At 63.4% G+C, this 57,671-nt stretch carries 41 protein-coding genes (1 of these 41 cut by a window edge); 22 read left to right on the top strand and 19 right to left on the bottom strand.

All coding sequences use genetic code 11. The features are described from left to right. Nucleotides 1-45: 45 nt before the first annotated feature. The 4 genes from BW995_RS09035 to ptsP (BW995_RS09020) all read right to left on the bottom strand — a co-directional run bounded on the left by BW995_RS09035 (nucleotide 46) and on the right by ptsP (BW995_RS09020) (nucleotide 7,019). On the bottom strand, nucleotides 46-1,071 hold the full coding sequence (locus tag BW995_RS09035) for a glycosyltransferase family 9 protein (RefSeq protein WP_076399870.1): 1,026 nt from the start codon (nucleotides 1,069-1,071) through the stop codon (nucleotides 46-48). A gap of 585 nt (nucleotides 1,072-1,656) precedes the next feature. Beyond that, complete coding sequence (locus tag BW995_RS09030; RefSeq protein WP_076399869.1) at nucleotides 1,657-3,411, bottom strand: fructose-specific PTS transporter subunit EIIC; 1,755 nt, start codon at nucleotides 3,409-3,411, stop codon at nucleotides 1,657-1,659. 99 nt (nucleotides 3,412-3,510) lie between these two features. Then, nucleotides 3,511-4,509 (bottom strand): 1-phosphofructokinase family hexose kinase, encoded by a 999-nt coding sequence (locus BW995_RS09025; RefSeq protein WP_076399868.1) that lies wholly within the window; start codon nucleotides 4,507-4,509, stop codon nucleotides 3,511-3,513. Continuing rightward, complete coding sequence (gene ptsP, locus BW995_RS09020; RefSeq protein ID WP_076399867.1) at nucleotides 4,506-7,019, bottom strand: phosphoenolpyruvate--protein phosphotransferase; 2,514 nt, start codon at nucleotides 7,017-7,019, stop codon at nucleotides 4,506-4,508. The genes BW995_RS09025 and ptsP (BW995_RS09020) overlap by 4 nt, the downstream gene beginning before the upstream one ends. Before the next feature lie 444 nt (nucleotides 7,020-7,463). Between ptsP (BW995_RS09020) and BW995_RS09015 the strand changes: the two genes are divergently transcribed. Beyond that, a complete protein-coding gene (locus tag BW995_RS09015) occupies nucleotides 7,464-8,444 on the top strand; it encodes a LacI family DNA-binding transcriptional regulator (RefSeq protein ID WP_076400417.1) in 981 nt (326 codons plus the stop codon). Nucleotides 8,445-8,510: 66 nt separating this feature from the next. On the opposite strand, the gene BW995_RS09010 is transcribed toward BW995_RS09015, so the two are convergent. Beyond that, a complete protein-coding gene (locus BW995_RS09010; protein WP_322099116.1) occupies nucleotides 8,511-10,400 on the bottom strand; it encodes a potassium transporter Kup in 1,890 nt (629 codons plus the stop codon). Between the two features lie 554 nt (nucleotides 10,401-10,954). On the opposite strand from BW995_RS09010, the gene BW995_RS09005 reads away from it, so the two are divergent. Together BW995_RS09005 and BW995_RS09000 are read left to right on the top strand one after the other, a co-directional pair. Continuing rightward, the gene (locus BW995_RS09005) at nucleotides 10,955-12,244 is read left to right on the top strand and encodes a dicarboxylate/amino acid:cation symporter (RefSeq protein ID WP_076399866.1); all 1,290 of its coding nucleotides are present in this window, start codon (nucleotides 10,955-10,957) and stop codon (nucleotides 12,242-12,244) included. Nucleotides 12,245-12,447: 203 nt separating this feature from the next. Next, complete coding sequence (locus BW995_RS09000; RefSeq protein ID WP_076399865.1) at nucleotides 12,448-13,485, top strand: methyl-accepting chemotaxis protein; 1,038 nt, start codon at nucleotides 12,448-12,450, stop codon at nucleotides 13,483-13,485. Here the strand turns inward: BW995_RS09000 and BW995_RS08995 are convergent. The 5 genes from BW995_RS08995 to BW995_RS08975 all read right to left on the bottom strand — a co-directional run bounded on the left by BW995_RS08995 (nucleotide 13,473) and on the right by BW995_RS08975 (nucleotide 18,380). Then, a complete protein-coding gene (locus BW995_RS08995) occupies nucleotides 13,473-14,288 on the bottom strand; it encodes a YdcF family protein (protein ID WP_076399864.1) in 816 nt (271 codons plus the stop codon). The genes BW995_RS09000 and BW995_RS08995 overlap by 13 nt on opposite strands. Nucleotides 14,289-14,330: 42 nt before the next feature. After that, on the bottom strand, nucleotides 14,331-15,272 hold the full coding sequence (locus tag BW995_RS08990) for a bestrophin family protein (protein WP_076399863.1): 942 nt from the start codon (nucleotides 15,270-15,272) through the stop codon (nucleotides 14,331-14,333). 26 nt (nucleotides 15,273-15,298) lie between these two features. After that, nucleotides 15,299-16,036 (bottom strand): hypothetical protein, encoded by a 738-nt coding sequence (locus BW995_RS08985; RefSeq protein ID WP_139332840.1) that lies wholly within the window; start codon nucleotides 16,034-16,036, stop codon nucleotides 15,299-15,301. A 241-nt stretch (nucleotides 16,037-16,277) separates the two neighbouring features. Further along, nucleotides 16,278-17,489 carry an argininosuccinate synthase gene (locus BW995_RS08980; protein WP_076399861.1) on the bottom strand — a complete coding sequence of 404 codons (1,212 nt, stop codon included), beginning with the start codon at nucleotides 17,487-17,489 and terminating at the stop codon, nucleotides 16,278-16,280. A 129-nt stretch (nucleotides 17,490-17,618) separates the two neighbouring features. After that, a complete protein-coding gene (locus tag BW995_RS08975) occupies nucleotides 17,619-18,380 on the bottom strand; it encodes a proteasome-type protease (RefSeq protein ID WP_076399860.1) in 762 nt (253 codons plus the stop codon). A gap of 475 nt (nucleotides 18,381-18,855) precedes the next feature. Here BW995_RS08975 and BW995_RS08970 point away from each other — a divergent pair, with 475 nt between their 5' ends. Then, nucleotides 18,856-19,614 carry a hypothetical protein gene (locus BW995_RS08970; protein ID WP_084194703.1) on the top strand — a complete coding sequence of 253 codons (759 nt, stop codon included), beginning with the start codon at nucleotides 18,856-18,858 and terminating at the stop codon, nucleotides 19,612-19,614. A 42-nt stretch (nucleotides 19,615-19,656) separates the two neighbouring features. After that, nucleotides 19,657-19,974, top strand: a complete 318-nt coding sequence (locus tag BW995_RS08965; protein WP_076399859.1) for an antibiotic biosynthesis monooxygenase family protein — start codon at nucleotides 19,657-19,659, stop codon at nucleotides 19,972-19,974. A gap of 24 nt (nucleotides 19,975-19,998) precedes the next feature. Here BW995_RS08965 and BW995_RS08960 read toward each other — a convergent pair whose 3' ends face one another. The 3 genes from BW995_RS08960 to ubiG form a co-directional block, all read right to left on the bottom strand. Beyond that, entirely contained in the window at nucleotides 19,999-21,153 is a 1,155-nt protein-coding gene (locus BW995_RS08960) for a DUF4236 domain-containing protein (protein WP_281251130.1), read from the bottom strand. A gap of 29 nt (nucleotides 21,154-21,182) precedes the next feature. Next, entirely contained in the window at nucleotides 21,183-21,425 is a 243-nt protein-coding gene (locus BW995_RS08955) for a hypothetical protein (RefSeq protein WP_139332839.1), read from the bottom strand. A 202-nt stretch (nucleotides 21,426-21,627) separates the two neighbouring features. Then, nucleotides 21,628-22,371: a bifunctional 2-polyprenyl-6-hydroxyphenol methylase/3-demethylubiquinol 3-O-methyltransferase UbiG gene (ubiG, locus tag BW995_RS08950; RefSeq protein ID WP_076399856.1), complete on the bottom strand. Its 744-nt coding sequence runs from the start codon at nucleotides 22,369-22,371 to the stop codon at nucleotides 21,628-21,630. Nucleotides 22,372-22,557: 186 nt separating this feature from the next. Between ubiG and BW995_RS08945 the strand changes: the two genes are divergently transcribed. From BW995_RS08945 to BW995_RS08930, 4 genes are all read left to right on the top strand, one after another. Further along, nucleotides 22,558-23,778, top strand: coding sequence for an aspartate kinase (locus BW995_RS08945; protein WP_076399855.1), 1,221 nt, complete (start codon nucleotides 22,558-22,560; stop codon nucleotides 23,776-23,778). A gap of 596 nt (nucleotides 23,779-24,374) precedes the next feature. After that, nucleotides 24,375-25,406: an NAD(P)H-dependent flavin oxidoreductase gene (locus tag BW995_RS08940; protein WP_076399854.1), complete on the top strand. Its 1,032-nt coding sequence runs from the start codon at nucleotides 24,375-24,377 to the stop codon at nucleotides 25,404-25,406. A gap of 249 nt (nucleotides 25,407-25,655) precedes the next feature. Continuing rightward, on the top strand, nucleotides 25,656-27,923 hold the full coding sequence (gene ptsP, locus BW995_RS08935) for a phosphoenolpyruvate--protein phosphotransferase (RefSeq protein WP_076400414.1): 2,268 nt from the start codon (nucleotides 25,656-25,658) through the stop codon (nucleotides 27,921-27,923). 263 nt (nucleotides 27,924-28,186) lie between these two features. Then, a complete protein-coding gene (locus BW995_RS08930; RefSeq protein WP_076399853.1) occupies nucleotides 28,187-29,422 on the top strand; it encodes a cation:proton antiporter in 1,236 nt (411 codons plus the stop codon). 87 nt (nucleotides 29,423-29,509) lie between these two features. On the opposite strand, the gene BW995_RS08925 is transcribed toward BW995_RS08930, so the two are convergent. Beyond that, on the bottom strand, nucleotides 29,510-31,471 hold the full coding sequence (locus tag BW995_RS08925) for a cache domain-containing protein (RefSeq protein ID WP_076399852.1): 1,962 nt from the start codon (nucleotides 31,469-31,471) through the stop codon (nucleotides 29,510-29,512). Nucleotides 31,472-31,870: 399 nt separating this feature from the next. Here BW995_RS08925 and BW995_RS08920 point away from each other — a divergent pair, with 399 nt between their 5' ends. The 7 genes from BW995_RS08920 to nadC all read left to right on the top strand — a co-directional run bounded on the left by BW995_RS08920 (nucleotide 31,871) and on the right by nadC (nucleotide 43,459). Continuing rightward, a complete protein-coding gene (locus tag BW995_RS08920; protein WP_076399851.1) occupies nucleotides 31,871-32,758 on the top strand; it encodes a glycine--tRNA ligase subunit alpha in 888 nt (295 codons plus the stop codon). Between the two features lie 4 nt (nucleotides 32,759-32,762). After that, nucleotides 32,763-34,832, top strand: coding sequence for a glycine--tRNA ligase subunit beta (glyS, locus tag BW995_RS08915; protein WP_076399850.1), 2,070 nt, complete (start codon nucleotides 32,763-32,765; stop codon nucleotides 34,830-34,832). A 181-nt stretch (nucleotides 34,833-35,013) separates the two neighbouring features. Then, a complete protein-coding gene (ppdK, locus tag BW995_RS08910) occupies nucleotides 35,014-37,692 on the top strand; it encodes a pyruvate, phosphate dikinase (protein WP_076399849.1) in 2,679 nt (892 codons plus the stop codon). 492 nt (nucleotides 37,693-38,184) lie between these two features. After that, entirely contained in the window at nucleotides 38,185-39,102 is a 918-nt protein-coding gene (gene meaB, locus BW995_RS08905; protein ID WP_076399848.1) for a methylmalonyl Co-A mutase-associated GTPase MeaB, read from the top strand. A gap of 786 nt (nucleotides 39,103-39,888) precedes the next feature. Beyond that, complete coding sequence (gene nadA / locus BW995_RS08900) at nucleotides 39,889-40,917, top strand: quinolinate synthase NadA (RefSeq protein WP_076399847.1); 1,029 nt, start codon at nucleotides 39,889-39,891, stop codon at nucleotides 40,915-40,917. Continuing rightward, nucleotides 40,917-42,611, top strand: a complete 1,695-nt coding sequence (locus BW995_RS08895) for an L-aspartate oxidase (RefSeq protein ID WP_076399846.1) — start codon at nucleotides 40,917-40,919, stop codon at nucleotides 42,609-42,611. The genes nadA and BW995_RS08895 overlap by 1 nt, the downstream gene beginning before the upstream one ends. Next, nucleotides 42,608-43,459 (top strand): carboxylating nicotinate-nucleotide diphosphorylase, encoded by an 852-nt coding sequence (gene nadC / locus BW995_RS08890; protein WP_076399845.1) that lies wholly within the window; start codon nucleotides 42,608-42,610, stop codon nucleotides 43,457-43,459. Before BW995_RS08895 ends, nadC begins: the two co-directional genes overlap by 4 nt. Before the next feature lie 52 nt (nucleotides 43,460-43,511). Here nadC and BW995_RS08885 read toward each other — a convergent pair whose 3' ends face one another. Continuing rightward, nucleotides 43,512-44,504: a hypothetical protein gene (locus tag BW995_RS08885; RefSeq protein ID WP_076399844.1), complete on the bottom strand. Its 993-nt coding sequence runs from the start codon at nucleotides 44,502-44,504 to the stop codon at nucleotides 43,512-43,514. Between the two features lie 309 nt (nucleotides 44,505-44,813). Between BW995_RS08885 and BW995_RS08880 the strand changes: the two genes are divergently transcribed. From BW995_RS08880 to cydC, 6 genes are all read left to right on the top strand, one after another. After that, a complete protein-coding gene (locus BW995_RS08880) occupies nucleotides 44,814-45,320 on the top strand; it encodes an RrF2 family transcriptional regulator (protein ID WP_076399843.1) in 507 nt (168 codons plus the stop codon). A 68-nt stretch (nucleotides 45,321-45,388) separates the two neighbouring features. Further along, nucleotides 45,389-47,041, top strand: a complete 1,653-nt coding sequence (locus tag BW995_RS08875) for a cytochrome ubiquinol oxidase subunit I (RefSeq protein ID WP_456152096.1) — start codon at nucleotides 45,389-45,391, stop codon at nucleotides 47,039-47,041. A 10-nt stretch (nucleotides 47,042-47,051) separates the two neighbouring features. After that, nucleotides 47,052-48,203: a cytochrome d ubiquinol oxidase subunit II gene (gene cydB / locus BW995_RS08870; protein WP_084194702.1), complete on the top strand. Its 1,152-nt coding sequence runs from the start codon at nucleotides 47,052-47,054 to the stop codon at nucleotides 48,201-48,203. A gap of 32 nt (nucleotides 48,204-48,235) precedes the next feature. Next, a complete protein-coding gene (gene cydX, locus BW995_RS08865; RefSeq protein WP_076399841.1) occupies nucleotides 48,236-48,358 on the top strand; it encodes a cytochrome bd-I oxidase subunit CydX in 123 nt (40 codons plus the stop codon). Further along, a complete protein-coding gene (gene cydD, locus BW995_RS08860; protein WP_076399840.1) occupies nucleotides 48,355-50,127 on the top strand; it encodes a thiol reductant ABC exporter subunit CydD in 1,773 nt (590 codons plus the stop codon). The genes cydX and cydD overlap by 4 nt, the downstream gene beginning before the upstream one ends. Then, nucleotides 50,124-51,851 carry a thiol reductant ABC exporter subunit CydC gene (cydC, locus tag BW995_RS08855; RefSeq protein ID WP_076399839.1) on the top strand — a complete coding sequence of 576 codons (1,728 nt, stop codon included), beginning with the start codon at nucleotides 50,124-50,126 and terminating at the stop codon, nucleotides 51,849-51,851. Before cydD ends, cydC begins: the two co-directional genes overlap by 4 nt. 9 nt (nucleotides 51,852-51,860) lie before the next feature. On the opposite strand, the gene BW995_RS08850 is transcribed toward cydC, so the two are convergent. The 4 genes in view from BW995_RS08850 to kdpB are tightly spaced (at most 21 nt apart) and all read right to left on the bottom strand, a layout consistent with a single transcriptional unit that may run on beyond the window. Beyond that, nucleotides 51,861-52,550 (bottom strand): response regulator, encoded by a 690-nt coding sequence (locus tag BW995_RS08850; protein ID WP_076399838.1) that lies wholly within the window; start codon nucleotides 52,548-52,550, stop codon nucleotides 51,861-51,863. After that, nucleotides 52,547-55,231, bottom strand: a complete 2,685-nt coding sequence (locus tag BW995_RS08845; RefSeq protein ID WP_076399837.1) for a sensor histidine kinase — start codon at nucleotides 55,229-55,231, stop codon at nucleotides 52,547-52,549. The genes BW995_RS08850 and BW995_RS08845 overlap by 4 nt, the downstream gene beginning before the upstream one ends. Nucleotides 55,232-55,252: 21 nt before the next feature. Then, nucleotides 55,253-55,828 carry a potassium-transporting ATPase subunit KdpC gene (gene kdpC, locus BW995_RS08840; protein ID WP_076400412.1) on the bottom strand — a complete coding sequence of 192 codons (576 nt, stop codon included), beginning with the start codon at nucleotides 55,826-55,828 and terminating at the stop codon, nucleotides 55,253-55,255. Nucleotides 55,829-55,842: 14 nt separating this feature from the next. Further along, a protein-coding gene (gene kdpB / locus BW995_RS08835) for a potassium-transporting ATPase subunit KdpB (RefSeq protein WP_076399836.1) crosses the window boundary here: on the bottom strand, nucleotides 55,843-57,671 show its 3' portion. Its footprint extends 256 nt past the window's final position; 1,829 of the gene's 2,085 nt are visible here — the last part of the coding sequence; the start codon falls outside the window, past its right edge; its stop codon occupies nucleotides 55,843-55,845.

The raw sequence follows: 57,671 nt of genomic DNA, 5'->3' as shown, positions 1-57,671 counted from the left end.
AAACACGGGAAGAGCCAAAGGAAAATTCATCAGAAATATCAATGCCTATTGCGCTGCGAGCTGTCGCGGCAGAGGAATCACTCTGGTCACGGACTGGACAACATCCTCAACACTCAGGGCAGCCAGACAGACCGCATCGTGCAGACAGGGAGACAGCGCCTGTCCGACACGGCCACACGGCTGGCACTCCAGCCCCCGCCGCAGCACTTCCCCCGGCACATCGCGCCAGGGCGGATCCCATGCCGCTGGCGTCGGCCCAGCCACCGCCACCCACGGCACGCCCTGTGCCGCGGCCAGTTGCAGCGGGCCGGAATGGCAGCCGACAAAACCGTGTGCCCCGGCCAGCAGGGCGGTCAGGTCAACCAGATCATAGTCGCCCTCATCGACCAGTCGCCACGGAAAGCCGTAAAGCGCGGTCAATCGCCCGGCCAGATCGTGAAAGGACAGCTCTCCCCACCGCTGCAACAACGACCCCGCCCCGCTGTGGATCACGCCATAGCTGTCAGCGCTGGCACCATCGTAACCGTCCTCTTGCCAGTCTCCGGCATCGTCACCGGCTTCCAGCGCAAACAGGTCAACCGCAAAGGGGTCCAGCGACTGCCGCAACGGTGCCACCCGCTGCAACGGCATGGTCGGCCATTCCAGCAACAGCCGGGCAAAATCACACAGCACATCAGGGACCGGACGATCCTCCTGATAGGGCAGGACAACATGCAGGTCGCGCTGCTCTGCCGCTGTGCCACAGGCAAACCCGACCACTTTCGGGCTGACCCGACGCGCCAGCGCCGACACGGCACGGCCCTGACAGGGTGCAACCAGGGCCACATCCACCGGACCAATCTGCTTGACCAGCGCAGGCACCCGCAAGGCCCGCCCCAAACCGCCCAGCGCCTCGGGGGTGATGGCGACCGGCCGGACACCGGGAATACTGGTGGCGATGAAGCCAGCCAGACGGGGGGCGCACAAAACGGTGATGACCGGATCATCCAGCCCGTCCGTCAGCGCCTCCAGCGTTGGCAGGATTGCCACCGCTTCCCCCAATCCCCCCGTACAGCAGACCAGAACGCGCATGCACTCAAACTCCGTTTAGGGGCGAATGGCCCGAACTGTGTCCTTAGACCAGCGTGCGTTAAACCTGACGCAGGCACGCTGATCTAACCTTTTGTTCTGTCGCATTGTTGTTGCGAAAACCGGTTCCCACTTTTCGCACAATGCTGGTTTTTTCATGCCGCATTGTTGTTGCGAAAACCGGTTCCCACTTTTCACACAATGCTCCAAGACCCGCAGGCCACCACCCCGTCATTCCGGGACTTATATTGTGCCGGGTACGACCGCTGTCACTATCGTTCCTGACGGAAAAGTGAACAAGGGTTTCCAATCCCCTTTTTCCGGTCGTCATAAGACAGCAATCCTGCACCGACAAAAATCGGGAAATCGCCTGAAAAAAGTGCGCTTTCGCCCTTGACCTTTTTGGCGGCAATCCTAAATACTCTCGTATAGCAGTTGGGTATTCCCCTCCCCCTCCCTGACGCTATCGAGAAGTCCCTATCTCCTCTTCTCTCCTCCGGGCTACCCCTTGGCCCACACAAAAAAACGGCGAGCAGTCCCCCCCTGCTCGCCGTTATTCTTTTGTGCTCCTTGCAGATCAGCCAGAGGTCACACCGGCTTTTTCAGCACCCGCAACAGCACCGCCGAGACAATCGTCCCGACCACCAGCGCCGCCACATAGCCACCCAGATGGGTCACCGCATTGGGGATCGGCAGCACAAACACCCCACCATGCGGCACGCGCTGTTCCGAACCGACCGACATCACGATCGCCCCGGTCACCGCCGCCCCGACCATCAGCGACGGGATCACCCGCAGCGGATCACGGGCGGCAAAGGGGATGGCGCCTTCGGTGATAAAGGCCAGCCCCAGCACGGCGGCGGCCTTGCCTGCTTCGCGTTCATCGGTGGTAAAGCGGTCCGGGAACAGGCGGCAGGCCAGCGCCAGAGCCAGCGGCGGCACCATCCCGGCCGCCATCGCCGCCGCCATCGGCCCATAGACTTCGCTGGAAATCAGCGCGGTTGAAAAGGCATAGGCTGCCTTGTTGACCGGCCCGCCCATGTCAAAGGCCATCATGGCGCCGATGATCAGCCCCAGCACAATCGCGCTGCTGGCCTGCATCGACTTCAGCCAGGCAGTCAGGGCAGCCAGGATTTCCGCCACCGGACCACCGACGACGTAGATCATCAGCAAACCAGTGATCAGCGTCCCCAGCACCGGCAGGATCAGCACCGGCTTCAGGCCTTCCAGATTGCGGTGCAGACGGATGCTGCGGTTCATCCACGCAACACTGTAGCCCGCAATGAACCCGGCCACGATCCCGCCGAGGAACCCGGCCCCCAGCGTGCTGGCCATCACCCCGCCGATCATGCCCGGCGCAATGCCCGGCCGGTCGGCAATCGAAAAGGCGATATAGCCCGCCAACGCCGGAACCATCAGGGTAAAGGCCCCCTTGGCACCAATCTGGAACAGCGCATGGGCCAGGGTTCCGGCATGGGCATCGTCATAGGCATAGATCCCGCCCAGCGCAAAGGCCACCGCAATCAGCAACCCGCCCGCCACCACGAACGGCAGCATGAACGACACCCCGGTCATCAGGTGGCGATAAGGGCCACTCATCTGCCCCCGGCGCTCGGCCTTCAGGTGGGCGACCTGCTCGCTCAGGGTTTCAGTACTGTCTGATCCGGCCTGATCCGCTCCGTACACCGTCGCTTCGGCCAGCGCCTGGGTGATAAAGGCCGCACCGCCGCCGATCGCCGCCTTGGTTCCGCTTTGATACAGGCGCTTGCCGACAAAGCGGCTCAGTTCGACCTGCGTGTCGGCGGCAATGATCACCAGATCGGCGGCCTTGATCTCGTCTGCGGTCAGGGTATCGCGCGCGCCAACCGATCCTTGCGTTTCGATACGCACCGCATGGCCCAGCGCCATCCCTCCCTGCTGCACGGCCTCGGCGGCCATGAAGGTGTGGGCGATGCCGGTCGGACACGAGGTAATTCCGACAATCCGCAGCGGCCCGGACGCCGGGACGGGGGTGGGGGTGGGGGTGGGGGTGGGGGTGGCAGCAGCAGACAATCCCCGCCGCAAGACGGCATGCGGATCGTTCAGCACCTCTTCCAGCGACACCACCGACCGCCGCAACGAACCAAAGCGGCTGTCTTCATGATCGCCTTCGCCAATCAGCAGGACAGCTTCGGCGCTATCAAGCTCCGAGGCTGCCAGCGGAGACTGAACCTGCCCGCCAAGACGGATTTCGATGTCCAGGCGGTGCTTGTCCCGCTGGGCTGCCTTGCGCAGAGCCTCGGCAGCCAGCACGGCCAGCGTAGAAAAATTACCCCCGGCAATGACCGCTAACAGATGGGCCATCATGTCCTCCTGTGGTATCTGCCGTTTACCCTGTCATCTGGCGGGCGCTGTCGGCAGAATTGTTTTTTCTCGTATGATGAATGCGGCATCCGCAGCCCGTCAGGCACAGACCTCGATCGCTACCGTCGCCGCCAGTGCCTCGATGGTGGCGCGCGGCGGCAGGTTGGGCCCCAGCCGCTCCAGCTTGCCGACTGCAAAGGCGGTCGACAGGCGGGCAATCCGTTCCAGCCCCGGGAGTGTTTCCGGGTTGGCGTCTTCCCACAGGGCCGCCGTCAATCCGGCAACCATCGCATCGCCAGCCCCCACCGTGCTGAGCGGCCGCACCACCGGCAGAGCCGCCCGGATCGCCAGCGAGGACGAGACATAGACAGCCCCCTCTGCCCCCAACGATACCACAACCAGCGCAATCCCGCGCCGGTTCAGCCGCCGGGCGGCAGTCAGGATGGCCTCCAGCGTGTCGAGAGGCGTGGCCGCCCACTGTTCCAGCTCGGCCCGGTTGGGCTTGATGCACAGCGGCAAGGTCCGTTCGGGCGCGGCCAGCGCCGCACTCAACGGGACGCCGCTGGTATCGAGAATCAGCCGCCCGCCAAACCGGCGGATTTCGGCCCCCACCGAGGCATAAACCGCCGGGTCCATCCCCTGCGGCACGCTGCCAGCAGCCACCACCAGCGGTGCACTGTCGGCCGGATAGTCCTGCAACAGCCCGATGACGGTTTCCCGCACCTGCTCGCGCACCGCCCCCAGCACCGTCTCGCCCAGCACCAGACCGGGCAGATTGATATCGGTGGTGTCGGCGTTGCTCTGGTCGGCGATCTTGATGTTGACGCGGGTTTCCCCGTCCACCCGAACGCAGTGGTCCGCAATCCCCTTGTCGGCAAACAGCGCCTCGAAGGGCTGGGCATTGGCCCGCCCCAGAATGCCGGTCGCCGCAACCGGAACGCCCCAGTCGGCCAGACAGCTTGCCACATTGATCCCCTTGCCACCGGCATTGGTATGCACGGCACTGGCCCGGTGAACGGTCCCCGGCTGGAGACGATCAAGGGTGATCGTCTGGTCCAGAGCCGGGTTGAAGGTCAGCGTCAGAACGGTTGACATCATGCCACCCCTTCCAGGGTCCGCACCGCATCGGCGGTTTCGCAGGCCAGCGCCTGCGCCGCCACCTGCTGCGCCTGCGCCAGACTGACGGTGCGCAACCGCGCCTTGACCGCCGGAATGTCGCGCGGGGTCATCGACAGTTCATCGACCCCCAGCCCCAGCAGCACCGTCGCCCCGAACGGATCACCGGCAATGCCGCCACACACCCCGACCCAGCGACCCTGGGCCTTGGCACCGTCAACGGTGGCGCGGATCAACCGCAGAACCGCCGGGTGCAGGCTGTCGGCTTCGGCAGCCAGATCGGGATGCTGCCGGTCAATCGCCAGCGTGTACTGGGTCAGGTCATTGGTGCCGATCGAGAAAAAGTCCACATGGCGGGCCAGCACATCGGCCATCATCGCCGCCGCCGGAACCTCGACCATGATGCCAACCGGCACCACCGGAGCCTGAAGCTCTTGCCGGATCTGTTCGCAGGTTTCGCGCAGGGTCAGGATTTCCGACACGCTGGTGATCATCGGGAACATGATCGACAGCGCCGCGCCATCGCGGGCGGCGCGATACAACGCCCGCACCTGCGGCTCCAGCAGATCGGGCGAGCGCAACAGCAGACGCGAGCCGCGCACGCCGAGGAACGGGTTTTCTTCGCGCGGCAATTTCAGGTGCGCAACCTGCTTGTCGCCACCAATATCCAGCGCCCGCACGATCAGCGGGCGGCCGTCAAGCGCCTGCCCCATCGCCAGATAGGCCGCTGCCTGCTCGTCTTCGTCCGGGGCATGATCCCGTTCGAGGAACAGGAACTCGGTCCGCATCAAGCCGACCCCGTCAGCCCCTTGCGACAAGGCCATCGCAGCCTGATCGGCCCGGTTGATGTTGGCGGCAATTTCGATGCGATGACCATCGGTGGTGGTGGCTGGCAGACTGCGTTGCTGTTCTTCGGCTGCCCGCTGGTCGGCCAACTGCTGCTGCCACTGGTGCGCCGAGTCCAGATCGGCAGCGGTCGGATTCAGATACAGGCAGCCCGTATCCCCATCCAGAATACCGATGGTCCCGCTGGCAATCGACAGCAATCCGCTGTCCCCGCCAACCATCGCCGGCAATCCCAGCGTCCGCGCCAGAATGGCTGTGTGCGAGGTCGGCCCGCCCAGAGCGGTTGCCAGACCGGCAATCCGCTCCTGATCCAGACCGGCAGTGTCGGACGGCGACAGGTCTTCGGCAATCAGGATCACCGGCTCGTTCGGCAAAGCAGTCAATGAACCCAGTGGTAGGGACGGCTCCAGCCGGGCCAGAACCCGCCGCCCGACATCGCGGATATCCGCCGCCCGCGCCGCCAGCACCGGGCTGCCAACGGCGGCCAGACGGTTGGCCAGTTGCTCGACCGCCTGATGCCAGGCCCAAGCCACCCCGTGACCATCGACCATCATCTGGCAGGTCAGCGTCACCAGCTCGGGGTCATTGAGCAGTTCGCTGTGGGCCTTGAAGATCGCCGCTTCGGGTTCGCCCAGCCGACGGGCGGTGTCATCGGCCAGCGTGTGCAGGCTTTCCTGCGTCAGGATCAACGCCTGTTGCAGACGGTTGCCACCCTCGACCAGCGACTGCGGCACATCCGGCACCTCCAGACGCTGTTCGGCAATCACATGGACCGGTGCCACCGCCAGTCCGGGGCTGGCGGTCAGACCACTGAAACGGGGCAGAGAGCTGACCGGCTGCCAGCGTGGCCGGGCCGCCCGTGCGGCTTCCCGCCGTTCGGCCTGCGCCGCATCGGCCTTTTCCTGACTGCTCAGGCGGGTAATCACCGTCCGCATGCGGGCAATGGCGGCGGCGGCATCTTCGCCCTGCGCCGAGATCACCAGCGCATCCCCGCAACGCGCCCCCAGTTGCAACAGTGGCACCAGCGCCTTGGCATCGGCGGCCTCACGGCCCAGACGAACCTGAATCCGGCTGCTGAATCCCTTGGCGGCCTCGACCCAGGCATTGGCCGGACGGGCATGCAGGCCGTTGGGGTAGTCCACCGTCCAGGCAAAGCATTCCGGCAGGTCCTGCGCCGCAATCCCGTTGGCCCCCATCGCCCGGTCTTCGGACAAGGCGCGGACAATCACCGCTGCCGAACCGGTGGCAAACAGGTCGGCCATCGCAGCATCATCCTGCATCAGGCGGGTCAGACGGCGCAGCAGGGCAATATGAGCATCGGACTGGGCGGCAATCGCCACCACCAGCCGCGCCTGCTGACCGGCATTCCAGTCAACCCCCTGCGGAACCTGCAATACCGCCACACCGGTCTGCCGGATCAGGGCACGGTCTTCGACCATCCCGTGGGGAATGGCGACGCCATGCCCGAGGAAGGTATTCGAGACCTGCTCGCGGCGGTAAAAGCTGTCAACATAGGCCGGATCAATACATCCGGCGGCGACCAGCATCTGGGCGGCCTGAGCAATGGCGTCATTCTTGTCAACCGGCTGCGCAGCCAGGCGCACCAGTTCAGGACGAACGACGGAAGACGGACTGGAAAGAGACATGGCGTTCCTCGCATGAGCTTCTTGCCGGAAGGCTCTGGCGGGGAGGAACCGCTGCGCCCTGCCGGGGGAGTTTGGTCAGCGCAGGACATCCACCTCGTGCAAACGGACCCTCCGCGCCCGCCCGTAGCGGGTCATCGCCCCCCGAAGGGGCCGGGCGAGCACGGAGGCATCCGGCGGCAAGACGCTTGGGCAACATCACAACAGCTAAAAGCGGGGGACACCTGATGTGACGCTGAGGCAAGCCCGACGGGAGGAACGCCCTGGCCGATACCTCTAGTGAAAACGATTACAATCACGCTGTCAATGGCCCTTTTCTCATACATGAAAGATTTTATTCACGTATACTCAAACAACTTTTGCGGTGCAAAACATGCCTTTACCTTGCGTTCCGGCCCAAAGTCCGGCACCATCGGACAACCCTTTGAAAACGATCCCAGCTTGACAATGACCAGTATCAAAGACGTCGCCCTCCATGCCGGAGTTTCGGTGGCTACCGTGTCCCGTGCCCTGGGAAATGGTCCGGTCAGCGCAGCCTTGCGCGAACGTGTCGAGGCCGCCATTGCCGCGACCGGCTATCATCCCAACCTGTCGGCCCGCCGACTCCGCTCCCAGCACACCCGGACGGTGGGGCTGGTGGTGTCTGACATCCGCAACCCGTTTTTCACCGCCGTCAGCCGGGCAGTCGAAGAAGCCGCCTATCAGGCCGACATGCGGGTCATTCTGTGCAATACCGATGAAAATCCCGAACGCGAGGCCCTGTACCTGCGCCTGATGCAGGAAGAACGGGTCAGCGGGATGATCTATGCGCCGACCAGCACCATGAGCAACCGCCTGCCAGCCAACGGCTTTGGCTTTCCGACCGTGCTGATCGACCGCTGCCCGGAAGACTGCTCCTATGACGCGGTGGTGCTGGACAATCACGAGGCTGCCAGCCAACTGGTGCAGCATCTTCTGGCGCAGGGCTATCGCCACATTGGCGGCCTGTTCGGCAATACGTCAACCACCGGGGCACAGCGTCACGCCGGCTTTGCCGAAACGCTGGCCGCAGCAGGTCTGCCCGCCCCGACCCGTTTCATCGCCCCCCGCACCGAAGCCGCCGAGAGCGCGACCCGCGACTGGTTGGTCAGCGGTCAGCATCCGCAGGCCCTGCTGGCCAGCAACGGGCAAATTCTGGCCGGGATGGTCCGCGCCCTGCGCAACCTGCGGACACAGATCCCGCACGAACTGGCGGTGGTCGGCTTTGACAACGAACCATGGACCGAACTGGTCGGCCCCGGCCTGACGGTGATCGAACAACCGGTGGACGAAATCGGGCAGACCGCCATGGACCTGTTGTTTGAACGGATGAAAACCCCCACCCGCCCGGCCCGCCGCATCGTCCTGCAAGGGCGCTGTATTGTCCGGGGTTCCAGCATTACCCGATAAGAGACCACGATAAAAAAAAGGGCGCTGCACCATGGCAGCGCCCTTTTTTTTATCGTCAGCCCCCCATTACAGGAACGTCTGCCCCCCCAGTTCGACCACCCGGTTGGGCGGCAACTGGAAATAGTCAGTGGCACTGGCCGCCGTGCGCGCCATCCAGCTGAACAGGCCAGCTTTCCACCACGGCAACGGCGAGCGGCCATTGACCATAATGTTGTCGCGCGACAGGAAATAGGACATCGCCAGCGGCTCGTAAAAGAACCCCAACTGGGCCTCGGTCGCCCGCGCCAGAGTGCGCGGAATGTTGATCGCTTCCATATAGCCATAGCGCAGGAACATCCGCTGCACCCCCGGCGACAGCTCGTGGCGCACCACTTTCTGCTCCTGCGGGATCACCGGCACCTCTTCCATTGATACGGTCAGGAAGATCATCCGCTCGTGGATCACCTTGTTGTGCTTGACGTTATGCAGCAACGACAGCGGCGCCCCCTGCCCCGGCCCCATCAGGAACACCGCATGGCCCGGGACCCGCACCGTGGATGGTGACAGGTGTGACAGGAAATCCTCCAGCGGCATGGAGTCCTGTTCCTGCGCCGCCGCCAAAGCCCGACGCCCGGCCTGCCACGCCATCATGATCACAAACAACACCGCCGCAATCACCAGCGGCAACCAGCCACCATCCGGCACCTTGATGATGTTGGCTGAAAACAGCGCCACATCCAGCATGCCGAACACCAGACAAGCGACCACGATCCGCCACATCGCCCATTTCCACAGATACCGCATCGCCACGGCGATCATCATCAGGGTGATCACCATCACCGTGGTCACCGCCACCCCATAGGCGGCGGCCAGATTCGACGAGGTCTGGAAAATCGGCACCAGGGCGACGACCACCACCATCAGCGTCCAGTTGACGAACGGGATGTAAATCTGCCCCATGTGGTCTTTCGAGGTATGAACGATCCGCATCCGCGGCAGGAACCCCAGATGGATGGCCTGCCAGGTCAGCGAGAATGCCCCCGAAATCACCGCCTGCGAAGCAATGATGGTGGCAAAGGTCGCCAGAATCACCATCGGCACCAGCATGATCTTGGGGACCATGTAAAAGAACGGATTCCCGACCAGCGTCGGGTCATGCAGGATCAGCGCCCCCTGCCCGAGATAGTTCAGGATCAGCGACGGCAAGACGATCAGATACCAGGTCAGGCGGATTGGCCGCCGCCCGAAATGCCCCATGTCGGCATACAGGGCCTCGGCGCCGGTAATCGCCAGCACCACCGACCCCAGCACGGAAAAGCCATGCAACCCATTGGTCATCAGGAACTTGATGGCGTAATGCGGACTGAACGCCGCCATCACCGCCGGAGCCTGCCCGATGGTACGCACCCCCAGATAGCCAATCGCCAGAAACCATACCAGCGTGATCGGGCCAAACACCTTGCCAACACCATCGGTCCCCAGCCGTTGCATGGCGAACAGACCGATCAGGATGGCAACGGTAATCACATCGACATAGCTGTCCATTTGGGGTAGGGCGATTTCCAGCCCTTCGATGGCCGACATCACCGACATGGCGGGGGTAATGACGCTGTCACCGTAAAACAGGCAGGCAGCCAGCAAGCCCAGAATGGTGACCACCCCGGACAGACGCGGCTTGTCGGTCAGAACACGATGAATCACCGACAGCAAGGCGAACGCGCCACCTTCGCCACGGTTATCCGCTCGCATCACAAAAACGACATATTTGGTGGATACCACCAGCGTGATTGACCAGATGGCCAGCGACAGAATCCCCAGCACATTCGCCTGACTGATGGGAAGGCCGTGTTCCGGAGAAAATGATTCCTTCAGGGCGTAAAGAGGGCTGGTTCCAATGTCACCAAAAACAACACCCAGCGCCCCCAGCATCAAGGCAGACAAGGCGGGGGGGCGGGAGGCGGTGGAGTCCTGAGTCACGATTGCTCTCGATGGCAGCCTCAATCAACCTTCCATGCTTAGCACCTTTGCGCGGTGCAGCAAGGAGAATATTTTCCCGTCTTTATCCTTTCGGAGTCGGACCGAAAGATGATTGTGCACTGCCGCATTTTCGGAATGGCAGCCATGAAAAGACCACAGCTTGTCTGTTTTCACAGGTGACGTAACGTCATGGTGCTTTTTCCTTGCCGTGATTCGTCTTATCCAACATTACTCATTCGTAACCAATGAAACAGTTTTCCAGCGAAGCTGTTCCATACGCTATCGCCTTGAGAAAGTTCTATTATGCGTAAAATTGAATATTTAGTGAGTGTATTCAAGCACCCCACCATGCGCACAAAAATTACAAAAGATGCCTGATCAAACATTATAAAATAATAACCGTATTATAGGGACCTCTACGTTCTGTCGTTTGCAAGCCCGCTCTCTTTTGATAAGAGGCTATCGCGTCCTGGCGCGTGGGGATCGGGAAACCACCCCCAAAGAGAGAGAGAGGCCCGCAAGGGTGGCCACGGACGGGTTTACAGGAGAACGGAATGCACACGCCTCATTCGGCCCCCGTGCCGCACGGCAAGATCCCATTTTACAAGATGCTCTATGTGCAGGTGCTGGTGGCGATCGCCATTGGTATCGCCCTTGGACATTTTTACCCCTCGCTTGGCGTCGAGCTGAAGCCGCTGGGGGATGCCTTCATTCGTCTGGTGAAGATGATCATCGCGCCGGTGATCTTCCTGACCGTGGCAACCGGCATTGCCGGGATGTCTGATTTGCAAAAGGTCGGTCGCGTTGCGGGTAAGGCAATGCTGTACTTCCTGACCTTTTCGACCCTGGCGCTGATCATCGGCCTGGTGGTGGCAAACGTTGTCCATCCGGGCAGCGGGATGAACATCGACCCCAAGACCCTTGATGCCAAGGCCGTCGCCGATTACGCCACCAAGGCGCATGAACAGACGGTGGTGAAGTTCCTGATGGACATCATCCCGACCACCATTGTCGGGGCGTTCTCCAGCGGGGACATTCTGCAGGTGCTGTTCTTCTCGGTGCTGTTCGGCATTTCGCTGGCGATGATCGGTGATCAGGCCCGCCCGGTGACCGAATTCCTGCATGGTCTGACCCTGCCGATCTTCAAGCTGGTGGCGATCCTGATGAAGGCTGCCCCGATCGGTGCCTTTGGGGCGATGGCCTTTACCATCGGCAAGTACGGAATCGCCTCGATTTCCAACCTGCTGTTCCTGATCGGGACCTTTTACTTCACATCCCTGCTGTTCGTGCTGGTGGTTCTGGGGGCGGTTGCCAAGTACAACGGCTTCTCGATTTTTGCGCTGCTGCGTTACATCCGTGAAGAGCTGCTGCTGGTTCTGGGTACCTCGTCGTCCGAAGCCGCCCTGCCCAGCCTGATGGAAAAGATGGAAAAGGCCGGCTGCAAGCGTTCGGTCGTTGGTCTGGTGATCCCCACCGGCTATTCCTTCAACCTTGACGGCACCAACATCTACATGACCCTCGCCGCCCTGTTTATCGCCCAGGCGATGAACATCGACCTGTCGATCGGCGACCAGATCACCCTGCTGCTGGTGGCGATGCTCAGCTCCAAGGGCGCGGCCGGGATCACCGGTGCAGGCTTCATCACCCTCGCCGCCACCCTGTCGGTGGTGCCGTCGGTGCCGGTCACCGGCATGGTGCTGATCCTTGGTGTTGACCGCTTCATGTCCGAATGCCGTGCCCTGACCAACTTTGTTGGCAACGCGGTGGCGACCATCGTTGTTGCCCGTTGGGAAAAAGAACTGGATACCGAAAAGCTGCAGGCGGCCCTGGCCAAAAAGGCCTGACGACCCCTGCAGTTTGTTTCCGTGCTGAACGACGCCGCTGCGCACACTCGCAGCGGCGTTTTTCATTTTTGGCTCATGCGATGAAAAAGATCATTTTTCATGCAATTTAATTGACCGCACAATAAAACATCATACAGTGCAACACCACAGGTAGACTCATGCGACAAAAAGTATAATCACCATCTTTTCAAGGGTTTCCCGCCATGCCGGATCGCATCCTTGGCCTTGCCACCAAAATGTCAGACCTGACCACCGCCAAAGTCGGCGAAATTCAAGGCGTGACCAGAGCCACCAGATTGCTGGCCCTGAACGCCCTGATCGAAGCCACCCGTGCGGGCGACGCCGGGAAAGGTTTTGCAGTGGTGGCCCACGAGGTGAACGGCATTTCAGAACGGGTGACCAAAATCGCCCACGAACTGCGCCTGATGTTCGAACACGAGGTGGCAGAGCTGCAAAGCACCGCCGAGCAGGTGCGCGGGGCCCGGCTGGCCGATCTGGCGTCCTATGTGATCGAAGTGATCGACCGCAACCTGTACGAACGCTCGTGCGATGTGCGCTGGTGGGCCACCGACAGTGCGATGACCGACCTGTGCAGCCAGCCAGATGACGCTGTGGCACGACAGCACGCGAACCAGCGGCTGGCAGTGATTTTGGGGGCCTATACGGTTTATCTCGATTTGTGGGTCACCGATGCCGACGGCACCATCATCGCCAGTGGTCGCCCGGACCAGTATCCCGTCACGGGTCAGTCGGTACGCCACGAGCGCTGGTTCCAGGCGGCGATGAAGACCGCCTCGGGTGATGACTTTGTCGTCGATGACATCCGGCGCGCGCCTTTGCTGGGAGACCGCCCCGTAGCCACCTATGCCACCGCCATCCGCGCCGACAGTGCCAGCAACAGCCCGGCCATCGGTACGTTGGGCATCTTTTTCGACTGGGAAACCCAATCGGCCTCGGTGGTCAACTCGCTGCGCCTGACCGAAGAAGAAAAAAGCCGCACCCGTGTTGTTCTGCTGGACCGCACCCATCATGTGATCGCCGCCTCGGACAATCGCGGAGTGCTGGAAGAGCACTTTCCCCTGCGCCTGATCGACGGCACCCGTGGCAGCTATGGCCAACCTGACGGCACCATGATCGGCTATGCCCTGACGCCGGGTTTTGAAACCTATCGCGGGCTGGGGTGGTATGGCGTGCTGGTGCAATCGCCCGCCCCAACCGGACAGGGCTATTATTTCACCTGACCCTCTGCTGCCATTGCAGGGGCGGGCCACAGGGTCGGAATGCGATCGGTCAGCCAGTATGCCAGCAGTCCAACGACTTCATGCCCCAACAGCCCCCCTGCGCTGAATCCTTCGCGACGGCCCACACCCCATTCCACCTGTGGCGGGGTGCGATAGTCCACCGCCCACGGCTGGGGCACCCAGCCCGTTGCCTGAAAACAGCCAACCGCCCGCGCCATGTGAAAGGCCGAGGTGATCAGCACCCATTTGTCCGCTGGACGGTCGTGAAGCAGGGCAGCAACCTCACGGGCATTTTCCGCCGTGTTGCGCGATCTGGTTTCCAGCACGATCCGTGCCGGGTCCAGCCCCAGACCGGTGGCAAGCCGATAGGCCAGCTCGCCCTCGTTTTCCCCTTGCGGGTCCAGCAGCCCGGAAAAGCCGCTGAACACCACCTTGGCACGGGGATAGTCGCGCGCCAGCCGCAGGGCTTCGGTGAATCGCTCGGCCCCGCTGCCCAGCACGATTTCCCCCCGGCCATTGTTGCTGGCAGCCTGATCAATGGCCCCGCCCAGCACAATGATCCCTTCGGGGCCGTCATCCTGCTGCCAGACCGTAGCGTGCGGTATGCGGTTTTCCAGCCAGTTCAACCCCATCGGGGCCAGTGTTGAATAATCGCCAACCCCCAGCCACAGCAATGCCAGCACCAGCCAGACCCCCGGGCTTCGCTTGCGCAGACTGGCCAGCAATGCCAGCGCCAGCAGGACCAGCAACAGGAATTGCGGAGACAGGGCAACGCTCAGGACTTTGGACAAGACAAAAAACATCGCCACCTCCAGCAGGGGCAGAGCAGAGCATCCGGTAAACGGTCAGCTCAGACAGTGGTTATCCGGCTCCAGCGGCGGCGGCAGGTCGTCATCGCCCAACTGCTCGCGCAGCAACCGTTCAACGGACCGGCAAATGGCACTCAGCGGCAGGTCATTGGGCGACATGCCAAACGGCTCCTCGATTTCGTCCCCCAGAGCATCGAGGCCGAAAAAGGTATAGGACACAATCGCCACCACCACCGGCGTCATGAAGCCGATGGTATCGACCAGCCCGAACGGCAACAGCAGGCAGTACAGATACGCCGTACGGTGCAGCATCAGGGTATAGGAAAACGGCAGCGGCGTATGCTTGATGCGTTCGCAGGCCCCCACCACCCGCTGCAAGGCACTCAGGCCCTTGTCCAGCTCCATGGCGGTAATTTCCCGCAAGCGCCCGTCCTGCTGCCATTGATCGAACTGGCGGGCCATCTGGTGCAGCAGCGATTCCGGGCGATGCTGGGCCTTCAGACAGCGGCTCAGGTCTTCGTCGGACAGGTGCGGGGTGATGTCCGGTTGCGGATCGGTATCGCGCAGATGATGCCGCAGGGCATGGGAAAAAGCGATCAGGCGGCGAACCTGCGTGTCCTGTTCGGGGTCCTGATGGGTGCCGCTGTGGCGGAAATCGGTCGGATTGGCATAGGCCAGAATCTGGCGGCACAGCACCCGGGTCTGGATGACCAGTTCGCCCCACAGCTTGCGGCCTTCCCAATAGCGGTCATAGGTGGCCGAATTGCGGAACCCGAGGAAAATCGCCAGTGCCAGCCCGATCAGGGTGAACGGAATGGTGGTCAGGGTGATTTTGACCTTGAACAGATTGCCGTGCACATAGGTCACCGCAATGGCCAGCAAGGTATTCACCAGCAACGACCAGCGGATCGAATAAAGAATCGACCCCCGGACAATGAAAAAGAGCTGCCACCCGCGCGGGCGTTTCCGGACAATCACCGCCGTATCCCTTAACCTGTGGAAAGTCAGGGGCTGACGGAGACAGGCTTTTGTTCCAGATCATCCTGGATGTCGATCACCTGCACCGGCGCCCCCGGAGCGAACACGCAGCGAACCGAGGCGCTGGCGATCAGATCAGGTACCGTAATTACACGAGTGATCCCATTGCTAAAATCGCGGAACGGCGCTGCAACAGTCGCACAGCGATCCACCGGCGCAGGGACCCCCGGCGCAATCGAGGACTCCGAGCACAGCCGCAACACCAGCCCGCTATCGGCATAATCAAGGAACAACAGATATGGCGGCGGTATAACCTGTGAGCGATCCTTCACCCGTGCCGCCAGCCCAACGCCAATGGTTTTGGCTTCGCCGCGCACCACCTCAAAGCCCACCGGTGCCAGCGGCAGACCACCGACGGCCTCGCCGCCCTGCGATTCCTCCAGCGCGCATTCCAGAATGTCCCCCAAGCGGGCACGCTTGCGGCGCGCATCGACCCGAATGTTGCGGGCGCTTTCACTGATTGCCGACAGGGCGGCATTGCGCGATGCCTCGAGGCTCAGGCTGCTGCTCAGGGCATCAACCTCGGCCTGCTTGTCGAGCGCCAGTTGCTGCTGTTCCGGCGTCAGGCTGTCCCATTCGTCCGGCGACAGGTCGAGCGGTGCAGAGGCACAGGCCGACAGCGCCAGGGCCGCCATCCCGGCAAGGGCACGCCAGACAGGGCGAACGACTGTCTGCAACTGGTGTCTGCGGGGGTACGACGTCATCGGGGCGCCCTTGGAAAATCAGAAAACATCAAACACGTCAGATGATAAAAAACAAGACCGCCCTCCCCTGACAGACGACACATGCCGCCTGCCAGAGAAGAACCGGCCTTGTCAAACACGGCCTGCGGCCAGCGTGCGTTAGAGCAAATCCCGAGCAGATGGATGCATCTGCGACGACGTATTTGCTAGAAACACAAGATGTTAGAGCGTTTGACCCGATTCAGGGAAAACGGAAAACGCTCTAACCGCGCGCCAGCTTGCCCAGACGCAGACGCAAGGCGTTCAGGCGAATGAAGCCGTTGGCGTCGTACTGGTCATAGACGGTGTCTTCTTCGAAGGTCACATAGTCCATGCGGTACAGCGAAACCGGCGACTTGCGGCCAACCACCGAGGCATTGCCCTTGTACAGCTTCAGACGAACGACACCGGTGACGTTCTTCTGGGTCTGGTCGATCAGGGCCTGCAGGGCCAGACGTTCCGGCGCGTACCAGAAGCCGTTATAGATCAGCTCGGCGTACTTCGGCATCACGCCGTCCTTGAGGTGAGCTTCCTCACGGTCGAGGGTGATGCTTTCCATCGCACGGTGGGCGATGTGCAGGATGGTGCCACCCGGGGTTTCGTACACGCCGCGCGACTTCATGCCGACAAAGCGGTTTTCCACCAGATCCAGACGGCCCACGCCATGCTTGCCGCCCAGCGCGTTCAGCCTGGTCAGCAGGGCAGCCGGTGACAGCTTTTCGCCATTGACGGCAACGGCGTCACCACCGACGAATTCGATTTCGATGTATTCCGGGGTGTCCGGCGCCTTTTCCGGCGACACGGTCAGGCGGAACATGTCGTCATCGGGCTGAACCCACGGATCTTCCAGCGCCTTGCCTTCATAGGAAATGTGCAGCAGGTTGGCGTCCATCGAGTACGGAGCGTCGCCGTGCTTGTCCTTCGGCACCGGAATCTGGTGCTTCATGGCATAGTCGATCAGCTTGGTCCGGCTGTTCAGGTCCCACTCGCGCCACGGCGCAATGACCTTGATGTCGGGCTTCAGGGCGTAGGCGGTCAGTTCAAAGCGAACCTGATCGTTCCCCTTGCCGGTGGCACCGTGCGAAATGGCATCGGCCCCGGTGGCCTGCGCGATTTCGATCAGGCGCTTGCCGATCAGCGGACGGGCAATCGAGGTGCCCAGCAGGTAGACGCCTTCGTAGAGGGCGTTGGCGCGCATCATCGGGAACACGAAGTCACGCACGAACTCTTCGCGCAGGTCTTCGATGTGAATTTCCTTGATGCCCAGCATCTCGGCCTTGGCGCGAGCCGGTTCCAGCTCTTCGCCCTGACCGATGTCGGCGGTGAAGGTCACCACTTCGCAGTTATAGGTGTCTTGCAGCCACTTCAGAATGATCGAGGTGTCAAGACCACCCGAATAGGCCAGTACGACCTTTTTAATGTCGCCCTTACTCATGGGAACGCCCCTTTAGGAACGGATGAAAACAGAAAACGCGCCGGAGTATAGGGGAGCCAATCGGCAAACAAAAGGCCCCGCGCCACCGGCAGGGCCTCTTTTTGCCGCAACCACCCCTGTAAACGGGGGTTATTTCCCGTCGCTCAGGTCCGGGTCATCCAGCTGCCCAAAGATGGTTTTCACCCCGTCGCCCCACTGGCGGCGCAGATTGCCCCAGTACGGATCAGTCTCGGCATAGCGGCGACGCCACGAGATGCGGCATTCATCGGTGCGGATCACCGCCACATCGATCGGGCAGCCCACCGACAGGTTCGAACGCATGGTTGAATCAACGCTGACCAGCGCGCACTTCACCGCCTCGGGCAGCGGGGTCAGTGGATTGACCACCCGGTCAAGAATCGGCTTGCCGTACTTGGTTTCGCCGATCTGCAGGAAATTGGTGTCGGAACTGGCCTCGATGAAATTGCCCGCCGAGTAAACCATGAACAGCCGCATCGGCCCGCCCTTGATCTGCCCGGCCAGCAGGAACGACGCCACAAAGTCGCTCCCCTGCTGCTTCAGGCGCTCGGCATCGCGGTCATAGACCTTGCGCACCGCATCGCCGACCAGTTGCGCTGCCACCGTCATGCCGGGGCAGGTCAACAGGGTGCCCTGCTTCTTGCGGGCCGCGGCTTCGGCTTTGGGCAGGCGCACCTTGTCCTCCAGATGGGACACAACCGCCTGGGTGATCGCCAGATTCCCGGCTGACAGCAGGATGATTGCCCGCTCGCCGGGCTGTTCCCACACCCGCATCTTCTGGAATTGTGCCACATGATCGACCCCGGCATTGGTCCGGCTGTCGGACATCATCACCAGCCCGGCATCAAGGGAAATTCCAAGGCAATACGTCATTCCTACCCCCGCATCAAAGCATCCCTGACCCCGGACACACCGCCCGACTCATACAGGGCACACATACCAGTACGGCAGAGCCTGTACCCCACACCCGTTCGGCATGGCAGGCAAAATCTGCAAAGCGGCCGCACTCTACCAGCCCGGCAGCAGGTCGAAAAGAGGGCCTTCGGGATTGCAACACGAGGGGTTCCGCCCGTCTTTCAATGCCTTCGCACGACAGTCACAGGCTGGCACGCCCAAAGGTGTCGATCACCCAAAACGGATGTTCATTTTTTTCAGAACCACTCCGCAGGATAAAATATGTTTTTACAGTGATATTTTCATCAAAAGCTCCGCAAACGGGTGACAAGCCTGTTTAACGACCCCATGATAGGGAGCGATGCAGACAGCACGCATCCGTCGTCTCTATGGTTCATTTCTTCATCTGACAGGTGCCATATCCGTTTCACCCCTGCCACAAACAGGAGACCGCATGACCAAGACCGTTCATCCGTCCACTCTGCGAGCCGACACCCCGTACAGTGACAGCGACCGCCCCTTTGGCGGCATCAGCTTTCTACACACGGCACCGGGACATGTTGCCACGTTTGGTGCCCTGATGACCGATCTGGCACCGGAAATTCCCGTCCGCCACGAAGTCGCCCGCTCGGATCTCGCCACCGCCCGCCATCGCGGCGCCCTGACGGCCGATCTGGCCGAGCACGCCTATACGGCCTTTGATCATCTGGCCGAACGCGGAGCCCGCGTGCTGGTGTGTACCTGCGCCACGCTGGGGCCCTGTGCCGAACGCTACGGCGAGCAAAACCCCGACATTCTGGTGCAGCGCATTGACCATGCCGCCGCCGAGCACGCCTATTTCGCTGCCTGCGAAGGGTCAGGCGTGGTCCACGTCGCCGCCTGTCTGGCCGGCACCTTTGCCCCTACACTGGCCCTGTTTGCCGCTCTTGAAAGCCGCGTGCGTGCCGGCATCACCGTTCGCCCGCTGCTGTTGCCCGAACCGTGGAGCCTGTTTCAGGACGGCCTGCGGCGGGATTTCCGGCACTCGATTGCCGACGCCATCACCCTGATGGTGCCTGCCGGGGGCGTCATCCTGCTCAACCAGCCGTCGATGGCCGGAGCCGCACCGCTGCTGCCCGCTGATCGCTATCAGGTGGTCTCCAGCCCCCTGCCGGGGGTCCGCGCCGCCATTCAGGCATGGCGTCAACTTGCCGCAGCCGACGCACGGGGGTAAGGTGGGGAGCCAATTCCTCCCCCTCCCTCGACAGGAGCAAGCATGTCCGCCTTCATTCCCCCGGTTGGATGCTATGCGGTGATTTTCGTCAGTCAGCGCACCGCCGGTGACAATGGCTATGGCGCCATGGCCGAGCGGATGGTCGAACTGGCCACCGCCCGCCCCGGCTATCTCGGCGTTGACAGCACCCGTGATGATCAGGGCTTCGGCATCACCGTCTCTTACTGGGACAGTGAACAGGCCATCGCCGCCTGGCGCGCCGATCTGGAACACCGGCAGGCGCAGGCCCGTGGGCGGGACCACTGGTATCAGGAGTACAAGCTGGTGGTGGCAAAGGTCGAACGCGCCAGAGGGGCCTGAGAGTCAAGGCCACAGGCACAACAGCTACAACTCGGCCCCATTGCCGAAATAGCCCTGCCCTTCCAGCGGCGGCAGCACCCGCTGATAGGCCGCCCATGCGCGGGCGAAGCGTTCGGCAAACGATGCGTTGCTAACCAGCCAGCGTTCATTCAGGCCCGCCCGGCTATAAACACTCAACGCTCCGTACAATACGGTCGGCAAGGTGCGGTTCCGCCCGAACCGGCGGTCGCGCTCGCCGGTTTTGGTGACTTTTTCCCATCCTTCGCCCACCACCCGGCTATCACTGGGAACCGGCTGGTCCTCGACAAAGCTGACAGCCTCATAGCTGATCACGATGTCGCGCGGATCAATCAGGGCAAAGTCGTCGCCCTGTGCCCGCATCAGCACGAACATCGGGTACAGGTGCATGTCGCTGCCGTTGGCATTGCCGAACATCATTGCCCGCATCTGGCATTTCAGCAGCGCACTGTCGGCAAAGCTGAAATGGACCGGTCGGCGCTGAAGATCCTGACTGTCGGGACGGCCATCATCGCGCTGGCGGGTGATATCCCAGATACGGCTGGAGGTGCGCAAATCCTCGAATGCCCGCGCCAGAGCGACAAAGGCATCCAGAACCGCCGGTTCCAGATCAAGGTCCAGATCAATGGCACTGGCGCTCAGGGCCTGCTCCAGCTCACGCACATCGGTCTGGAACCGCTCGACGCGTTCTTCAAGCAGGGGAATTTTGGGCCCGAGAAAGATTTTCCGCCACCACTGCCGGGCCTGAGCCAACTCGACCTCGGCCTTTTTCAGCAGGTGGCGCTGCTCGCCCAACGATGCCTTCAGGCCTCGCCGTTGCGCTCCGGCTTCGAAAATCAGGCGGCGCAACTCGGCCAGACCGGCGCTGGCGATCTGCTCCAGCGGGGCGCTGGCAATTTCGGGCAGGGAGTCCGCAGGGGTATTGCTCCCCTGCCCTTCTGGCCAACGAGCGGGGCTTTGCGGGTCCACCGCCCCCGGAGGAAACGAGACGATTTTCTCGCGCCAGGACACACCGCTGCCCGGCAGGCCAAGATTGGCATGAACGCCATCCTTGCCCACCGTCACGTTTGCCCCTTGCATTCCCAGCGTGGCGCTGACGCCGCTGCGGCTGAAATTCAGACGCACACCGGGAAAAACCTGGACCCGCTTCTGGAACCGCACACCCACCGGACCACCAACCTTTTATCGCTTCAGGCGTCCTTGGCCACCGCTTCGACCGGAGCAGCAACCTCGGCCATCACTGGCCGGAACCGGCGCCCATCCAGAATGACAGCGCAACTGTACGTCCGCGCATCAACGCGCGTTTTGACATTGCGCAGACGGGCATGCGGCACACCGTGCCCATCAGAATAAATGAACTCAACTTCCCACAGGCCACGCGGGTTATCCATCTCCTGGAAACGCTGCCCTAGCTCGATGGTCTTTCGCGTCATTGGGATACCTCGATGGTTGTTCTTGTTTCGCGCCGGCAATCAGGTGCATATGAGAGCGTCACCGCCCCGCTTCAACCCTCTCGTCCCAAGAGGGTGCCCCTGCACATGCCAATTTTTCCACGTTCCTGGAAAGACGCAAGCCCTATCGTAAAAACAGCGGGTTAGGAAGCGGTAATCAGGCCGGGGAGAGAGCTGCCCGACCTTAATTCCTGCTGGCCGACAGCAGATAGTTGACCGACAGGTCATCGGTCAGGCTCCACGTCCCGGCAATCGGGTTGAAGCTCATCCCCTTCAGGGTATCAACCACCAGCCCGGACGCCCGCAAGGAGCCGACAAATTCGCTCGGCTTCAGGAACTTGCGCCAGTCGTGAGTACCGCGCGGCAACCAGCGCAGAATGTATTCCGCCCCGATCTTGGCCATCGCCAGTGATTTCAGCGTGCGGTTCATCGTTGCCCCGAACAGCAGCCCCCCCGGAGCCACGATGTGCGAACAGGCGGCCAGAAACAGGTCAACGTTGTCAACGTGCTCAACCACTTCCATGGTCAACACCACATCGAACTGCTCGCCCCGTTCGGCCAGCTTTTCGACCAGATCACAGCGGTAATCGATCGCAAGACCCATCTTTTCCGCGTGCAGGCTGGCAATCCTGATGTTCTTTTCCGCCGCATCAAGGCCGGTCACCGAAAAACCCAGCCGGGCCAGCGGTTCACACAGTAACCCGCCACCACAACCGACATCCAGCAGGCGCAGACCTTCAAAGGGCCGGTCCGCCGTCTCGTCCCGCCCGAAACGGGCCGCCGCCTGCCGCACGATAAAGCGCAGTCGTTCGGGGTTGAACTGGTGCAGGGGTTTGAACTTGCCTTCGGGGTCCCACCAGCTGTCGGCCATGGCTTCAAATTTGGCCAGTTCTTCGGGAAGAGCAGTCGAGGGAGTGGCGTTGGCCATGGATAATCTCCTGCGGCGGGCCGGGAATGATGGACAGGGATGGCGAATGAAACAAAAAAGACGAACGGCACGCAACCATGCGGCTGCGGTCCTTGCGTTTAGACCATTGTCCAGAGTATGTATACCCGCCCGTCGGTTCCGGCAACCGGGCGGGATGTTTTTTCGAGCACGAGGGATGTTTCTCCCATGGCCCGCATTGTCATGAAATTCGGCGGCACGTCGGTGGGCGACATTGATCGCATCAAGAACGTGGCCCGCCGTGTGAAGGCCGAAGTTGAGGCTGGAAACGAAGTCGCAGTCGTTGTCTCCGCCATGTCGGGGGAAACCAACAAGCTGGTCGATTTCTGCCGCCAGATTGCGCCTTTGCACGATGCCCGTGAATACGACGCGGTGGTGTCCACCGGCGAACAGGTAACGATTGGTCTGCTGGCTCTGGCCTTGCAGGAAGCGGGCGTCAATGCCCGGTCCTGGATGGGCTGGCAGCTGCCGATCCGCACCGACGGCGCCCACTCCAAAGCCCGTATCACCACCATCGAAACCGACACCATCATCGAACGCATGAGCCAGGGCCAGGTGGCCGTGGTGGCAGGCTTCCAGGGGCTGGGCCCGGACAACCGGGTGACCACTCTGGGCCGTGGTGGCTCGGATACGTCGGCTGTTGCCCTCGCGGCGGCGCTGAAGGCCGACATCTGTGACATTTATACCGACGTGGACGGGGTCTACACCACCGACCCGCGGATTGTGTCCAAGGCCCGCAAGCTCGACAAGATCACCTACGAAGAAATGCTCGAAAGCGCCTCGCTCGGCGCCAAGGTGCTTCAGGTGCGCTCGGTCGAAATGGCCATGAAGCATAATGTGCGCGTACAGGTGCGGTCGAGCTTCTCGGACGCGCCCGGAACTTTGATCTGCGACGAGGATGAAATCGTGGAAAAGGAACTTGTCAGCGGCATCGCCTATTCGCGGGACGAAGCCAAGATCACCCTGGTGAAAGTTGCTGATCGTCCGGGCGTCGCCGCCTCGATCTTTGGCCCCCTGACCGATGCCAACGTCAACGTTGACATGATCGTGCAGAACGTTTCGCACGGTGGCGGCGCCACTGACCTGACCTTTACCGTCACCAAGACCGATCTGGAACGCGCCGTGCAGGTGCTGACCGACGCCAAGGAAACCCTCGGCTATCAGGAACTGGTCGCTGATTCCAACGTGGTGAAGGTGTCGGTGATCGGCGTCGGCATGCGCAGCCACGCCGGAGTCGCCCAGACCATGTTCCAGGCCCTGTCGGCCAAGGGCATCAACATCCAGGTGATCTCCACCTCGGAAATCAAGGTGTCGGTGCTGATCGCCGAAGAATACACCGAACTGGCCATCCGTGCCCTGCACACGGCCTATGGTATGGACGCCGCCTGATCCCGTTGCCCGGACAGGTCCGGGAGCAACGGCGATCACGTCTGAAAATGGCGAGCACTGACGACGGGCGGCGCGGCATTTGCCGGGGCCGCCCGTTTTCAGAGCACTCGAGCATTGTGCGAAAAGTGGGCACCGGTTTTCGCAACAACAATGCGACAATATAAACGAGCATTGTGCGAAAAGTGGGAACCGGTTTTCGCAACAACAATGCGGCAGAACAAAGAGTTGGACCAGTGTGCCTGCATCAGGTCACAGTCCACGACAGTAAAAAAGCAAGGACGTGGAGCGCTGCTCCACACCTCGCCGGGGCCTTCAGGCCCCGGACCCCATTGACTTGATATTGAGAAAAAAATGGGGGATCGGGGCCTCAGGCCCCGAACGGGTTCGGGCGGTAGCCCGTTCCTGCTCCACAACTGTCGTGTACCGTGGCGTCAGGCGTAACGCACACTGGCCTCTCACAGGCACCCATCGTGCATGAACCATGGTTCTGCCACGATACTCTGGTGTACAGTAATGCCCTTACGGCATAAGGGCTGATCATGATCATATCCCGCACCCCATCAGCGGGGAGCGGCTTTGTCAGGCAGGGGTACTCTATGGCCTTCAACGGACAGGCTCGACTGGAACAGCTCTGCGCCCGTGGGCGTGACTTCCTCGGCACCGAATCCGCCATTATGGGCGGGGCGATGTCGTGGGTTTCCGAACGCAATCTGGTGGCAGCGATTTCGAACGCCGGTGGATTCGGAGTGATCGCCTGCGGCTCGATGGGACCCGAGCTGCTGGACGCCGAAATCAAGGCCACCCAGGCTCTGACCGGCAAGCCCTTTGGCGTCAACCTGATCACCATGCACCCGCAACTGGACGAGCTGATTGATACCTGCCTCGCCAACCGGGTATCCCACATCGTGCTGGCTGGCGGCCTGCCGTCCGCTGCCGCCATCAAGCGCGCCAAGGCTGGCGGTGCCAAGGTGGTGTGCTTTGCCCCGGCGCTGGTTCTGGCCAAAAAGCTGATTCGCTCCGGTGCTGACGCGCTGGTGATCGAAGGCTCGGAAGCCGGCGGCCACATCGGCCCGGTGTCGCTGACCGTGCTGGCGCAGGAAATCCTGCCGGAAATCCGCGACGTGCCGGTGTTCGTCGCCGGGGGGATCGCCCGCGGTGAATCGATGGTCAGCTATCTGGAAATGGGCGCGGCCGGGGTGCAGCTGGGCACCCGTTTCGTCTGTGCCACCGAATGCATCGCCCACGAAAACTTCAAAAAGGCCTTTCTGCGCGCCAGCGCCCGCGAAGCGGTGCCGACGGTCCAGATTGACCCGCGCTTCCCGGTCATTCCGGTGCGTGCCCTGACCAACAAGGGCACCGATGCCTTCATGGACCATCAACGCAAGGTGATCGACCGTTTCCTGTCCGGCGAGCTGGATCAAAAGGAAGCCCAGCTTGAAATCGAACATTTCTGGGCTGGCGCCCTGCGGCGGGCGGTGATCGACGGCGACGTGGAATACGGCTCGGTGATGGCTGGCCAGAGCGTTGGCCTTGTGACCAAAGAGCAATCGACGGCAGAAATCATTGCCGAACTGGTTGCCCAGGCCGTAGCTTCTCTGGAAGCCCGCGCGGTCGCACTGTCGGCATAAGACTGAAACCACACCGCCTTGCCGGGGGGACAAGGGGGTGTGGTGGCGCTTTTTGGGGATAGCCATCTCTCGGCTGTTCTTCTATCAAGCGCACTACCATAGGTAATCCATCCTCAGGTGTCATTCAGGATCCCTGAGGCATGAGACGTCTTCCGGGCCACCTCGGCCCGAATCCCCCACGCGGGCCGGGTTGGCCCGTCAGACCGTCAAAGGCCAGTGGCCGATGATACCAAGGCTTGGGAACATGGCATGATCAAAGCAAATGCCGATGCCGATGTAGCGCGCCGCCTGCTGTCCCGTCTGCGCGACGTGATGGCCGGGGGCGGTTCCGCCCAGGAACGGCTGGACAAGGTGGTGCATGCCATCGCCGAGTCCCTGCGCACTGCTGTCTGTTCCTGCTATGTGATGCGCGCGGGCGAAGTGCTGGAGCTGTTCGCCACCCATGGTCTGCGCCAGACCGCCGTCCACCAGACCCGTCTGCGGGTGGGCGAAGGTCTGGTGGGCGAAGTCGCCGCCCATGGCCGCTCGCTGGCGCTGGCCGATGCCTGGTCGCACCCGTCGTTTGCCTATCGCCCGGAAACCGGCGAAGAACTGTTCCACTCCTTCATGGGGGTGCCGATCATCCGTGGCTCGCGGGTGATCGGGGTTCTGGTGGTGCAGAACCGCGAGGAACGCGGCTATTCCGACGTCGAGGTGGAAACCCTCGAAACCGTCACCATGATTCTGGCCGAGCTGCTGGCCACCGCACAGGTGGTCAGCCGTGAGGAACTGTTGCCCGCCGACGGCATCGGCCTGCTGCCGCTGCGTCTGGAAGGCCTGGGGCTGAACGGCGGCGTCGGTCTGGGAACTGCCGTGCTGCACCAGCCACAGGTCCGCGTCAGCCGTCTGGTGGCCGAAGACCCCGAAGCCGAACTGGTCCGCCTGAACCTCGCCCTGTCCTCGCTGCGCAGCGAGCTGGATGCGATGATTCACAACGACGAAGTGGTGGGGGATTTCCACGAAATCCTGCAAACCTACCGCATGTTTGCCGACGACAAGGGGTGGGTGAACAAGATTTCCGACAAGGTGCGCTCGGGCGTATCCGCCGAACGGGCGGTACAAAGCGTCCACGACGACACCCGCGTGCGCATGCAACAGGTCACCGACCCTTACCTGCGCGAACGCCTGCACGACCTCGAAGACCTCGCCAACCGCCTGCTGCACCATCTGGTGGGCGAAGAAGGCCGCGCCCACATCAAGGATCTGCCCGACGACACCATTCTGGTCTGCCGTAATCTGGGGCCGACCGAGCTGCTCGACTATGACCGCAGCAAGCTGCGCGGGCTGGTGATGGAAGAAGGCTCGCGCACCATGCATGCGGTGATCGTCGCCCGCGCCCTCAACCTGCCAGTGGTGGCGCAGGTCAAGGACGTGTTCTCGATCGTTGAAAGCTGGGACCCGCTGATCATCGAGGGCGACCACGGACAGGTATTTGTCCGCCCGTCCGACGACGTGCGCGAAACCTTTGAACGCTCGTTGCAGGTGCGGCAAAAGCAACTGGAGCTGTATGCCTCGCTGAAAGGCACCCCCACCGTCACCCGTGACGGCGTGCCGCTGACCATGATGCTGAATGCCGGGCTGTTGATCGACCTACCCAACCTGGATGAAACCGGCGCCGAAGGCATCGGCCTGTACCGCACCGAGCTGCCGTTCATGGCCCGCCCGTCGCTGCCGGATGTCGCGGCCCAGACGGCGCTGTACAGCCGCATTCTGGATGCGGCTGCCGGTCGCCCGGTGGTGTTCCGCACACTGGATGTCGGGTCAGACAAGGTGCTGCCCTATTGGCACGGCGACCCGGAAGAAAACCCGGCGATGGGCTGGCGGTCGATCCGCATCACCCTTGATCGCCCGGCCATCCTGCGTCAGCAAATCCGCGCGCTGGTCCGCGCCTCGGCCGGGCGCGAGCTGCGCATCATGTTCCCGATGATCGCCGAAGTCGCCGAGCTGTTGCAGGCCCGCGCCCTGTTGCAGCGTGAAATCGACGAGCATGTCGCCTCGGGCGGCGTGCCGCCGATTGCGCAACGGGTTGGAACGATGCTGGAAGTCCCGGCCCTGCTGTGGCAATTGCCGCAATTGCTGCGCTATGTCGATTTCATCTCAGTCGGCTCGAATGACCTGCTGCAATTCCTGTTTGCCTCCGATCGCGGCAACCAGCGGGTGACCGACCGCTATGACTCGCTGTCGGCCCCGGTGCTGACCATGATCAAGTCGCTGGCCGAACAATGCTCGGCGGCGGGGGTTACCCTGTCGGTGTGTGGTGAAATGGCCGGGCGTCCGCTGGAAGCCCTGGCGCTGGCCGCGATGGGGGTCCGCACCCTCAGCATGGCCGCCGCTGGTATCGGCCCGGTCAAGGCGGCCCTGCTCAGCGCCAATCTGGCGGAAATCCGCGCCTATCTGCTGCCGTTGCTGGACAGCCCGGACCGGACCGTGCGCCGCAAGTTGCGGGCCTTTGCCCTGGATCACGGAGTGAGGATTTAGAGCATTGTGCGAAAAGTGGAAACCGGTTTTCGCAAAAACAATGCGACAGATCAAAAGGTTAGACCAGCATGTCCGCGTCAGATCACAGTACACGACTGTTGGTGGAAAAGAATGGGCTATCGCCCAGACCCATTCGGGGCCTGAGGCCCCGAACCCCCATTTTTTCTTTTATGATCAAAGGAGTGGTGTCTGGGGCCTCAAGGCCCCAGCGAGGTGTGGAGCAGCGCTCCATGATCTTTTGTCATCCCCCGGTAAGGTAAAAAATGGCCCCCGTCGCCCTGTTCCTGCTGCACGCTGCGGCCGTCATTGGCTTGCCTTACATCCTGTGGAGCATCGGGGGACGGCGCTGGATGCCGCTGGTGGTGGTGCAAATTCTGGTTGGCCTGCTGCTTGGGCCGACCGTGCTGGGAACACTGGCCCCGGAATTCTGGTCGGTGCTGTTCCCGCCCCGCGTGCTGGACAGCTGGAATGGGCTGGTCTGGCTGGGGATCACCTATTTTGCCTTTGCCACCGGCCTGCACTTTGACGTGACCGAATTTCAGGGCCGGGGCCGGGCCTTTGCCATCACCAGCACCGCCACCTTTGCCGTGCCAACCGCGGCGGGCTGTGTGGCGGGGGGCCTGTTGCTGTGGCTGGTGCCGGGCGTTGCGGGGGAAGGAACCTCGCCATGGGCCTTTGCGCTGGGGGTCGGCATTGCGGTTGGGGTGACCGCCCTGCCGGTGCTGGCGGCAATCCTGCGTGAAATGAACCTGCAGACGCCCTGGATCGGCAACGAAGCCCTCGGCTGTGCCGCCGTCAATGATGCCGCCTTGTGGATCGCCATCGCCATTCTGCTGGCGATCAGTGCAGGCGAACACTGGTGGCAGGCAGGACTGGTGCTGTGTGGCAGCCTCGCCTATGGCGCGGCGCTGTGGTTTGTGGTGCGTCCAATGCTGGCCGCCTATCTGGTGCGGGCAGGCTCGCCGGTCGAGATCACCGAGCGACATGTGGTGTTCCTGTCGGTTGGGGTGTCGCTGTCCGCCCTGATCACCGAAAACCTCGGTCTGCACGCGCTGGTCGGTGGCTTTGCCTTTGGAGCCATTATCCCCAAAGCGGTGGCCCGGCAGGTTCTCGACCGGGTGGAAGCCTTTCTGATGGCCGTCCTGCTGCCGTTCTTTTTCATGTCCACCGGCCTGAAGACCAACTTTGTCTGGGCGTCCGGGGCTGGACTGGTATTTGCCCTGACCACCATCGCCTCATTGTCGAGCAAGATGCTGGCTGCGGCACTCCCCGCCCGCCTGCAAGGCCAAAGCTGGAACAGGGCGCTGGCCCTGGGGGCACTGGTCAGTTGCAAGGGATTGATGGAACTGGTGGTGCTGACCATGCTGCTGGAACGCGGCATCCTGTCCCCCAGCGCCTTTTCCGGCATGGTCTTGATGGCCTTGCTCACCACCGCCCTCGCCCGCCCACTGGCCGAATTTTTCCTTGGCAGGGATGCACAGGAAAGCCCACGCGGGTAAGGCCACACCCCATCAGAACATGCCAAAAAAAGGAGGGTCGGCTCTGATAAAAGCCGCCCCTCCCTTTTCTCACAAACGCCATTAAAATTAGTGATTTCGCATGTAACCGAGGAAATTATCCACCTCGGTTTCCAGCAGGTGGGACGCCTCGGACAGCTCCTCGGCGGCCTGACGAATGGCCAGTGTGCGGGAATTGGTGGTATCGGCCCCGCTGGCAACGGTGGTGATGTTGCTGGTCACATCCTGCGTCGCCAACGAAGCCTGTTGCACATTGTGGGCGATTTCGTTGGTGGCGGCACTTTGCTGCTCGGCCGCATCGGCCGCCATCGCCGCCATTCGCTTCATGTCGTCAACGATTTCACTGACATCGGTAATGGCATCGACCGCCTGCCGGGTCGCCGTCTGCATGTCACCGACGGTATCACGGATGGTATCGGTGGCGCGGCTGGTCTGGTTGGCGAGGTTTTTCACCTCGTTGGCGACCACCGCAAAGCCCTTTCCGGCATCCCCGGCACGGGCGGCTTCGATGGTGGCATTCAGCGCCAGCAGGTTGGTCTGTTCGGCAATGGCGGTAATCAGTTCGACCACTTCACCGATCTGACCGGCGGCCTTTTCCATTTGCCGCACGGTAGCGGTGGCGGTGGCCATCGAGGCCGCGGCCTTGTTGGCACCCTCGGCGGTGCTGTCGATGCTGCGCGAGATTTCACCCTGCGAAGCCGACAACTCCTCGGTTGCCGAGGCGACGGTCTGGACGTTGATCCCCATTTCCTCAGCCGCAGAGGCAACACCAGCCGAACGCTCACTCACATCACTGGCGATGTGCTGCATTTCTTCGGCATCGGCCAGCAGGTGGCGGGCAGATTCGGACACCTGCCCGGCCACGCCGCGCACCTTCTTTTCAAAATCATCGGCCAGACGGACGTATTTGGTCACGTCATCCCAGTTCAGCATCGGCCCCAGATAGGTTCCGTCACGATCAGAGATCGGCGTCACGTAGTTTTCGATCACCACTCCGGCCATGGTGAACTTGCCTTTGTAGGGCAGCTTTTCAGGGTTCTTCAGCAGGTCGGTAATGATCTTGCTGTTGCGGTGGAATTTGGTCACCGGCGCGCCAATGGCATCGGCCGACGACATGCCGTGCGATTTCAGCATCTGGTCCAGCAGGTCACGGGCGGCCTTGTTGGCATAGGTGATTTCCAGTGTTTCCGGGTGACACAACATCACCTTGGCCGGCTGGAATTCAACCATCTGCCGCAAACGGAATGCTTCATCGACGGTGGTCCGCAGGACTTCGGTGGCCCGTGCCATCGCCCCCAGTTCGTCCTTGCGGTCGGTATCCGGGGTCGGCTGACGGGTTTGTCCTTCGGCAATCTGACTGATGCTGGCCGTCAGTCGTCCCAGCGGGCGGGTGATCGAACGGGCCACCACCACCGCCAGCGTGCCAGAGACAATCAGCAGCAGGACGACGACGGCGCCAAACCCGGCCATCACCCGCATGAAGGTATCCTGCACATCATCCAGATACAGGCCGCTGCCCAAAGCCCAGCCCCACGGTTTGAACGGGGCGACGAACGACACCTTGTCCATTTGCGGACCGTCCTTGACCTTGGGGGTCATGTAGCGGGTGAAGCCCCCGCTATCCGTCTGCCCCAGGGCAACGATTTCGCGGATCAGATAGCGCCCCTGCTTGTCCTGTATGTCATAGCGGTTGGTGTTTTCAAGATTGGGCGACAGGCCGTGGACCATGGTCAGGCCCTTGCTGTCATAGGCAAAGAAGTATTCGCTGCCGTTATAACGGGATTCCCGCAACACCTTGCGGGCCTGCGCCTGCGCCTGTTCGCGGGTCAGTTCCCCAGCGACTTCCTTTTCATGGAAGTTGCTCAGGACTGTCAGCTCGGCTTCGACCACCGACCGGACCTTGTCTTCGCGGGATTCGATCATCTGCGTCCAGATCAACCGGGCGCTAAAGGCGGACAACCCGACCAGAGCCAGCAGCAAAATCGTCAAAGGAAGCCAAAGCCGGACGGAAATACGCAGGCTCGACAGCATGATGAAAACCCCTCCCCGAATACGGTATTACGACCTGACCGATCGCTCATCCATGACAAAACGGAACACCCGCACATGGTTCTACAACCGGAGCGAAATCCACCGCAGACGCTACGCCAAGACAGGATACGGCAACACCCCGAAAAAGTGACGCATATCAGCCATACCACCACAACAACGCTGGGTGAACAATTGTTTGCACCAAAACACCCACTGCGCGCCATGCAATGATATACATCCATCTCCCAAGGAGCAAGTAAGCATCCGCCCAAGCCAAAAACACCCCCACCCCGGCGATAAGATGGCCGCAAGACGCAAAAGGCATTTGACCACAGGGTAGGCGGGCGGATAGCTTTCGGGCACCTTCTTTTTTCAGTTTGTTCCAGCGAGACGAGTCCCATGGCCGTATCCGGTACGCCCAAGCGCAGCTTTCAGCAGCTCATTTTAACCCTGCAACAATTCTGGGCCGACAAGGGCTGTGTGATTTTGCAGCCCTACGACATGGAAGTCGGCGCGGGGACCTTTCACCCGGCCACCACCCTGCGCGCCCTCGGCCCCGAGCCGTGGAGTGCGGCCTATGTCCAGCCGTCCCGCCGCCCGACCGATGGCCGTTATGGCGAGAATCCGAATCGCCTGCAGCATTACTACCAGTTTCAGGTGATCATGAAGCCATCGCCCGCCGATGCGCAGGGCCTGTATCTGGAAAGCCTGAAGGCGCTGGGCATCGACCCGTCGGCCCATGACATCCGCTTTGTCGAAGACGACTGGGAAAGCCCGACGCTGGGCGCGTGGGGTCTGGGCTGGGAAGTCTGGTGCGACGGCATGGAAGTCACCCAGTTCACCTATTTCCAGCAGGTCGGCGGCATCGAATGCGATCCGGTGGCGGTCGAGCTGACCTATGGTCTGGAACGACTGGCGATGTACATTCAGGGCGTGGAAAACGTCTACGACCTCGACTTCAACGGCAACGGGGTGAAATACGGCGACGTGTTCCATCAGGCCGAAGTCGAATATTCGGCGCACAACTTTGAACATGCCAACACCGACATGCTGTTCCAGCAGTTCAAGGACGCCGAAGCCGAATGCCAGAACCTGCTGGCGGCCGGGGTTGCCCTGCCCGCCTATGACCAGTGCATCAAGGCCAGCCATCGGTTCAACCTGCTGGATGCCCGTGGGGTGATCTCGGTCACCGAACGCGCCGCCTATATCGGTCGGGTGCGTGCGCTCGCCAAGGCCTGCTGTGAAGGCTGGCTGAAATCGCGTGGGCATCTGAAGGCAGAGGGTTAAGACTATGGCCGAGTTCCTGTTAGAACTGTTTTCCGAAGAAATCCCGGCCCGCATGCAGGCCACCGCGACCGAAACCCTGCACAAGCTGGTTGCCGACGGTCTGGCCAAGGCAGGCTTCCCGCACCTGTCGGCCCGCTCGTACGTCACCCCGCGCCGCCTGACGCTGGTGATCGACGACCTGCCCGCCGCCACCCCCGACGTGTCGGAAGAGCGTCGCGGCCCCAAGGTTGACGCCCCGGCCAAGGCGGTCGAAGGCTTCCTTGCCTCGGTCGGCCTCACGCTGGAGCAGTGCGAACAGCGCGAAACCCCCAAGGGAACCTTCCTGTTTGCCACCCTGCAAACCAAGGGCCGCCCGACCGCCGAAGTGCTGAAGGACGTGGTCGAAGGCGCATTGGCGGTGTTCCCGTGGCCGAAGTCGATGCGCTGGTCGGACAACCCGACCCGCTGGGTGCGTCCGCTGCATTCGATCCTGTGCCTGTTCGGCGGCGAGATCGTGCCGGTGGCCTTTGCCCGCGTCACTGCGGGCAACAGCACCCGTGGGCATCGCTTCCTCGCCCCCGATGCCTTCACCGTCAGCGACTTTGCCGACTATCAGGCCAAGCTGCGCGCCGCCTTTGTGATGCTGGACGCCAACGAGCGCCGCGAGGTGATTCTGGCGCAGGCCGAAGCCGCCGCCAAGGCCGAAGGCTATCAGCTAAAGGACGACATCGGCCTGCTGAACGAAGTCTGCGGGCTGGTCGAATGGCCGACCGCTCTGGTCGGCAAGATCGACGACGCCTTCATGGACGTTCCGGGCGAAGTGCTGTCGACCTCGATGCGCGCCCACCAGAAGTATTTCTCGCTGCTGAAGGCCGATGGCTCGCTGGCACCGCGCTTTGTGGTGGTGTCGAACATGCTGACCGCCGACAACGGCGCGCAGATCGTCGCCGGTAACGAGCGCGTGCTGCGCGCCCGCCTGTCGGATGCCAAGTTCTTTTGGGATCAGGACCGCAAGGCCCGTCTGGACAGCCGCATTGCCAAGCTGGGCGAGCGGGTGTTCCACGCCCGTCTGGGCAGCGACCTCGACAAGGTGACCCGCGTCACCGCGCTGGCCAAAAGCCTGGCCGCCCACATTCCGGGGGCCGATCTGGCGCAGGTCGAACGCGCCGCCCAACTGGCCAAGGCCGACCTGTCCACCGGCATGGTTGGCGAATTCCCCGAACTGCAGGGGGTGATGGGTCGCTATTACGCCCTGCACGATGGCGAACAGCCGGTGGTGGCCGATGCCGTCGCCGAGCATTATTCGCCGCTGGGGCCGAACGATAGCTGCCCGACCAAGCCGGTTTCGGTCGCCGTGGCGCTGGCCGACAAGATCGATACGCTGGTCGGTTTCTGGGGCATCGGTGAAAAGCCGACCGGCTCCAAGGACCCGTTCGCCCTGCGCCGCGCGGCGCTGGGGGTGATCCGGCTGGTGCTGGAAAACAAGCTGCGCCTGCCGCTGCTGGCGGCCTTTGCCCAGGCGCTGAGCGGCTATGCCGGGGTTGCCACCGTGGCAGACAGCGACACCGCCGCCCTGCCCGCCGACCTGCTGGCCTTCTTTGCCGACCGCCTGAAGGTGTTCCTGCGCGAACAGGGCGTGCGTCATGACCTGATTGCCGCCGTCTTTGGTCTGGGCAACGAGGATGATCTGGTCCGCCTGCTGAAGCGTGTGGACGCGCTGGGTGGTCTGGTCAACAGCGACGATGGTGCCAACCTGCTGGCCGCCTATCGCCGGGCGATGAACATCGTCCGCATCGAAGACAAAAAGGATGGCCCGCACGACGGCCCGGTTGACCCGGCGGCGCTGGTGCAGGCCGAAGAGCAGGCGCTGTTCGCCGCGCTGCAACAGGTCGAGGCTGCTGCCGCCCCGGCGCTGGCCGCCGAAGACTATGCCGGGGCGGTCGCCGCCCTTGCCGGTCTGCGTGCTCCGCTCGATGCCTTCTTTGATCAGGTGACGGTCAACGCTGCCGACCACCGCGCCAACCGCCTGCGCCTGCTGGCGCGGATCGGACAGGCGATGGGTCAGGTGGCCGACTTCTCGGCGGTCGAGGGCTAACCCCGCGACCACCACCAGCAACCGGCACCAGCAACCGGTTTCAGGGGGATGGCGTCACGCCGTCCCCCTTTCCCCACACGGCCACCCTCCAACCGGGGCCGATGGGAGTTCCCCAGGGACTGCGGAACCAGCCGTGGCCCCGTCCAACCGCTCTAAATGCCCCCCAGGGAGAGCTGCGATAATGTCGAAGTGGGTGTACACCTTTGGTGATGGCAAGGCTGAAGGCCGTGCCGACATGAAGAACCTTCTCGGTGGCAAGGGTGCCAACCTGGCCGAGATGTCCAACATCGGAATCCCCGTGCCAGCGGGCTTTACCATCACCACCGAGGTCTGCACGTATTATTACGCCAACGGCAACCAGTACCCGGCGGAACTGATGGATCAGGTCCGTACCGCGCTGGCCGATGTCGAAGGCATCATGGGCGCCAAATTCGGCGATGCCGGCAACCCGTTGCTGGTCTCCGTCCGTTCCGGCGCGCGGGCGTCGATGCCCGGCATGATGGATACCGTGCTGAACCTCGGCCTGAACGACCAGACGGTCGAAGGCCTGATCGCCCAGTCGGGCGATGCCCGCTTTGCCTATGACAGCTATCGCCGCTTCATCCAGATGTACAGCGACGTGGTGCTGGAAATCGACCACCACCACTTCGAAGACCTGCTGGAAGACCTGAAGGCCGACCGCGGCTATAACCTCGACACCGAACTGGGCGCGGACGACTGGAAAGAACTGGTCGGCAAGTACAAGGCCAAGGTGGCCGAGCAACTGGGCCGCCCGTTCCCCGAAGACCCGACCGAACAGATGTGGGGCGCTGTCGGCGCCGTGTTCGGCTCGTGGATGAACCAGCGCGCGATCACCTATCGCCGCCTGCATGACATCCCGGAATCGTGGGGCACCGCCGTCAACGTGCAGGCGATGGTGTTCGGCAACATGGGCGATGACTGCGCCACCGGCGTGGCCTTTACCCGTGACCCGTCGACCGGCGAGAACACCTTCTACGGTGAATATCTGGTCAACGCCCAGGGCGAAGACGTGGTGGCCGGGATCCGCACCCCGCAGCACCTGACCATCGAAGGCAAGACCCGCAACGAGTCCGACCTGCCGGCGATGGAAGAAGTGATGCCGGGCCTGTTTGCCGAGCTGGACGCCATTCGTCACCGTCTGGAAGCCCACTACAAAGACATGCAGGACATGGAGTTCACCATCCAGGGCGGCAAGCTGTGGATGCTCCAGACCCGCAACGGCAAGCGCACCTCCGCCGCCTCGCTGAAGATCGCCGTCGATATGGCCAACGAAGGCCTGATCGACAAAAAGGAAGCCATCATGCGCATCGACCCGATGCAGCTTGACCAGCTTCTGCACCCGACGCTGGACCCCAAGGCCCCGCGTGACGTGATCGCCAGCGGCCTGCCGGCCTCGCCCGGTGCGGCTTCGGGCAAGGTGGTGTTCTCGGCCGAAGACGCCGAAGACTGGGCCAAGCGCGGCGAAAAGGTGATCCTCGCCCGTATCGAAACCAGCCCGGAAGACATCGGCGGCATGCACGTCGCTCAGGGCATCATCACCACCCGTGGCGGCATGACCAGCCACGCAGCGGTGGTTGCCCGTGGCATGGGCCGTCCCTGCGTCGCCGGTGCAGGCATGATCCGTATCAACTACGCCGAAAAGCTGTTCACCATCAGCGGTCTGACCATCAAGGAAGGCGACGTGGTAACGCTGGACGGTTCGACCGGCCAGATCATGCGCGGCGAAGTGCCGACCATCCAGCCGGAACTGACCGGCGACTTTGCCGCCCTGATGGAATGGGCCGACGCTGGCCGCCGCCTGAAGGTGCGCACCAACGCCGAAACCCCGCTCGACGCCCAGACCGCCCGCAAGTTCGGGGCCGAAGGCATCGGCTTGTGCCGCACCGAGCACATGTTCTTTGATCCGCTGCGCATCATCCACATGCGCCAGATGATCGTGGCGCAGGACGAAGCCGGTCGCCGGGCGGCGCTGGAAAAGCTGTTGCCGTACCAGCGTCAGGACTTCATCGACCTGTTCTCGATCATGCAGGGCCTGCCGGTGACCATCCGCCTGCTCGATCCGCCGCTGCATGAATTCCTGCCGCACACCCAGGACGAAATGCAGGAAGTCGCCAACGCGGCGGGCGTCGAGCTGAAGACCATCCGCACGCTGGTCGCCACCCTGTCGGAATCCAACCCGATGCTCGGTCATCGTGGCTGCCGTCTGGGCATCAGCTACCCGGAAATCTACGAGATGCAGGCGCTGGCCATCTTCCAGGCGGCGGTGCAGGTGTCTCAGGCCTCGGGCCAGACCGTGGTTCCCGAAGTGATGATCCCGCTGATCGGCACCCGCAAGGAACTCGATCTGCTGAAGGCGGTGGTCGACAAGGCCGCAGCGCAGGTGTTCACCGAAACCGGCACCACCCTGAGCTATGCCGTCGGCACCATGATCGAACTGCCGCGCGCCGCCCTGCGCGCTGCCGAAATCGCCGAAAGCGCCGAATTCTTCTCGTTCGGCACCAACGACCTGACCCAGACCACTCTGGGCATGTCGCGTGATGACTCCGGCCCGTTCCTCGAAACCTACCGCCTGCGCGGCATCTATGAAAAAGACCCGTTTGCCACCATCGACCGTGATGGCGTCGGCGAACTGGTCAGGATCGCCGCCGAACGTGGTCGTTCGACCCGCGCCGGGATCAAGATGGGCATCTGCGGTGAACACGGGGGCGACCCGGCCTCGATCGCCTTCTGCGAAGAGATCGGCCTCGACTACGTGTCCTGCTCGCCGTACCGCGTGCCGATCGCCCGTCTGGCGGCTGCTCAGGCAGCCATCGGCGGCGAGATCAACGGCACGAAGTAATCCGGCTGTGAGCCTGCAGGACAGGGAAGAAGGACGTGGAGCGCTGCTCCACACCTCGCTGGGGCCAGTCGGCCCCAGACCCCGTTCCTTTGATCATCAAGGAAAAAAGGGGGCTCGGGGGCAATAGAGCATTTTCAAGTTGACCGTCTACGGTCAACGGCTCGGAAAATGCGGCACGAAAAGCGGAGAGCGTTTTCGCTCAGTGTGAAAACGCTCTAGCCCCCGAACGGGGTTGGGCGGTAGCCCACTCTCTTTCAGCGACTGTTGTCTCCTGTGGTATGACTCGCCCTCACAGCCGCAAGGCTTTGTTTCGCTGCACTCACTGATTTGAAAAAGGACGTAGCGGGTCATCCGTTAGAGCAGTGAGCGCAAAAGTGGTTCCGGTTTTGCGCAAAATCACTGCGACAAAATAGAAACCTGGACCAGCGTGCCTACGTCAGGTCTAACGCACGCTGGTCCAGGTCCTTTTTTTTCTGTCTGGAGCTTCCCCTGATGACGGCCTCCCTCTCGTTCGCCGCCCTGCGTACCGGCGGCAAAGCAGCGCTGGCACGGGCGCTGGCCATGATCGAAGCCCGCCCCGATGCCCCGGAAACCATCGACCTGCTGTCTGCCGCCTATGCCGAGCCACAGGCCCATGTGGTCGGCATCACCGGCCCGCCCGGCGTCGGCAAATCCACCCTGATCAATGCCCTGATTGCCGGGTGGCGACAGCGTAACCGCCGGGTAGCGGTGATCGCCGTTGACCCGTCATCCCGCCGCTCGGGCGGGGCCTTGCTCGGCGACCGCACCCGCCTGACCACCGACCCGGAAGATACCGGCATCTTTGTCCGCTCAATGGCCGCCCGCGACCGGCTGGGCGGTCTGGCCGGGCTGACCGTCGGCGCGATGGTGCTGATGCGGGCGCTGTATGACGTGGTGCTGATTGAAACGGTCGGCGTCGGCCAGTCGGAAACCGACGTGGTGCGGGTGGCCGATACGGTACTGTTCTGCGTTCAGCCCGGTTCTGGCGACAGTCTGCAATTCATGAAGGCCGGAATCGCCGAGATTCCCCACATCGTGCTGGTGACCAAGGCCGACATGGACCGCGAAGCCCGCCGTGCCCGCGCCGATGTCGAAGGCGCGCTGTCGCTGGCCTCGGAAGAAAGCGACTGGCTGATTCCGGTGCTGCTGGTGTCATCCCAACGCGGCGAAGGGGTGGATCAGGTGATCGACACCATCGACCAACACGCCGCCCATCTCGGCCCCCAGCGGGCGAGTGTCCGGCAGGCGCAGGCCGAGGACTGGCTGGCCGAATTCGTCCGCGAGCGCTTTGGCCGCGAGGGCCTGAAGCGGGCCGGAACCCTGACGCTGGCGGCGGGGAGTTCGCCGTTCAGTGCGCTGGCCGAGGTGGCCGGGCGGTTGCAGGGTTAAGCCAGAGGGGAAGGAAGGGAGGTGGAGCGCTGCTCCACACCTCGCCGGGGCCTTGAGGCCCCGGACCCCGTTTTTTGGTCATCGACGAAAAGCGGGACCATTCCACCGGGTGGCATGGCGCAAGCCACGCCCTCGTGAGGGCGCGACCTCGGCGGATCGGTGATGGATGGACTGGCGATTTAGTTTCAATCCACGCCCCCGTGAGGGCGCGACCTGAAGCACGAGATGATGCACATTCTTGGGGGTCATCTGTTTCAATCCACGCCCCCGTGAGGGCGCGACCTACAGCCGGTTTGTCGCCCGTAAAGCCGCCCTTGTTTCAATCCACGCCCCCGTGAGGGCGCGACGGTACAACAATCGTTGATTTAATGGGTCATATGAATCAGTTTCAATCCACGCTCCCGTGAGGGCGCGACGGCGGGTAGTGTAACAGATTAGTTTTCTTCAGGAAAAGAGGGCATTTGCGCGAACCTCGGGCATTTTTTCCGAAAATTGCATGTACACATATTATGTGAAAACGACAATCCTTATTTTTCAACACGATACGCCAGCGCGAACCTCCCAGGAAATTCCGGCACGCTTGAGGTTCGCGCAAACAGCCGTCTCCACGCCCTTGTTCCCTTTGCTGATCGGCAACGGGCTTGCCTTTCACTTTTTTATGCTCTATACGAGTATAAGATAAATACTCTATCAGAGCACAAAAACAGCCCTCCCTCCGAGCACAAAGACCGCACTCAGGGGGAGCATAAGCACCCCCCCCTCCACCCCGCAGCCCACGAGCCGACCATGAACGCTGAAACACCCGCGCTTCCCGTCCTGCCAGCCGCGCTGGAGGGTTTGATTACCGCCACCGAATGGCCACAGCTCGCCCCGCTGGTGGCCGAGATCAACCGCCTGAAGATCGACCGTGACGCGGTGATTCTGGCCCACAACTACATGCGGCCGGAAATCTTCCACTGCGTGGCCGACATCACCGGCGACTCGCTGGCGCTGGCGCAGAAAGCGGTCGAAGCCACCGCCTCGGTGATCGTGATGGCCGGGGTGCATTTCATGGCCGAAACCGCCAAGGTGCTGAACCCGGACAAGGTGGTGCTGATGCCCGACCTGCAAGCGGGCTGCTCGCTGGCCGAGGCGATCACCGCCGATGATGTCCGCCGCCTGAAGGCCGAGCATCCCGGCCTGCCGGTGGTGGTCTATGTCAACACCTCCGCCGAGGTAAAGGCCGAGGCCGATGTCTGTTGCACCTCGGGCAATGCGGTGCAGGTGGTCGAAAGCATCTGTGCCGAATGGGGTGTGGACCGCTGCCTGCTGTTGCCCGACCGCTATCTGGCAGAAAACATCGCCGCCCAGACCCGCTATGGCATTATTTCCTTCCCCGGAGCCTGCGAAGTCCACGAGCTGTACACCCCCGAAGACATTGCCGACATCCGCGACAGCTTTGGCGATGATCTGGTGGTGATTGCTCACCCGGAATGCCCGCGTCCGGTGGTCGAAGCCGCCGACTTTGCCGGATCGACGGCGCAGATGATCGACTTCATCCGCGACCAGTCTCCGGCGCGGGTGCTGCTGGTGACCGAATGCTCGATGGGGGAAAACCTGATGGCCTCGGCTCCGCAAACCGAGTTCATTCGTGCCTGTAACATGTGCCCGCACATGAAACGGATCACGCTGGAGAAAATCCGCGACTCCCTGTTGACCCTCGACCCGCAGATCACCGTTGACCCGGCCATTGCCCACAAGGCCCGCCTGTCGGTGGACCGGATGCTGGCCTGTGGCCGCAATACCCCGATCGCTCCTGAACCGGAGGCCCGGTGATGACCCACTCTTCTCTGCCGCCGGTGGTGGTGATCGGCAGCGGCGCGGCTGGCCTGTCCGCCGCCCTGTCGCTGGCTCCGCTGCCGGTAATGGTCCTCAGCAAGACCGCCAGCCTGACCGCAGGCTCGACCCCGTGGGCGCAAGGCGGCATCGCGGCGGCGCTGGCCGAGGCCGATCAGCCAGCCCTGCACGCCGCCGATACCGTCAGTGCCGGAGCCGGTCTGACCGATGGCAGCATCGCCGCCCTGCTGGCCCACGAAGGCCCGCGCGCCATCGCCCGCCTGCTGGCGCAGGGCATGCCGTTTGACCGCACCCCCGATGGCCGTCTGGCACTGGCCCGCGAAGCTGCGCACGGACAGGCGCGGGTGATCCATGCCGGGGGCGATTCCACCGGCAAACACGTCGCCGCCACCCTGCTGGCCGAGGTCGCCAACACTCCGTCGATCACCTGTTGCAGTGACTCGCTGGCGGTTGACCTGATCCTTGACCCGCACAGCAACAGCCTGCGCGGAGTGCTGATCCTCGACCCAACCGGCTGGCGCATCCAGCCCGCCAGCGCGGTGGTGCTGGCCAGCGGGGGCATGGGGATGGCCTGGCGCGAGACCACCAACCCGGCGGAGAATACCGGCGACGGTCTGGCGATGGCCGCCCGCGCCCGCGCCCTGCTGGCTGATCTGGAATTCATGCAGTTCCACCCCACCGCGCTGGCCATTCCCGACAGCGACGGCTCGCGGTTGCCACTGCTGACCGAAGCCCTGCGCGGCTCCGGCGCGGTGCTGCTCGACCGGGACGGGGTGGCGTTCATGGCCGCCGAACACCCGCTGGCCGATCTGGCTCCGCGTGATGTGGTGGCGCGTGCCGTCGGCAAACGGGCGGCAGCGGGGCAGCCGGTGTTCCTCGACCTGCGCCCGGCGCTGGCCCGTGATGGTGCCGGGCACTTCCCGCAGGTGCTGGAAAGCTGCCGCGCCCATGGCTTTGACCCGTTCACCGCTCCGGTGCCGGTGGTTCCCGCCGCCCACTATCACATGGGCGGAGTGGTCACCGATCACCGCGGACGCACCAGCCTCAGCGGTCTGTGGGCCTGCGGCGAAGTGGCCTGTACCGGCGTCCATGGTGCCAACCGGCTGGCCTCGAACTCGCTGCTGGAAGCGCTGGTGTTTGGCGACCGGGTGGCCGCCGACATCACGCTGGCCGCCGCCGATGGCCGCCTGAACCGCGAGATGGCGATTGCCGCCGTCAGCATCCCCGCCGTGCGCGATGGCGCGGGCTGCTGCGCGGTGCGTGACGCCCTGCGCGTCCTGTGCAGCCGCACCTTGGGGCTGGTGCGCGACGGTGAAGGCCTGCGCGCAGCGATGGACGAGGTGGCCCGCCTTGACCAGCAGTTCTCGGCCCTGCCACGGGTAGCACCGTCACTCGCCGATGGGCAGGCCTGGGCCGAGGCCCGTTCCCTGCTGACCCTGGTGCCGTTGCTGCTGGCCAGTGCCGAGCACCGGCAGGAAAGTCGGGGCGCCCATTACCGCCTTGACCACCCGCAGCCGCGCGAGGCCTTTTGCCACCGGCTGACCGTCCGGCAGGGACGCACCCCGCGCAGTGCGGAAATCCTCCCCTTGCACGGTCTGGCGGGCGAACCGTCAAACCCCGCCCCGGCCAGCACCCTGTTTCCCCTTCAGTCCGTTCCCCGGAGCCCAGCATGACCCTGTCCGCCCCCCATCCGCTGATCATCGAGCCCCTGTTGCGCGACGCCCTGCGCGAAGACATGGGGCGGGCCGGTGACATCACCACCGATGCCATCGCCCCGCCGGGGATGACCGCCCGCGCCGAGGTCAAGCTGCGCAAGGCGGGCCGCGTGTGCGGTTTGCCGATGGCCGAGCTGGTGTTCCGGCTGGTCGATCCGGCGGTGGTGTTTGACATCCACTACCCCGACGGCAGCGACGTCGACCCCGGCACCACCGTTGCCACCGTCTCCGGCCCGGCCCGTGGCATCCTGACCGGCGAGCGGGTGGCCCTGAACCTGCTGGGCCGCCTGTCGGCGATTGCCACCAACACCCGCCAGTGTGTGGCGATTGCCAAGCCGCTGGGCTGTGACATTGCCTGTACCCGCAAGACCACTCCGGGCCTGCGGGTGCTGGAAAAGTACGCCGTCCGCACCGGCGGCGGCACCAATCACCGCTTTGGTCTGGACGATGCGGTGTTGATCAAGGACAACCACATTGCGGTGGCCGGTGGCATCACCGAAGCGGTGCGGCGGGCCAAAAGCAGTCTCGGCCACATGGTGAAGATCGAAGTCGAAGTGGATACCCTCGACCAGTTGCGCGAACTGCTGGCAACCGGGGCCGATGCGGTTCTGCTCGACAACATGGGCCCGGATCAACTGCGCGAAGCGGTGGCGCTGGTTGCCGGGCGGATGACCACCGAGGCTTCGGGGGGGGTGACCCTCGACAATCTGGCCGCCATTGCCGCCAGCGGGGTCAATCTGGTCTCGCTGGGCTTCCTGACCCACAGCGCCAAGTCGCTGGATGTCGGCCTGGACTTCATCGGGTAAAAAAATTCCCCCCGCAGGATGGCTGTCCTGCGGGGGGAAAGGCACCTCGCAATCAGGTGCCGCTGCTGATGGTGGTCTTGGTCACCGCCAGATACGTTCCAACATCGGTAAAGGCGGGCATCATGAAGTTGCCGTTCTTGAACACTGGCAACGGCACGGCCATGTTGGACTTTACCGTTAGCGGCGTGCCTTTCTGGAGCAGCTCGGACACGGCAGTCCCGGCCTTTTGTGCGTCCGCCTGAGCCACTCCCGCCTTGATCAGACCTTGCGACAGGGTCTGGGACAGGACACCGGCCTGCTGTGCCAGCAGCCCCGGCTGTTCCTTGTCCAGCTCTTTCTGCAAACGTGGCGCCAGCCCTTGCAGGTCAACCCGGAAGCTGTTGTTCAACAGCGTCACATTGCCTGCCTGCCCCAAAGCCCCCAGCAACTGCCCGACCATCTGCTGCTGCGATGCGGTCCCGGTTGCGGCCAGCTCGCTGAAGGCCATGAAGGATTTGATCAACTCTTCGCTGACATTGCCATAGCCGACGTCCAGAGACAGGGTCAGCATGTCCTTGATGCTCAGGGACAGGACAGAGGTCGCCTGCTGCGATTTGGCGTCATAGCCGGACGTCATGCCAAGATCGCCATACAGCACGCCATAGCCCATCCGCGCCATACCCTGCACGAGCTGCTGATCCCTTGGCGACAGGGTTTGGCGATTGGCCAGTTCGACCAGCGGCACCTTCACCCCATGCGCATTGAGTGTGCCCTTGTACATCTTCCCATCATGGAATTCGGCATCCTTGACGGAGATTTCGTCAATGGTCACCCCCTGCGCTTCGGGGGCGGTCACGGCAATGCCCTTGATCGACGCCGATCCCAGCGGCGAGGCCGTCACCTCCTGATAGGTGACCTTTCCCTGCAACTGGCTGGTCACCAGAAACTTGTCAACCTCGGCCTTGGCGAATTCTGTTGCCTTGTGCGTGGCATAGACCCAGCCCCCCACGGCCAGCCCCACCACCACCACACCGGCCAGTCCGCCGATCAACACCTTTTTGGACATCGTTTTGTCACCCGGTTTAGAAAAAAGGTCGGCGGTATGCTCACCCGACCTGCGCTTTGCTGATAAAACCCCAAGAACAAGGGAAGTACATCAATACCATCACCATGGGAAGATCAATGCGGCACGAAACCCCTCTTGGTAGGTCATACTGGAGGCAAAAGAGGGCTTTTTGACGACGGCATCACGGCAATTTTGCGACAGGCTTGAATAGCCTTTTTATTAAAACGGGTATTCCGTAAGATTTATACATCATATATGTTACAGGGTAGATCCCCGCCCGTCCTTGCCCTGCCAGAGGCTGTACCGTCGATGAAACTGACCAGCTTTTCCAACTACTGCGTCCGCCTGCTGATGATTGCCGCCGTGCGCTCGCCCACCCTGACCACCATCCGGGAAAGCTCGGCCCGCTTCGGTATTTCCGAGGCCCATCTGGTGAAGTGCGTCCATCATCTGGGAGCCTGGGGCTATCTGGACACCGTGCGCGGCAACAGGGGCGGCTTTCGGCTGGCGGTCGCCCCCGAGGCGATTGTGCTGGGCGCAGTGATCCGCAAAACCGAAGACGGCTTCAAGCTGGTGGAATGCTTTGATCCGGCAACCAACACCTGTCCGCTGATCCATGCCTGCCATTTCCGCAAGGCGTTGCAAGCGGCCAATGCCGCCTTTCTGGCAGTGCTCGATTCGGTCACGCTGGCCGACCTCGCCGCCAACAAGGCGGAATTGCAGGCGATTTTTGCCCTTGATGCGGTCCAGCCCGTGCCGGTTCCGGCGGTTCCCGTGTTGGAAACCGGCTGTCCGCTGCGGCCTGCCTCCCCATAACATTAGAGAGACCTAAATATTTATTGACGATAAATCTTTGAAGGCGTATCCCGAAGGCAGAGCCGCTCTTGCTCCGCCCGCGCATCGCCCCGGCCCCTGCCCTGTCTGCACTGGCCGCAGGCGTTGCGTCCTTCAACGCCCTCATCCGGGAGATCGTCCTGATGATCGACCAGACATTTGTCGAACTGTCCCGCTGGCAGTTCGCCGTCACCGCGCTATACCACTTTCTGTTTGTTCCCCTGACACTGGGCCTCAGCTGGCTGCTGGTGATCATGGAAACAACCTATGTGATGACCGGCAAAGAGATTTACCGCGACATGACCCGCTTTTGGGGCAAGCTGTTCGGGATCAACTTTGCTCTCGGGGTCACCACCGGCCTGACGATGGAATTTGAATTCGGTACCAACTGGTCCTATTACGCCCACTATGTCGGGGACGTGTTCGGCGCGCCGCTGGCAATCGAAGGCCTGATGGCCTTTTTCCTCGAATCCACCTTCATCGGGCTGTTCTTCCTTGGCTGGGACAAGCTCGGCAAACGCCAGCATCTGGCGGTGACTTTCTTCACTGCATTGGGGTCGAACCTGTCGGCCCTGTGGATTCTGGTCGCCAACGGCTGGATGCAAAACCCGGTCGGGGCGGTGTTTTCGCCCGAAACCATGCGCATGGAAATGATGAGCTTTACCGAGGTGTTCCTGAACCCGGTGGCGCAGGTGAAATTCGTCCACACGGTGGCGGCGGGATACGTTACCGCCTCGATGTTCGTGCTGGGCATTTCCTCGTGGTACCTGTTGAAAGGGCGCGATCTGGCCTTTGCCCGCCGCTCGTTTGCGGTGGCTGCCGGTTTCGGGCTGGCCTCGTGTCTGGCGGTGATCGTGCTGGGTGATGAAAGCGGTTATGAGCTGGGCGACGTGCAAAAGGTCAAGCTGGCCGCCATCGAAGCCGAATGGAAAACCGAACCGGCCCCGGCCAGCTTCACCCTGTTCGGCTTCCCGTCACAGGAAACGCAGGAAACCCATGCCGCCCTCAAGGTGCCGTACCTGCTGGGTCTGATCGCCACCCGCTCGACCGATACCGAGGTCAAGGGACTGGCCGACCTGCAACGCGACCACGAAGTCCGCATCCGCTCCGGTCAGATCGCCTATGGTGCCCTGCAAAAAATCCGTGCGGGCGACAGCAGCCCGGACACCCGCGCCACCTTTGACGCCCATGCGGCGGACATCGGCTATGGCCTGCTGCTGAAGCAGTTCACCGAAGACCCCACCACCGCCAGCGAGGCACAGATTCAGGCGGCGGCGGCCTCGACCATCCCCACCGTCTGGCCGCTGTTCTGGGGCTTTCGCCTGATGGTCGCCTTTGGCTTTACCATGCTGTTCATCTTTGCCGCCGCCTTTGTGCTGAACGCCAGCCGCCGTCTGGAACAGCACCGCTGGCTGTTGTGGATGGCGGTGGCCGCCATTCCCCTGCCGTGGCTGTCCTGTGAACTGGGGTGGTTCGTCGCCGAGTTTGGCCGCCAGCCGTGGGCGATTGGCGAAGTCCTGCCGACCTTCCTCGCCACCTCCAGCCTGACCTCCGGCGACCTGATTTTCTCGCTGGCCGGCTTTGCCACCTTTTACACCGTGCTGCTGATCATCGAAGTGTTCCTGATGGTGAAATACGCCCGTCTGGGGCCCAGTGCCCTGCACACCGGCCGCTATCATTTTGAAGCCCATCCGGCGGAATAAGGAGGCTGTGATGCTGGACTATGAAACCCTGAAACTGGTGTGGTGGGTGCTGGTCGGCACCCTGCTGATCGGCTTTGCCATCACCGACGGCATGGACATGGGCGTCGGCAGCCTGCTGCCGTTCGTCGCCCGCAACGATACCGAACGCCGGATTGCCATCAACACCGTCGGCCCGCACTGGGACGGAAATCAGGTGTGGTTCATCACTGCGGGCGGGGCGATCTTTGCCGCCTGGCCTGCGGTCTATGCGGCGGCGTTCTCCGGCTTTTACATGGCGATGCTGCTGGTGCTGTTCGCGCTGTTCTTTCGCCCGGTCGGCTTTGATTACCGCTCGAAAATCGACCATCCGCGCTGGCGGAGTGCGTGGGACTGGGGGCTGTTCATTGGCGGAGCCGTCCCGGCGCTGATCTTTGGCGTTGCTTTTGGCAACCTGCTGCAAGGAGTGCCGTTCCGCCTCGACGAGCTGCTGCGGGTGCATTATCAAGGCTCGCTGCTGACCGCCCTGCTGCCGCTGCTGAACCCGTTTGCCCTGCTGACCGGCCTGCTCAGCCTGACCATGCTGACCGTCCACGGCGGGCTGTGGTTGCAGTTGCGCGCCTCGGGCGAGGTGGCCGAGCGGTCGCGGCGGCTGGTCCGGCTGCTCGCCCCGCTGGTGACGCTGACCTTCGGGCTGGCCGGGCTGTGGCTGTGGAGCGCCATTGACGGCTATCGCATCGTTGCCGAACCGTCCCATGCTGCCCTGCCCAACCCGCTGGCCAAAACGGTGGTGCGCGCCGCCGGGGCATGGTTCGACATTTACCACAGCCAGCCGCTGGCCCTGCTGGCTCCGGCGGTCGGACTGCTGGCCCCGCTGCTGACCGCCTTGCTCGCTTCGGCCCGCCGTCCGGGACTGGGCTTTGTCACCAGCGCGCTGGCGATGGCAGGCATCATTGCCACCGCCGGACTGGCGATGTTCCCGTTCATCATGCCGTCCAGTCTGGACCCGAACTCCAGCCTGACCGTCTGGGATGCCGCTTCCAGCCACAAGACCCTGACCGTGATGTTCTGGGCGGTGGTGATCTTTTTGCCGATCGTATTGGCCTACACTGTCTGGTGTTATACCCGCATGTGGGGCCGCGTAACCGCCGAAGAGATAAACAGGAATTCACATTCCGCCTATTAAGCCGCCTATCAGGCCGCAAGGAGACCCCTCAGATGTGGTATTTTGCATGGATTCTGGGCGTAACTGCCGCCGCCGCTATCGCCGTCATCAATGTCATGTGGTACGAATTCCGCGATACCCTCGACAGCGATGACGACCGACGGAAAACCCCGTGACAAAAACTGCCGATACCTCTTCCCTGATCCGCACGGCTGGCCGGACGGCGGGACGCCTGATGCCGCTGGCCCTGACCGCCCGCGCGGTGCAGGGCCTGACCGGACTGGCCGCCGCCTGGATCATGGCCGACATCATCACCATGGTGGTGTTTGCCAGGGCCGACCTTGCCGCCTGCCAGAGCCGGATCGCCGCTCTGGCGGGTCTGTTTTTGCTCCGCCTGGTGCTGGGGCAACTGACCGAACACCTGACCCTGCGCGCAGGATCGGCCATCCGTCGCCACCTGTTTGCCCGCCTGCTGGACCATGCCCTGCGCCTTGGTCCGGTGCGGCTGGCCGATACCTCGCCGGGGGAAATGGCTGCCGTCCATCTGGACGCGGTGGCCGGAACCGAAGCCTATTGGCGGCGCTGGCTGCCGGCCCGCGCGCCGGTGATGGTTCTGCCGCCGGTGATTCTGGCGATCACCCTGCCGCTCGACTGGCAGACGGCGGGCATTCTGGCCCTCAGCCTGCCGCTGATGCCGCTGTTCCTGATTCTGGCGGGCAAGGCGGCGCAGAAAGCCAATCAGCGCCAGTGGGCCACCCTGCTGCGGCTGGGCGGCCACCTGCTGGAAGCCCTGCGCGGCCTGCCGGACCTGAAGGTCCTGCGCGCCAGCCAGCGGATGGTCGAGGCGGTCGGAGCAATGGCCGAAGCCTATCGCCGCGACACCATGAGCGTGTTGCGCAAGGCGTTCCTGTCGGCGCTGGTGCTGGAATTCTTTGCCTCGGTTTCGGTGGCGCTGGTGGCGGTGCTGATCGGGTTCCGCCTGCTTGATGGATCGCTTGATTTTCACACCGGCTTTTTCCTGCTGCTGCTGGCCCCCGAATTCTATACGCCGCTGCGCCTGATGGGCACCCAGCGCCACGCCCGCATGGAAGCCACCGCCGCCGCCGAAAAGATTTCCGCCTTCCTCGCCCGTCCGGTTCCCGAGGTTTCTGCCGTCGCCACGCCGGTCCCGGCCTGGCAAACCCTGCGTCTGGAAAACGTGACGGTGCGCTATGGCAGTGGTCGCACGGCGCTGAACGGCCTGTCGCTGACCATCCGCGCGGGCGAGCATGTCGCCATCGTCGGCGAAAGCGGTGCTGGCAAGACCACCCTGTTCGGCCTGTTGTGCGGCTTCATCACCCCGGACAGCGGCGGGATTTTTCTTGATGACCAGCCGTTGTCCAGCCTGTCGCTGACCGACTGGCGGCAGCAGGTGACCCATCTGGCGCAACGCTCGCACCTGCCGCATGGAACGGTGGCCGACGCCATCGCCATGGGGCGGGCGCTGACCGCCAGCGGCGCGCCTGACCCGGCCCGTCTGCACGCCGCCATCCACGACGCTGAGGCCGAGGCCTTCATCGCCCGTCTGCCGCACGGGGTACAGACGGTGATCGGCGATGGAGGCCATGGCCTGTCCGGTGGCGAAGCGCAACGGATGGCACTGGCGCGGGCCTTTTATGCCCCCGGCCCGCTGGTCCTGTGCGACGAGCCGACCGCCCACCTTGACCCCGCCACCGAGCAGGCGATCACCCTCGCCCTGCATCGCCTGCGACAAGGCCGCACCATGCTGACCATTGCCCATCGCCTGTCCACCGTGCGCGACGCTGACCGCATCGTGGTGCTGTCCGCCGGGCAGGTGATCGAAGACGGTCCCCACGAGGCGCTGCTGGCACAGGGCGGAACCTATGCCCGCATGGTTGCCACCCGAAAGGGAGAACAGACCACCCTGAAGGGAGAACAGAAATGAGCACCCTGTGGCGTCTGTTGTCTCTGGGCCGCCCGCAAGCGGGCTGGATCGCCCTGTCGATCGTCATTTCCACCGCCGCCACCCTCGCCAACATCGGCCTGCTGGCCACCTCGGGCTGGTTCATCACCGCCATGGGGCTGGCCGGGGTGGCCGGACTGACCATCAACTATTTCACCCCCGCCGCCCTGATCCGCATGTTTGCGATCATCCGTACCGGCGGGCGCTATGCCGACCGGGTGATCAGCCACGAAGCCACCCTGCGTCTGCTGACCACCATCCGCAGCCGTCTGTTCGCCGGACTGGAACCGCTGGTGCCTGCCGATACCGGCGACCTCGGGACCGGCGATCTGGTCACCCGCCTGACCAAAGACACCGACCGCCTTGAACTGGTGTTCCTGCGGCTGGTGTCGCCGCTGTCGGTGGCGGTGCTGACGGTGGCGGTGATCATTGCGGTGCTGGCCCTGCTGGTGCCCGCGCTGGCGCTGGCGGTGGCTGTCATTTTGATTGCGGGTGGCTTTGTGCTGCCTGCGATCCTCGGGCAACTGGCCCGTCCGGCAGGCGAGACCATCACCGCCCAGACGGCCGAACTGCGCCGCGAGCTGACCGAAACCTTCGATGGCCTGTCGCCGTTGTTGATGACCGGCGCCGCTGCCGCCCGCACACAGCGGTTACAGCAGCAGATGGATGCCCTGCTGACTGCCGAACAACAGGTGGCCCGGCTGGGCCTGACCGGACAGGCTGGCGTGGCCCTGTCGGCCGATCTGGCAGTGGTCGCGGCGATGGTCCTGCTGATCCCGCTGGTCGCCACTGGTGCGCTGGAGGGAGCCTCGCTGACCATGGTGGTGCTCGGCCTGCTGGCCAGCGCCGAGGCTCTGGCCGCCGTTCCCGATGCCCTGACCGGCATTCCCGCCGCGCTGGCGTCGGCCCGGCGGATTTTTGCCATTCTGGACCGCACTCCGTCAGTCTGCGATCCGGCCCAACCTTTACCGCTGCCCGCCAGTACCGACCTGCGGCTGTCTGACGTGCGCGTGCATTACCCCGATCAGGGCCGCGCCTCGCTGGATGGCCTGACGCTGGACATTCCGGCAGGCAGCCGGGTCGCCATCGTCGGGGAAAGCGGGGCAGGCAAATCCACCCTCGCCGCCCTGCTGCTGCGCCTGCGCGATCCCGACAGCGGTCAGGTCACACTGGGCGGGCTGGACCTGCGCAGCCTGACGCAGGACGACCTGCACAGCCGGATCACCATGGTCCGCCAAAGCCCCTACATCCTGTCCGGCCCGCTGGCCGACAGCCTGCGGCTGGGGGCCCCCGATGCCACCACCGAGCAGGTGCAGGCGGCAGTCAAGGCCGCCGGGTTTGATCGTGTGCTGGCCCGCCTGCCCGATGGCGAAAAGACCATGGTCGGCACCGCCGGGCAAACCCTGTCCGGCGGCGAAGTCCGCCGTCTGGCGATTGCCCGCGCCCTGCTGACCGGCGCACCGGTCCTGCTGCTGGACGAACCCGGCGAAGGACTGGACCCGCTGACCGAACAGGCGATGATTGACGCCGTGCTGGACGAACAGCGCCAGCGGACGGTGATCCTGTTGACCCACCGCCCGACCGGGCTGGAGAAGATGGACCGGATCATCGTCCTGTCGGCGGGGCGGATTGTGGACAGTGGCCCGTTGCCGGAACTGCTGGCCCGCAACGCCTATGTGCAGGGTCTGTTCGAGACCCTGCCATAACGGGAGGGCTTACCCCTCTCCGGTATTCAGGCGATAGCCAAGGCTGGACTCGGTCAGCAACAGCTTTGGCTCCGCCGGATTGTCCTCCAGCTTTTGCCGGAGCTGCCCCATGTAGACCCGCAGATAGGCGGTGTCCTCCACATGGGCCGGACCCCACACCTCTTTCAGGATCTGCCGGTGCGGCAGCACATGGTCGGGGTGACGGGCAAGGCAACTGAGCAAGTCCCATTCCCGCCGCGACAGATGCACCGCCTCGCCCCGCCGGGTGACCAGACGGCGGGTCAGATCGATGCTGACCGCTCCGGCGGTCACCACCTCGGCAGGCTGCTGGCTGGTGCGGTCGGCCCGCAACAGAACCCGCAGCCGCGCCATCAGTTCGGCAATCCCGAATGGCTTGACCACATAGTCATTGGCCCCGCGATCCAGCGCCTCCACCTTGTCGAATTCATCCGCCCGCACCGACAGCACCAGCACCGGGCAGGCCGACACCGCCCGAATGGCGCTGATCACCTCCTGCCCGTCGCCATCGGGCAAACCAAGGTCAAGGATCACCAGATCAGGCGACAACGTGCGCGCCGCCTCGCAACCCTCCTGCGCAGTGGCGGCTTCGCTGACCCGATAGCCGTTGGCGGTCAGGGAAATACGTAGAAACTTGCGGATGTGCGGTTCATCATCAATCACCAGCAGGTGAGCGGTCATGGCGGAGCCTCGGCGGGGGGAGCAGACAGCGGCAGACGGATAATCACCCCGGTTCCCACCCCGTGCAAGCCACCATCGGCAACGATGGTCCCGCCATGGGCCTGCACGATCCCCCGGCAAATCGCCAGCCCCAACCCGGTACCGGAACGGTGGTCGCCCTGATCGACCCGATAAAACATGTCAAACACCCGCTCGCGGTCCGCCAGCCGAATCCCCGGCCCCTGATCGACCACCTCGATCACTGCCTGCCCTGCCGTATGCGAGGCCCACAGCTTGACCACCGTCCCGGCAGGGGCATATTTGCAGGCATTGTCCAGCAGGTTGAACACCACCTGCTCCATCAGCACCCCATCGACATACAGCAATGGCATCTGCGGGGTGATTTCGACCTGCACCACATGCTGGTCGGTCAGGCGTGCCGCCCGACCGACCACACTGCGCAACAGGTCCTGCACATCCACCCAGTCGCGTTTCGGCACCAGCGCCCCCGCCCCCAGCCGGGTCATGTCGAGCAGGTTCTGCACAAAGCGGTTCAGCCGTTCGGCTTCGTCCTGAATGGTCTGCGCCAGCTCGGTACGGCTGCCATTATCCAGCCGGTCGCCATAACTGAGCAGGCTGGAGGAAGCCCCCATGATCGACACCAGCGGCGTGCGCAGGTCATGGGACAACGACGACAGCAGCGCCGAACGCAGCCGTTCCCGCTCGGTCGCCACCCGGGCCGCTTCGATGTCCTGCACCAGCGTCGTTCGTTCCAGCGCAATCGCCGCCTGATCGGCCAGCGTTTCCACCAGCCGCATGGTATCGGGCAGCGGAGCCTGCGGCGAGGCGACATGCACCCCCAGCACCCCGACCGCCCCACGCGCGGTCTTCAGCGGCATGAACAGCCACTGGGCGGCAGGCAGGGTGCTGGTGCCGCGCCCGGCCACCTGCTCGTGGCTCCACGCCCATTCCGCCGCCGCCGCCGAGCGGTCATCAAGATTGTCTTCCGGGGGATAGGCCGCCGCCACCTGCAAGCCACCCTCGGCAGGCAACAGGATCACTGACGAGCCATGGACCGTCGAGGCGACATGGTGGGCAATCGCCCACAGCACATCGTCCTGGGTCACGGCGGCGCTGACCTTGCGGCCAAAGGCATAAAGGGTTTCCGTCCGCCGGGCATTTTCACGCAACACCTGCACCTGCACCCGCAGGCGGGCGGCCATCCGGCTGACCACCACCGCCGCCAGCAGAAAGAACACCACCGTCAGGATGTTCTGGGTGTCGGTGATGGCAAAGGTGTAGCGCGGCTCGGTAAAAAAGAAATTGAAGGCAAAGAAGCTGGCAACCGAGGCTGCAATGGCGGGCAATTGCCCGGCCCGGATGGCGACGAACAACACCCCCATCAGATAGGCCACCGAAATGTTGGGCAACGGCAGCCCCAACAGGTCAATGCCGTGACCGACCAGCGTCGCCCCGACCACCGCCAGCGACGCCACCACCGCCGCCCGCCACGACCAGCCCACGCCCGCCGGGCTGGTGGCCTGAGCCTCGTCCTTGCCCCGGGCCTGCTCGGCCACCACCAGCAGGTTGACCTCGCCACTGCGGGCCAGCAGGTGATCGGCCATCGTCCGGCGCCACCAGCGCCGGGGCTGCCGTCCGACCACCAGCACGGTTGCATTGCTGCTGCGGGCGTGTCCCAGCAGGGCCTCCACCGCATCATCCCCGTGAATGGTGGTGCTGTCGCCGCCCAACCGGGAGGTCAGGCGCAAGGCGGCGGCCAGCCGGTCGCGCCGGGCCTCGTCCAGCACCGCCGCATGGGGTGTTTCGACCACCACCGCTCCCCACGACGCCCCCCGCCGCTCGGCCATCCGCTTGCCGCTGCGCACCAGCCGTTCGCCATCACAGTCAGGGTCAAGGTACACCAGCACCCGTTCCCGGGTTGGCCACGGCCCGGTGATCGCATGGGCACGCATGTAATCAACCATCTGACGGTCCACCCGCTCGGCGGCCTGCCGCAAGGCCATTTCGCGCAGGGCGGTCAGGGTGGCGGGCGAGAAGAAATGATGGATCGCCCGCCGGGCCTGTTCGGGCACATAGACCTTGCCGTCTTCCAGACGGCGGATCAGGTCCGGCGGCGGCAGGTCGATCAACTCGATCTCGTCCGCCGCCGCAAACACCGTATCCGGCACCGTTTCCCGCACCTTGATCCCGGCAATGCGCTGCACGATGTCGTTCAGGCTTTCGAGGTGCTGGATGTTGAGGGTGGTATAAACATCAATCCCGGCCTCCAGCAGCTCGGCCACATCCTGCCAGCGGCGGGCATGGCGGCAGCCCGGCACGTTGCTGTGGGCAAATTCGTCCACCAGCACCAGCCGGGGCGACCGCGCCAGAATGCCGTCCAGATCCATGTCCTGAAACGGGCGTCCCCGGTAGTCCAGCGTCATCAGGGGCTGCTGCGGCATCCCCTGCAACAGGGCGCGGGTTTCCTCGCGCCCGTGGTGCTCGATCACCCCGGCCAGCACATCCACCCCCTGCCGCAGCAGTTCATGGGCAGCACTGAGCATGGCGTAGGTTTTCCCCACCCCCGGCGCTGCCCCGAGAAAGATTTTCAGGTGGCCGCGCCCCTCCTGCCGCGCGGCGCGCAGCAGGGCATCGGGCGACGGACGGCCATCTTCCGTCGGGGTTGGGGCCGGGGTGGGCATCGGGAAGTCTCCTCTTTCAGCTTATCGCGGTTGCATCTGGTCCAGCGCCTGATTCAGCCGCAGCACATTGACCACCGGCTCACCCAGAAAGCCCAGCGCCCGGCCTTCGACATGGGCCATCACCAGCGCCCGCACCGCCTCGGGAGACGCCCCGCGTGCCCGCGCCACCCGGTTAACCTGCCACAAGGCCGCCGCCGGGGAAATGTGCGGATCAAGCCCGGACGCCGAGGCGGTCACCAGATCGACCGGCACGTCATGCGGGGCCTCGGGGTTTTCCTGCCGCAAGGCTGCCGCCCGCTGGTCAATAGCCGCCATCAGCGCCGCGCTGGACGGAGCCAGATTGCTGGCCCCCGACGAGGCGGCATCATAGCCGGTCCCGGCCAGCGAGGGGCGGCCATGGAAATAGCCCGGCTGGCTGAACGCCTGCCCGATCAGGGCCGATCCCACCGGCACCCCGTCCCGCTCCAGCAGACTGCCCCCGGCCTGCCATGGAAAGACCGCCTGCGCCACCCCGGTCACCGTCAGGGGATAGGCCACCCCGGTCATCATCGTCATCACCAGTACCAGGCCACCAGCGGCCCGCATCACCGACCACATCATTCGTCCTCCGTTCATGCCAGACCCAACCCGCTGACCAGCAGGTCAATCAGCTTGATTCCGATAAAGGGCACCACCAGCCCGCCAACCCCGTACACCAGCAGGTTCCGCCGCAGGATGGTGGCGGCATCGCCGGGGCGATAGCGCACCCCCTTCAGGGCCAGCGGGATCAGGGCAATGATCACCAGCGCATTGAAAATGATCGCCGACAGCACCGCCGACTGCGGGCTGGCCAGCCCCATCACGTTCAGCGCCTGCAACTGCGGAAAAGCAGTGATGAACAGCGCCGGGATGATGGCAAAGTATTTCGCCACGTCGTTCGCAATCGAAAAGGTGGTCAGCGCGCCCCGGCTCATCAGCAACTGCTTGCCGATCATCACCACTTCGATCAGCTTGGTCGGGTCGCTGTCGAGATCGACCATGTTGCCCGCCTCGCGCGCCGCCTGGGTGCCGGTGTTCATTGCCACCCCGACATCGGCCTGTGCCAGTGCCGGAGCATCATTCGAGCCGTCGCCGCACATCGCCACCAGCCGCCCGCCCTGCTGATACTGCCGGATCAGCTCCAGCTTGCGTTCCGGGGTGGCTTCGGCGAGAAAATCATCCACCCCGGCTTCGGCGGCAATGGCGGCGGCGGTCAGCGGATTGTCGCCGGTGATCATCACCGTGCGGATGCCCATCGCCCGCAGGGTGGCAAAGCGGTCGCGGATCCCCGGCTTGATGGTGTCTTTCAGGTGGATCACCCCCAGCAGATGACCATCGCGGGCCACCACCAGCGGCGTGCCGCCACTACGCGCCACCCGCTCGACCGCCTGCGCCAGATCCCGCCCGATGCTGCCGGTCAGCTCGCGGGTCTGGGTGACCAGCCGCAGGATGGCATCACTGGCCCCCTTGCGGATTTCACTGGTGGCGGTCATCACCCCGCCCCACGAGGCCCCCCGAATGGTCACACCGCTGATGCGGGTGTGGGCCGAAAAGGGGATGAAGCTCAGGTCTTCGGTCGGCGGAGCCTGAAAGCCGAACCGCTGGCGGGCCAGCAGGACCACCGACTTGCCTTCCGGGGTGTCGTCGGCCAGCGACGACAGAAAGGCGGCTTCGGCCAGATCACGCTCGCTGATCCCGCCCAGCGGGACGAACTCGGCGGCCTGACGCGCCCCCAGAGTGATGGTGCCGGTCTTGTCCAGCAGCAGGACATCAATGTCTCCTGCTGCTTCGACCGCCCGCCCGGACTTGGCAATCACGTTAAAGGTCACCAGACGGTCCATCCCGGCAATGCCAATCGCCGACAGCAGGCCGCCAATGGTGGTCGGGATCAGGGTCACGAACAGCGCGGCCAGAAACATCAGCGGAATATCAACCCGCGACCAACTGGCAAACACCGGCAGCGACGCCACCACCAGCAGGAAGATCAGCGTCAGTCCGACCAGCAGAATGGTCAGGGCGATCTCGTTGGGAGTCTTTTGCCGCTTGGCACCTTCGACCAGCGTGATCATGCGGTCGAGAAAACTCTCCCCCGGATTGCAGGTGATCTTGACCACGATCCGGTCCGAGATCACCCGCGTCCCGCCGGTCACCGCCGAGCGGTCGCCCCCGGACTCGCGGATCACTGGCGCAGATTCTCCGGTGATGGCGCTTTCATCAACGGTAGCGATGCCGAACACCACATCGCCATCGCCGGGGATCAAATCACCGGCCTTGCACTCGACCAGATCACCGGCCCGCAGCGCTTCGGCGGGGACTGACTCGCAGGTGGTCATCTCCAGCGCGCTCTCCGCCGAGACAACCCGCCGCGCCACCGCTTCGCTTTTGGTCCGCCGCAGGCTGTCGGCCTGCGCCTTGCCACGGC

The sequence above is a fragment of the Insolitispirillum peregrinum genome (assembly GCF_900156605.1).
Classification (GTDB): domain Bacteria; phylum Pseudomonadota; class Alphaproteobacteria; order Rhodospirillales; family Rhodospirillaceae; genus Insolitispirillum; species Insolitispirillum peregrinum.
This window is presented reverse-complemented; position numbering and strand designations above follow the sequence as displayed.

Bases quoted from the DNA above. Each gene is read 5' to 3' on its own strand.
- BW995_RS09035 (WP_076399870.1), bottom strand. From the start codon at position 1,071: ATGCGCGTTCTGGTCTGCTGTACGGGGGGATTGGGGGAAGCGGTGGCA.
- BW995_RS09030 (WP_076399869.1), bottom strand. From the start codon at position 3,411: ATGGCCCATCTGTTAGCGGTCATTGCCGGGGGTAATTTTTCTACGCTG.
- BW995_RS09025 (WP_076399868.1), bottom strand. From the start codon at position 4,509: ATGATGTCAACCGTTCTGACGCTGACCTTCAACCCGGCTCTGGACCAG.
- ptsP (WP_076399867.1), bottom strand. From the start codon at position 7,019: ATGTCTCTTTCCAGTCCGTCTTCCGTCGTTCGTCCTGAACTGGTGCGC.
- BW995_RS09015 (WP_076400417.1), top strand. From the start codon at position 7,464: ATGACCAGTATCAAAGACGTCGCCCTCCATGCCGGAGTTTCGGTGGCT.
- BW995_RS09005 (WP_076399866.1), top strand. From the start codon at position 10,955: ATGCACACGCCTCATTCGGCCCCCGTGCCGCACGGCAAGATCCCATTT.
- BW995_RS09000 (WP_076399865.1), top strand. From the start codon at position 12,448: ATGCCGGATCGCATCCTTGGCCTTGCCACCAAAATGTCAGACCTGACC.
- BW995_RS08995 (WP_076399864.1), bottom strand. From the start codon at position 14,288: ATGTTTTTTGTCTTGTCCAAAGTCCTGAGCGTTGCCCTGTCTCCGCAA.
- BW995_RS08985 (WP_139332840.1), bottom strand. From the start codon at position 16,036: ATGACGTCGTACCCCCGCAGACACCAGTTGCAGACAGTCGTTCGCCCT.
- BW995_RS08980 (WP_076399861.1), bottom strand. From the start codon at position 17,489: ATGAGTAAGGGCGACATTAAAAAGGTCGTACTGGCCTATTCGGGTGGT.
- BW995_RS08975 (WP_076399860.1), bottom strand. From the start codon at position 18,380: ATGACGTATTGCCTTGGAATTTCCCTTGATGCCGGGCTGGTGATGATG.
- BW995_RS08970 (WP_084194703.1), top strand. From the start codon at position 18,856: ATGACCAAGACCGTTCATCCGTCCACTCTGCGAGCCGACACCCCGTAC.
- BW995_RS08965 (WP_076399859.1), top strand. From the start codon at position 19,657: ATGTCCGCCTTCATTCCCCCGGTTGGATGCTATGCGGTGATTTTCGTC.
- BW995_RS08955 (WP_139332839.1), bottom strand. From the start codon at position 21,425: ATGACGCGAAAGACCATCGAGCTAGGGCAGCGTTTCCAGGAGATGGAT.
- ubiG (WP_076399856.1), bottom strand. From the start codon at position 22,371: ATGGCCAACGCCACTCCCTCGACTGCTCTTCCCGAAGAACTGGCCAAA.
- BW995_RS08945 (WP_076399855.1), top strand. From the start codon at position 22,558: ATGGCCCGCATTGTCATGAAATTCGGCGGCACGTCGGTGGGCGACATT.
- BW995_RS08940 (WP_076399854.1), top strand. From the start codon at position 24,375: ATGGCCTTCAACGGACAGGCTCGACTGGAACAGCTCTGCGCCCGTGGG.
- ptsP (WP_076400414.1), top strand. From the start codon at position 25,656: ATGATCAAAGCAAATGCCGATGCCGATGTAGCGCGCCGCCTGCTGTCC.
- BW995_RS08930 (WP_076399853.1), top strand. From the start codon at position 28,187: ATGGCCCCCGTCGCCCTGTTCCTGCTGCACGCTGCGGCCGTCATTGGC.
- BW995_RS08925 (WP_076399852.1), bottom strand. From the start codon at position 31,471: ATGCTGTCGAGCCTGCGTATTTCCGTCCGGCTTTGGCTTCCTTTGACG.
- BW995_RS08920 (WP_076399851.1), top strand. From the start codon at position 31,871: ATGGCCGTATCCGGTACGCCCAAGCGCAGCTTTCAGCAGCTCATTTTA.
- glyS (WP_076399850.1), top strand. From the start codon at position 32,763: ATGGCCGAGTTCCTGTTAGAACTGTTTTCCGAAGAAATCCCGGCCCGC.
- ppdK (WP_076399849.1), top strand. From the start codon at position 35,014: ATGTCGAAGTGGGTGTACACCTTTGGTGATGGCAAGGCTGAAGGCCGT.
- meaB (WP_076399848.1), top strand. From the start codon at position 38,185: ATGACGGCCTCCCTCTCGTTCGCCGCCCTGCGTACCGGCGGCAAAGCA.
- nadA (WP_076399847.1), top strand. From the start codon at position 39,889: ATGAACGCTGAAACACCCGCGCTTCCCGTCCTGCCAGCCGCGCTGGAG.
- BW995_RS08895 (WP_076399846.1), top strand. From the start codon at position 40,917: ATGACCCACTCTTCTCTGCCGCCGGTGGTGGTGATCGGCAGCGGCGCG.
- nadC (WP_076399845.1), top strand. From the start codon at position 42,608: ATGACCCTGTCCGCCCCCCATCCGCTGATCATCGAGCCCCTGTTGCGC.
- BW995_RS08885 (WP_076399844.1), bottom strand. From the start codon at position 44,504: ATGTCCAAAAAGGTGTTGATCGGCGGACTGGCCGGTGTGGTGGTGGTG.
- BW995_RS08880 (WP_076399843.1), top strand. From the start codon at position 44,814: ATGAAACTGACCAGCTTTTCCAACTACTGCGTCCGCCTGCTGATGATT.
- cydB (WP_084194702.1), top strand. From the start codon at position 47,052: ATGCTGGACTATGAAACCCTGAAACTGGTGTGGTGGGTGCTGGTCGGC.
- cydX (WP_076399841.1), top strand. From the start codon at position 48,236: ATGTGGTATTTTGCATGGATTCTGGGCGTAACTGCCGCCGCCGCTATC.
- cydC (WP_076399839.1), top strand. From the start codon at position 50,124: ATGAGCACCCTGTGGCGTCTGTTGTCTCTGGGCCGCCCGCAAGCGGGC.
- BW995_RS08850 (WP_076399838.1), bottom strand. From the start codon at position 52,550: ATGACCGCTCACCTGCTGGTGATTGATGATGAACCGCACATCCGCAAG.
- BW995_RS08845 (WP_076399837.1), bottom strand. From the start codon at position 55,231: ATGCCCACCCCGGCCCCAACCCCGACGGAAGATGGCCGTCCGTCGCCC.
- kdpC (WP_076400412.1), bottom strand. From the start codon at position 55,828: ATGTGGTCGGTGATGCGGGCCGCTGGTGGCCTGGTACTGGTGATGACG.